Origin of the sequence: Nocardia sp. NPDC005746 (genome assembly GCF_040630785.1) — a bacterium.
In the GTDB taxonomy this organism is placed as follows: domain Bacteria; phylum Actinomycetota; class Actinomycetes; order Mycobacteriales; family Mycobacteriaceae; genus Nocardia.
The window spans coordinates 1-56,850 of sequence record NZ_JBEXYE010000019.1 but is presented as its reverse complement, the minus strand read 5'-3'; the positions used below and the strand labels follow the sequence as shown (position 1 = coordinate 56,850).

Below are 56,850 nucleotides of genomic sequence, written 5' to 3'. Positions count from 1 at the left end.
GGAGGAGAAGGGCTTTCGGGCGCCGGGGGGCAGCGGCACCGGGCCCAGGACTTCGACGTCGCCGGGAAGCTTGGCCTCGCCGAGCAATTCGGCGATGGAGTCGGAGGTGCCGTCGATGGCGGCGAAGCGGACCGCGGGCGGGAAGCGGACCTCGACGCGCTGGTCGAGTTCGAAACCGGCGTGCCACACCGGGTCCCAGCGGACCAGTGCCTGCACGGTGGGGAGACCGGCGTCGGCCATGACGATGACCCGGCCGTCGGAGCGGACCAGGGCGGCGGCCGACATCCAGCGGCGCAGGGCGTCCTCGGCGGCGCGCAGGTCGGCGCGGCCGAGCAGGGCCCAGCCGTCCAGGAGCATGGCGACCGCGTAGCCGCCGGGCACCGGAGGTTCCGCGCCGATGGTGGAGACCACCACCTGCGGGCCCTCGAGGACGGAGTCGAGAATCGCGGAACCGCCCGAACCCCGCACGGGCACACCGGGAAACGCGCGACCCAGCTCCTCGGCGGTGCGGGACGCACCGATGACGACCGCCCGCAGGGCACGCGACCCACACGATCCGCAGCGGAACGCCGCCTCGGTGATTCCACACCAGCGGCAGGCCGGGCTCTGCGCCTCCGCGACACCTTCTCGCCCACTGCGCAATGCGCCACGTGACGCGGGCGCGGAGTCAGGGAGGGCCAGGGGTCCATTGCAGTGGCGGCAGCGCGCGGGGGTCCGGCATTTCGCGCACGACAGGGCGGGGATGTAGCCGCGCCGCGGTACCTGAACCAGTACGGCCCCACCGGCTTTGAGCGCCTTGCGCGCCTCCATGAACGCCACCGCCGGAATACGGATCGCCTGCGCGATCGGATCCCGCTCCAGCGCGGCGTCGGTGTCGCCGGGCGCGGTGATGCGCGGCATGGCCTGCCGCACCACGGCCCGATCCGCGAGCAGGTCGTGCGCCCACCCGGATTCGACGATCGCCTGCACCTCGGCGGTCCGCGCGAACCCGCCCGCCACGAACGCCGCCCCCGTCTCGTGCGCCCGCAGCATGGCCACCTCCCGCGCATGCGGATACGGCGACCGCGGTTCCGCGAACGTGTCGTCCCCGTCGTCCCAGATGGCGATCAACCCGAGATCCCGCACCGGCGAGAACACCGCACTGCGTGTCCCCACCACCACCTTCGACTGCCCCCGCAACACCGACAACCACCGCCGATACCGCGCCGACGGCCCCAGACCCGCCGCGAGCCCGACCGCCGACTCCCCCATCAGCGCAACGCATTCCGCCAGCACTCGATCCAGATCCCGCTGATCCGGCACCATGATCACCGCGCCGCGCCCACCGCGCACGGTCACCGCCGCCAACTCCGCCAGCCGCTTGGCCCAGTCCTCCCCCGGCAACGCCTGCCACCCCGCCCGCGGCCCGCGCCCGGCCGCCAGCGCACCCAGGAACGAGTGCCCGTGCAAGTACCGGCCCCACTCGGCGAACTCGGACACCCACGACTGCGGCGAGGCAGCGCTCACTACTCGCGGCCCGGACTCGCCCTCCGGCCCGGCATCCCCCTGCGACGTGGCCACGCCCTGCGACCCGGTCTCACCGTTCGGCCCGGTCGCGCCATTCGACGCCGCCGACAGGTCATCGGTTCCGCCCATGCGCACCGGCTCGATGCCCGTGCCGCCGACCGCCTCGACCCCGGTGACGGCATCGCCATCGCGGGCCGGATCAGCGATCGTGCCGGCCGCCGCGGGCTCTTCGACTACGGCGGCACTGGCGATCGGTGCAGGGTCGGCGGCGTCTCCGGACGTGGCACCTTCGGTACCGCTGCCGCTTGGTGCGGTGTGGGAATCTGCGGCCGGGGACTCGACGTCTCGCGGATCTGCCTGTGCGGCAATGCCGTCAGCGGTTCGGTGTGCCGAGCTGACCGACGCGGCGGCCGCGTCGCCCGGTTGCTCCGGGCCGGAGGGCGCGACGGCGTCGCCGGGCACCGCACCTTCGGTGGCGCTGTCGCTCGGTGCGGGGTCGGAGTCAGCGGACGCGGCCTCGACGTCTCGCGGATCAGCCTGCGCGGCACGTCCGTCAGCGGTTCGATGCGCCGAGCTGACCGACGCGGCGGCCGCATCGCCCGGCTGCTCCGGGCCGGAGGGCGCGACCGCGTCGAGGTCGACCACACCGCCCAGTGCTGTCACCGGATCGACGGCGGTGCTCTTCTTCGCGGTGCGCTTGGGCTTTTCGGGCTTGTCCGTGTCCTCGGTTTCGACCTTGGCGTGGCGGGGCGGGATGGCCAGGCGCAGGACGTCGGCCCGGGTGCCGGCGTAGCGGGCCGCGACGGCGGTGACGAGCTTCAGGATCTCGGGGGTGAGGACGCGCTCGCCCGACACCACGCGATCGAGGCGGACGAGTTTGCCGGTGTGGGCGGATCTTTCGAGGCGTTCGAGGAGGTAGCCGTCGATGAGGCGGCCGGAGAAGCGAACTCGGACCCGGACGCCCGGTTGTGCGATCTCGTCCAGCTCAGGAGGGACGACGTAGTCGAAATCGCGGTCCAGGTGGGCGGGTTCGAGAAGGGGCAGGACGCGGGCGATCGGGCGTGACACGCCAACGACGGCGGGAGCGTCGGGCTCGGAGGGGGACTCCGTGCCCGACGCTCCCGTCGAGAACTGTTGGGTGCCGGTCAATTACAGCCCGGCGGCCGCGCGCAGCTTCTCCGCGCGGTCGGTGCGCTCCCACGGCAGATCGACATCCGTGCGGCCGAAGTGGCCGTAGGCGGCGGTCGGCGCGTAGATCGGGCGCAGCAGGTCCAGGTCGCGGATGATCGCGCCGGGACGCAGGTCGAAGACCTCGCCGATGGCGTCGGAGATCTTGATCGGGTCGACCAGCTCGGTGCCGAAGGTCTCGACGAACAGGCCGACCGGGGCCGCCTTGCCGATGGCGTAGGCGACCTGGACCTCGACCCGCTCGGCCAGGCCGGCGGCGACGACGTTCTTGGCGACCCAGCGCATGGCGTACGCGGCCGAGCGGTCCACCTTCGACGGGTCCTTGCCGGAGAAGGCGCCGCCACCGTGGCGGGCCATGCCGCCGTAGGTGTCGACGATGATCTTGCGGCCGGTCAGGCCCGCGTCACCCATCGGGCCGCCGAGCACGAACTTGCCGGTCGGGTTGACCAGCAGGCGCACGTCGGAGGTGTCGAGCGGGTTGGGCAGCTGCAGCTCGGACAGGACCGCGTCGACGACCTTCTCGCGGATGTCGGGGGCCAGCAGGTTGTCCAGGTCGATGTCGGCCGCGTGCTGGGTCGAGATGACCACGGTGTCGAGGCGCTTGGGGATGGCGCCGTCGTACTCGATGGTGACCTGGGTCTTGCCGTCGGGCCGCAGGTACGGCAGCACGCCGGTCTTGCGGACCTCGGTCAGACGCCGGGACAGCTTGTGCGCCAGCGAGATCGGCAGCGGCATCAGCTCGGGGGTCTCGACGGTGGCGTACCCGAACATCAGGCCCTGGTCGCCCGCGCCCTGACGGGCGATCTCGTCGTCCTCGCCGCCCACGCGGGCCTCGTGCGAGGTGTCCACACCCTGGGCGATATCGGGCGACTGCGCGCCGATCGCGACGTTCACGCCACAGGACGCGCCGTCGAAACCCTTTGCGGAGGAGTCGTATCCGATCTCCAGGACCTTCTCGCGGACGATGGTCGGGATGTCGGCGTAGGCCGAGGTGGTGACCTCACCGGCCACGTGCACCTGACCGGTGGTCACCAGGGTCTCCACCGCGACCCGGCTGCGCGGATCGGCCGCGAGCAACGCGTCGAGGATGGAATCGCTGATGGCATCACAGATCTTGTCGGGATGACCTTCGGTCACCGACTCACTGGTGAATAGGCGGCTGCCAGACGTGCGCACAGTTGTTCCCTCTCCCTCAACGGGTTTCTCGTATCGGGTGGCGACAGTAGCGTCTCCGCGCCATCGCACAACCCTTTGTCTCAGGTTATTCCAATATGTTCGTCACAGGGGCGAACCACCACCGTGACGAGCACATTGCGACTCGGACACCCGCCGCGACCTGCGCGGCGAGCGTCCGAACCCTGCGGTGCCGAGGCTTCAGCGGAGCAAGGGACCGAGTGCGTCCAGCACTCGGCTAGCCAATAGGGCCTTGGACCCGTGGTCCAGGGCGATCTCGGTGCCGTCGGCGCCGAGCAACCAGCCGTCGTTGGTGTCGACCTCGAAGGCCTTCCCTTCCCCGACGGCGTTCACGACCAGCAGGTCGCAGCCTTTGCGGGCCAGTTTGGCCCGGGCGTGGGTGAGCACGTCGGCGTGCTCGTCCCCGGTCTCGGCGGCGAAGCCGACGATCGCGGTGCCCGGTAGGTGCCCGTCGCGACGAGCCTGTACCAACCCGGCAAGGATATCGGGTGTCTTGGCCAGCTCGATCGAATTCGGTTCGCCCGCACCCTTTTTGATTTTGGACGCGGCGACGTTGACCGGCCGGAAGTCGGCGACCGCGGCCGCCATGATGACGGCGTCCGCGCCGAGCGCGTGCTTGTCGACGGCCACCTTCAGCTGGTCGGCGGAGGTCACGTGCACCACCTCGACGGCGGCGGGAGCCTCCAGGCCGATGGTGTTGCCCGCGATCAGCGTCACCTGCGCGCCACGCTGGGCGGCCAGGCGGGCGATCGCGTAGCCCTGCTTGCCCGAACTCCGGTTGCCCAGGAAGCGGACCGGGTCCAGCGCCTCACGGGTGCCACCGGCGGAGACCACCACCCGGCGGCCCTCCAGGTCGCGCGGCAGCGCGTCGGCGCGCTCGAGCAGCAGACGGGCCAGACCGAAGATCTCCTCCGGCTCGGGCAGCCGGCCCGGACCGGTATCGGTGCCGGTCAGGCGGCCCGAGGCGGGTTCCATCACGGTCGCGCCGTGCGCGCGCAGCATCGCCACGTTCGCCCGGGTGGCCGGATGCTCCCACATCTCGGTGTGCATGGCCGGGGCGAACAGGACCGGACAGCGCGCGGTCAGCAGCGTCGCGGTGAGCAGGTCGTCGGCCCGGCCTTGTGCGGCGCGGGCCATGAGGTCCGCGGTCGCAGGAGCGATGACGACCAGATCGGCCTCCTGACCGAGGCGCACGTGCGGCACCTCGGGCACGTCGGCGAAGACACCGGTGTGCACGGGATGGCCGGACAGCGCCTCGAAGGTGGCCTTGCCGACGAATTGCAACGCCGACTCGGTGGGAATGACACGAACCTCGTGCCCGGTTTCGGTGAACCGGCGCACGAGGTTGCAGCTCTTGTAGGCGGCGATACCGCCGCCGACGCCGACGACGACTCGGGTCACCGCGGTTTTACTCCCCTTCGGAGTGCTCGAGCAGGTCGGCGTGGATCTCGCGCATGGCCACCGACAGCGGCTTCTCCTGCAGACCCGGCTCGACCAGCGGACCGACGTATTCGAGAATGCCGTCGCCGAGCTGGTTGTAGTAATCGTTGATCTGCCGCGCGCGCTTGGCCGCGTAGATGACCAGCGCGTACTTGGACGAAGTCCGCTCCAGCAGTTCGTCGATCGGCGGGTTGGTGAGGCCGACCGGAGTGTCGTAGGCGGGAACGGTCTTGAGGTCCGTACTCACTAGGAAGGCTCCTGCGGGGTTGTTCGGAAGGATGGCTTCCCGGCTCACTTCGAAGACGAGCCGGATGTTCGGGTTCCGCGGTTCGAGAACTAGGACCCCGAATTTGTGCTAACGAACAACGATACCAACTGCTCGCAGGCGCTGGTCACGTGGTCGTTCACGATCACGATGTCGAACTCGTCACACGCGGCCAGTTCGGTGCGCGCGGTCTGGAGCCGACGCTCGATGACCTCGGGCGATTCGGTCCCGCGCGAGGTCAGGCGGGACACCAGCTCGTCCCAGCTGGGTGGGGCCAGGAAGACCAGCAGGCCCTCCGGCATGGATTCGCGGATCGAGCGCGCGCCCTCGAGGTCGACCTCGATCAGGACATGGTGTCCGGAGGCGAGCGCTTCCCGCACGGGTGCGGCCGGGGTGCCCGACCGCTGCAGTCCACCGTGGATATCGGCCCATTCGAGCATTTCGCCGCCGTCGATCATGGCGTCGAATTTCTCGCGGGTGACGAAGTGGTAGTCCTGACCGTCGACCTCCCCGGGCCGCGGAGCCCGGGTGGTGGCCGACACACTGAATACCAATTCGGGCAGTCGTTCGCGCACGCAGCGCACGACGGTGGACTTGCCGACGGCCGAGGGGCCGACCAGTACTACCAGTCGACCCTTCCGAGTGTGTTCGACCACCCTCGGATTATTCGGCGCTGAAGTCGAACCGGGCCAGCAGCGCCTTACGCTGCCGGTCGCCCAGTCCGCGCAGGCGGCGGGTGGGAGCGATCTCGAGCTCGCTCATGATCTCGGCAGCCTTGACCTTGCCAACCTTCGGCAGGGCCTCGAGCAGGGCCGAAACCTTCATCTTGCCGAGGACTTCGTCCTTCTCGGCGTCCGCAAGGACCGTCTTCAGATCGGTGCCACCACGCTTCAAGCGCTCCTTGAGCTCCGCCCGAGCGCGGCGAGCGGCAGCCGCCTTCTCCAAAGCAGCGGCGCGCTGCTCGTCAGTCAGCTGGGGAAGGGCCACGGTTCCTCCGTCTCATCGTTCATTGCTTGATCTACCTCCGGTAACCCGGTGGTCTCAGCGACCGTACCCACGACGCTTGCCGATTGCGAACCCACCCCCCAGGTCAGCGCGTGATTCGGCGCGCGACCGGGCCGGATGCACACCGCCGCGGGCGCCGCCGCACCGGGCGCGCCCCGCGGCCGCGCACGGCCGCGAATAGCCTTGCGGCCAGGGCTTTTTGGGGTTCTCGACCGCGCGTTCGAGGGGTCGGACTGGCCCCGGATGAAACCGTGACCGAGCTGTAATCACGCGACCTGGATTTTTCTTGGATTTCTCGGCGTGTCGTTCGAATCCGTAGCGCGTGTCGCGCATCACCGGGGCTCGTTCCGAGACCTTGAAAACTCGCAAATCAGACACCCGTCGATGCAGGTCGGACCTGGTGCGGCCACCCGCGACGACGCCCGAGCGGCCCGTTTCCGCCCCTCACGCGGCCGCTGACGCGCGAAACCCGGCCGATACATGCGAGAACCCGCTCACCGCCCGGGCGGGCGGGAGCGGGTCGATCCGGACAAGCGTTCGATCGGGCCGCCGGATGGGTTCGCCAAGAGCGAACAGGATCGGATCAATCCGCGTACTGGCACAGCTCCACGAGCGTGCCCTCGGGGGCGCGCACGTGACCCACACGCATGCCCCACGCCGGCTGGTCGGCGGGCTCGCCGACGACGACCGCGCCACGCTCGCGCAGCACGGCGATCGCCTTGTCGACGTCGGCGACCCGCAAAACCACCACGGCCGTATCGATTTCGCCGCGCGGCCGGTGCTCGGCGCCGATGGCCGCGTCCATGTAGGCGCGGGTGAACAGCGCGAGATCCTGCGTGCCGACCGCGAAGCAGGCGTAGGGCCCCTCCTCGGTCTCGGGCACGTCACCCTCGATCTCGGCCTCGAGGCGCAGACCCAACACGTCGCGATAGAACCGGAAACTGGACGCGAAATCGTCGACCAGGATGCGGGTTTGGGCGTACGAGAGCAGGCCGAGGGCGGCGTCCGACATGAGAAATCCCACCTTTCTACCGAGCGGTCCGGTTCAGGTTAGCCAGAAATCCCGCACCCCGGGCGCCGCCTCCCCACCCTGCCGCACCCCCGCCTCGTAGGCCGGCACCAGCGCGTCCGCGCTGAACAGGTTCGGGCCGAAGGCGGCGATGGCATCGGTGTCGGGGGCGATGAACATCGTTGTCGCGCCGCCCAGGTCACGGTCGGAGGGGGCGTGCGGGAACAGGTGCGCCAGGGGTTCGACGACCAGCATTCGCTCGGCTCCGGCCGCCAGATCGGCGTTGATGGGCGAGCGCATGCCGCCATCGAAGTAGTGGACCCCGTCGATCGGAATGGGCGGGAAGACACCGGGAACCGAGGTGCTCGACGCCAGCGCCTCCGGCAGGGTGGCCTTGCCGCTGGGCGTCCAGGCCTGCAGTTCCCCGGTGTCGACGCTGATCGCGGTGATCAGCAGATCGCGCTGGGGCCAGTCGCTGTGGCCGACGAACGCGCCGATGCGGGCGATGTGCGTGGCCGGATCGCCGAGATTCATCTCCAGGGCGCGGGCGCCCGCGCGACGACGCGCCTCGGCCGGGTCCAGGCCGGGCGTGCCGAGCAGGCCGAGGATCTCGCCGAAGCTGTCCGGGTCGAACGCGATCGGCTCGAGTTCGGCGGTCTCGGTCGAGGGTCGCCGCAGCAGCAGGTTCAGGTCGACCTCGGCGGCCAGGGCCGCGCCGACGACCGCTCCGGCGGAGGTGCCGACGATCCGGTCGGCCGCGGCCGGGTCGATTCCGGCCGCGCGCAGGGCGATGACGACGCCCGCCATCCAGCTCAGGCCGACCGCACCGCCTCCACCCAGGACGAGCGCACGGCGAATTCCCTTGGGCGGCATCGCGGCAGACATGAGGCCACTGTATCCGCCGAGGCAAGGAAGCGGAGGAAATCCCTCCGAAAAGACTCGCGGCACCGGATCGGACCCGGTGCCGCGAGTAACTCTGTTCTGGAATCAGCGCTGCAGGAAGGCGAACTCCTCCGACAGCTCGGCGACCTTCTCCTTCAGCGCGGCCACCGACGGACCGGCCTTCAGCACCTCACGCGAGACGTTGGGCAGCACCGCGCCCAGGTCGCGCGCGGGCACCAGGGCGCGAATGGAGTCCACTCCCCCGCCCTGCGTGCCCACACCCGGCATCAGGATGGGCCCGTTGAGGGCGCTCAGGTCCGGGGCCTCGGTCAGGGTCGCGCCGACAACCACACCGACGGAACCGAATTCGGCCCCGACATTGGCCGCGGCGGCATCGTCGACCATGCGCTGGGCGATGGTGCGGCCGTCCGCACCGGTGATGCGTTGCAGCTCCGCGCCTTCCGGATTGGAGGTCGCGGCCAGCACGAACACGCCGCGCCCGTTGGCCGCGGCCAGCTCCAGAGCCGGTGCGAGCGAACCGAATCCGAGGTACGGCGACACCGTGACCGCGTCGCTGCCCAACGGGCCGTCAGCGAGCCAGGCGTGCGCGTAGGCGTCCATGGTGGATCCGATATCGCCGCGCTTGGCGTCGGCCAGCACCAGGGTGCCCGCCGCCCGCAGCGCCGCGATGGTCTCCTCCAGCACCATCATTCCGGCCGAACCGTAGGTTTCGAAGAACGCCACCTGCGGCTTGACCAGGGCGACCCGGCCCGCGAACGCCCGCACGCAGGCGTCGGCGAACTTGGCCACCCCGGCGGCGTCCTCGCTCAGGCCCCAGGCCCGCAGCAGCGGCGGATGCGGGTCGATGCCCACGCACAACGGTCCGTGCGCGCGCATCGCCTCCCGCAGCCGTAGCCCGAAGCTGGTCATCCGCGCAGCACCGCGTGCAGTTCCTGCAGGGAGCGCACGCCGATGCCGCCGCGAATGGTGGCCTCGATGCCCTGCACGGCCGCGGCCGCGCCCTGCACGGTGGTGATGCACGGGATGTTCGCGCCGACCGCGGCGGTGCGGATCTCGTAGCCGTCCACGCGCGGGCCGTTGTTGCCGTAGGGCGTGTTGAACACGATGTCGACGTCGCCGTCCTTGATCATGTCCACGATGCCGGCCTCGTCGGGCGCGTTGTCGGACTGCTTGCGCACCCGATCGCACGGAATGCCGTTGCGGCGCAGCATCTCCGCGGTGCCCTCGGTGGCGAGGATGCGGAAGCCCAGGTCGTGCAGGCGCTTGACCGGGAACACCATGGCGCGCTTGTCGCGGTTGGCGATGGACACGAACGCGGTGCCCTCGGTCGGCAGCGAACCGTAGGCGGCGGACTGCGACTTGGCGAAGGCGGTGCCGAAGTCGGCGTCGATGCCCATGACCTCACCGGTGGACTTCATCTCCGGCGAGAGCAGCGAGTCGATGCCGGAACCGTCCGGGCGGCGGAAGCGGTGGAACGGCAGGACCGCTTCCTTGACCGCGACCGGGGCCTCGATCGGCACGGTGCCGCCGTCGCCCTCGGCCGGGAGCAGGCCCTCTTTGCGGAGGTCGGCGATGGTGGCGCCCAGCGCGATCCGCGCCGCGGCCTTCGCCAGTGGCACCGCGGTGGCCTTGGAGACGAACGGCACGGTGCGGCTGGCGCGCGGGTTGGCCTCGAGGACGTAGAGCACGTCGTCCTTGAGCGCGTACTGCACGTTCAGCAGACCCTTGACGCCGATGCCCTTGGCCAGCGCGGCGGTGGAGCGGCGCACGGCCTCGATATCGCTGCGGCCCAGGGTGATCGGGGGCAGGGCGCACGCCGAGTCACCGGAGTGGATGCCGGCCTCCTCGATGTGCTCCATGACGCCGCCCAGGTAGACCTCGTCGCCGTCGCACAGGGCGTCGACGTCGATCTCGATGGCGTCCTCCAGGAACCGGTCGACCAGCACCGGGTGGTCCGGGGTGATCTCGGTGGCGCGGGAGATGTAGTCGGCGAGGGTGGCCTCGTCGTAGACGATCTCCATGCCGCGGCCGCCCAGCACGTAGGACGGGCGCACCAGCACCGGGTAGCCGATCTCGGCCGCGATCTTCTTGGCCTGCGGGAAGGTGGTGGCGGTGCCGTACTTGGGGGCCGGAAGACCCGCCGCGACCAGCACATCACCGAACTCGCCACGGTCCTCGGCCAGGTCGATGGCCGCCGCCGAGGTGCCGACCACGGGCACGCCCGCGTCGGTGAGGCGCTGCGCCAGGCTCAGCGGGGTCTGCCCGCCCAGCTGGCAGATGACGCCCGCGACGGTGCCGGACTCGGTCTCGGCGTGGTACACCTCGAGCACGTCCTCGAAGGTGAGCGGCTCGAAGTAGAGGCGGTCGGCGGTGTCGTAGTCGGTCGAGACCGTCTCCGGGTTGCAGTTGACCATGATGGTCTCGTAGCCCGCGGCCGACAGCGTCTGCGCGGCGTGCACACACGAGTAGTCGAACTCGATGCCCTGACCGATGCGGTTCGGGCCCGAGCCCAGGATGATGACCTTCTCGCGCTCCCGCTGCGGCGCGACCTCGGACTCCGCGGCGGGATCGAGCTCGTAGGCCGAGTAGTGGTACGGGGTCTTGGCCTCGAACTCGGCGGCACAGGTGTCGACGGTCTTGAACACCGGGCGGATCTGCAGGCGGTGGCGCAGCTCGCGCACGCCGCCCTCACCGGCGAGTTCCGGTCGCAGCGCGGCGATCTGGCGATCGGAGAGGCCGTAGTGCTTGGCGGTGCGCAGCAGCGGCTCGTCCAGCACGGGGGCGTCGATGATCTCCTGACGCAGCTCCACCAGGGCGGCGACCTCGGCGACGAACCAGGGGTCGATGCCGGAGGCGGCGGCGGTGTCCTCGATGCTCGCGCCCAGGCGCAGCGCACGCTCCACCTGGTAGATACGGCCCTCGGTGGGGACCTTCAGGTCGTCGAGAATGGCCTGCGCATCGGTCCATTCACCGTCGGGCAGGGTCCAGAAGCCGGTGGCCTTGGTCTCGAGCGAGCGCAACACCTTGCCCAGGGCCTCGGAGAAGTTGCGGCCCATGGACATCGCCTCGCCGACCGACTTCATGGTCGTGGTCAGCGTGGTGTCGGCGCCCGGGAACTTCTCGAAGGCGAAGCGCGGAGCCTTCACGACCACGTAGTCGAGCGTGGGCTCGAAACAGGCCGGGGTCTCCTTGGTGATGTCGTTGACGATCTCGTCGAGGGTGTAGCCGATGGCCAGCTTGGCGGCGATCTTGGCGATCGGGAAGCCGGTGGCCTTGGACGCCAGCGCCGACGAGCGCGACACGCGCGGGTTCATCTCGATGACGATCAGGCGGCCGTCGCGCGGGTCCACCGCGAACTGGATGTTGCAGCCGCCGGTGTCGACGCCGACCTCGCGCAGGATGGCGATGCCCAGATCGCGCATCTTCTGGTACTCGCGGTCGGTGAGGGTCATGGCCGGGGCGACGGTGACCGAGTCACCGGTGTGCACGCCCATCGGGTCCACGTTCTCGATCGAGCAGACGATGACCACATTGTCGTTGCGGTCGCGCATGAGCTCGAGCTCGAATTCCTTCCAGCCCAGGATGGATTCCTCGATGAGCACGTTCGCGGTCGGCGAGGCGGCCAGGCCACCGCCGGCGATGCGGTCGAGGTCCTCGTGGTTGTAGGCCATACCCGAGCCCAGGCCGCCCATGGTGAACGACGGGCGCACGACGACCGGGAAGCCGAGTTCGGCGACCGTCTCGCGGACCTCGTCCATGGTGTAGCAGACCTTGGAGCGCGCGGACTCGCCGCCGACCTTGGCGACGATGTCCTTGAACTTCTGGCGGTCCTCACCACGCTGGATGGCCTCGAAGTCGGCGCCGATCAGCTCGACGTCGTACTTCTCGAGGATGCCGTTCTCGTGCAGGGCGACAGCGCAGTTGAGCGCGGTCTGACCGCCGAGGGTCGCCAGGATCGCGTCGGGACGCTCCTTGGCGATGACCTTCTCGACGAATTCCCAGGTGATCGGCTCGACATAGGTCGAGTCCGCGAACTCCGGGTCGGTCATGATGGTCGCCGGGTTGGAGTTGACCAGCGACACGCGCAGGCCTTCGGACCGCAGGACGCGACACGCCTGGGTTCCCGAATAGTCGAACTCACAAGCCTGGCCGATGACGATCGGGCCCGAGCCGATCACCAGGATGTGGTTGAGGTCGGTACGGCGTGGCATCAGGCTCCTTCCATCAGCATGGCGAAACGGTCGAACAGGTAGGCGGCGTCGTGGGGTCCGGCCGCGGCCTCGGGGTGGTACTGCACGGAGAAGGCCTTGCCGTTCACCAGTTGAACACCTTCGACGACACCGTCGTTGGCGCAGACATGGCTGACCTCGGCCTTGCCGAAGGGGGTGTCGAAGACCTCGCCGCGCTCCCCTTCGAGGGCGAAGCCGTGGTTCTGCGCGGTGATCGAGATCCGGCCCGAATGGTGTTCGACGACCGGCACATTGATGCCGCGGTGGCCGAACTTCATCTTGTAGGTGTTGCGGCCCAGCGCCCGGCCCAGGATCTGGTTGCCGAAGCAGATGCCGAACAGCGGGATGCCCTCGCCCAGGACGCCCTGGGTCAGCGCGACCTGCGCGTCGGCGGTGGCCGGGTCGCCCGGGCCGTTGGACAGGAACACGCCGTTGGGGTTCAGTTCCTTGATCTGGTCCAGGGTCACGTTGGAGGGGACCACGTGCACCCGCATGCCGCGCTGGGCGAACATGCGCGGGGTGTTGGACTTGATGCCCAGGTCGACGGCGACCACGGTGAAGCGGTGCTCGCCGATCGGGTCGATGGTGTACATCTCGTCGGTGGAGACCTCACCGGCCAGGTCCGCGCCCAGCATGGACTGCTGGCCGTTGACCCGGGAGACCAGCTCCTCGTAGTCGGCCAGCGAATCGCCGGAGAAGATGCCCGCCTTCATGGAACCGGCGTTACGCAGGTGCCGCACGACCGCGCGAGTGTCGATGCCCGCGATGCCGACGATGTTCTGGTTCTCCAGCTCGGCCTGCAGGGTGCGGTTGGCGCGCCAGTTGGAGGCGCGGCGCGCGGGGTCGCGCACGGCGTAACCCGCCACCCAGATCCTCGAGGACTCGTCGTCCTCGTCGTTCCAGCCGGTGTTGCCGATCTGCGGCGCGGTGGCCACCACGATCTGGCGGTCGTAGCTGGGGTCGGTGAGGGTCTCCTGATAGCCCGTCATGGCGGTACAGAACACCGCCTCACCCAGGGTCTGCCCGACGGCGCCGAAGGTCGTCCCGCGGAACACGCGGCCGTCCTCGAGCACCATCACGGCAGTATTTCCGCTGCTCATGCCTCGTCTCCCGTCTTCGTAGCTGCTGCGGTCCATGCCGGGTACACCGCTTTGTCGTCACCGCGGAAACCGGTATCCACCTCGGTCCCGGTCGGCAGCGTCCAGCGAATCACCAGCACACCGTCTTCTGTCATCACTTTGCCCGCGTGCCCGCGCTCGGCGCGCACCGCGGTGATGGATTCCTGCGGAATCCAGATCGTCGCCGCGCCATCCCGCTCCAGCAGGATGCCGCGTTCGAATCGGGTCAGCTCCGCGGTGGCACGGAAACCCAGGTCGCCCACCGTGATTCGCTGAATCCAGCTGGGGGCGAGGGTGCTGCCGAGGTAGAGCCCCGTGGTGGGCTCCAACAGCTGCGCGCCGCAGTCGGCGGGCACCGCGGGCAGGTCGCCGATCGCGCCCGCCTGCTTCTTGGCCCGGCCCGTCCACGCCCAGTACATGAGTCCCAGGCACAGCACGAACAAGGCCAGCAGAATCAGTACTTGCAACAGTCGCATGACGGTTCTCCGTGTCCATTGAGCAATGAGCGGGGAGCCTGCGTGGTTACGCAAGCTTCCGCCTCCGGCTCCTGACCGTTCATTGCTGGATTCCCCACCCGCCGCTAACCGGCGACGATCCTGCCATCCCGGGCGGTGAGCCGGCCGCGCAGGAAGGTGGCGGTCACCTTCGCGGGCAGGGTCATCGCCTGGAAGGGCGTGTTGCGGGCGATCGAGGCGAGTTCGTTCGCCTCCACCGTCCATTCGGCGGCCGGGTCGATCAGCGCCAGGTTGGCGGGTTCGCCGACCGCGAGCGGCCGGCCCTGATCGTCCAGGCCCACGATCCGCGCCGGGTTCTCGCTCATGACCCGCGCGACACCGCGCCAGTCGAGCAGTCCGGGGTTGACCATGGTCTCCACGATGATCGACAGCGCCGTCTCCAGGCCCAGCATGCCGGGACGGGCGGCCGCGAACTCGCAGCACTTGTCCTGGTCGGCGTGCGGGGCGTGGTCGGTGGCGACACAGTCGATGACGCCGTCGGCGAGGGCCTGCCGCAGCGCGGCCACGTCGGAGGATTCGCGCAGCGGCGGGTTCACCCGGTTCACCGCGTCGTAGGTCTCCAGCCGCGAGTCGTCGAGCAGCAGGTGGTGCGGGGTCACCTCGGCGGTGATCGAAATGCCCTGGGACTTGGCCCATTTCAGCAGTTCGACGGTGCCGGCGGTGGAGGCGTGGCAGATGTGCACGCGGGCTCCGGCGTCGCGGGCCAGCAAGGCGTCGCGGGCCACGATGGACTCCTCGGCGGCGCGCGGCCAGCCGGCCAGGCCCAGACGGGAGGCGGTCGGGCCCTCGTGGGCGACGGCACCCTTGGTCAGGCGCGGCTCCTCCGCGTGCTGGGCGATGAGCACGCCCAGCGAGTTCGCGTATTCCAGGGCGCGGCGCATGATCAGCGGGTCGTAGACGCAGTGGCCGTCGTCGGAGAACATGCGCACCGCGCCGACGCCGGCGGCCATGGTCCCCATCTCGGCGAGCTGCTTGCCCTCGAGGCCGACGGTGACCGCGCCGACCGGGTGCACGTCGACCAGGCCGACCTCCTGGCCGCGCTTCCACACATGGTCGGTGATGACCGAGGTGTCGGCGACCGGGCTGGTGTTGGCCATGGCGAACACCGCGGTGTAGCCGCCCAGAGCGGCCGCGGCGGAACCGGATTCGATGGTCTCGGTGTCCTCGCGGCCCGGTTCGCGCAGGTGGGTGTGCAGGTCGATGAAGCCCGGCAGCAGGAACTGGCCCTTGCCGTCGACGATCTCGGCGTCCGGGACGCTCAGGCCCGCACCGATCTCGCGGATCTCACCGTCGGCCAGCAACACGTCGACCGCGTCGCCCTCGCCGTAGAGACGGACGTTCTGGATCAGGATGCTCATGCCACCACCTCGTCGGTTCCGACCAGCAGGCGGAACAGCACCGCCATGCGTATATGGACTCCGTTGTTGACCTGTTGCAACACAGCCGCTTTCGGGGAATCGGCGACGGAGAAGCCGATCTCCATGCCGCGCAGCATGGGGCCGGGGTGCAGGACCACCGCGTGCTCGTCGAGCATCTTCATGCGGCGCTCGTTGAGGCCGTAGCGGATCGAGTACTCACGCGCCGACGGGAAGAAGCCGCCGTTCATGCGCTCGGCCTGCACGCGCAGCATCATGACCGCGTCCGCGCCGGGCAGTTCGGCGTCCAGGGAGTCCGAGACCCGCACGGGCCAGGCCTCCACACCGACCGGCAGCAGGGTGCGGGGCGAGACCAGTACGACCTCGGCGCCCAGGGTGCTGAGCAGGAAGGCGTTCGAGCGAGCCACCCGGCTGTGCAGGATGTCGCCGACCAGCACGATCCGCTTGCCCTCCAGGTCGCCGAGGCGCTGACGCAGGGTCAGCGCGTCCAGCAGCGCCTGGGTGGGGTGCTCGTGGGTTCCGTCACCGGCATTGATGATGGCCGGACCGGGACCTGCGTAACCGCTGGCGGCCTCGTCCATTTCGGCGAACCAGCGCGCGATCTGGTGCGCGGCGCCCGAAGCCGGGTGGCGCACGATGAGCGCGTCCGCGCCCGCGGCGTGCAGGGTCAGGGCGGTGTCGCGCAGCGATTCGCCCTTGGAGACCGAGGAACTCGACGCGCTGACATTGATGACGTCGGCGCTCATCCACTTGCCCGCGACCTCGAAGGAGACCCGGGTGCGGGTGGAGTTCTCGAAGAACACGGTCATGACCGTGCGGCCACGCAGCGTCGGGAGCTTCTTGACCTCGCGGCCCAGCAGCGCCTGTTCGAACCGCTCGGCCTCGTCGAGCAGGCCGTTGGCGGTCTCGCGGTCCAGGTCGGTGACCGAGAGCAGGTGCTTCACTGGGCGTCACCCTCCTGGCGCAGGTACACGCCGTCGCGGCCGTCGTGCTCGCGCAGCAGCACCGAGATGTCCTCGGTGCGCGCGGTCGGCACGTTCTTGCCGACGTAGTCGGCGCGGATGGGAAGTTCGCGGTGGCCGCGGTCGATGAGCACGGCGAGCTGCACCGCGCGGGGGCGGCCCAGGTCGCGCAGGCCGTCGAGCGCCGAGCGCACGGTGCGGCCGGAGAAGAGCACGTCGTCGACGAGCACGACGAGGGCGTCCTCGATGCCGCCTTCGGGCACGGAGGTGCGCTCGAGCGGACGGTGCGGCTTGGAGCGCAGGTCGTCGCGGTAGAGGGTGATGTCGAGGGAGCCGATCGCGGGGCGGACGCCGGAGAATTCCTCGATCCGGCCGGCCAGGCGATGGGCCAGAGTGGTTCCGCGGGTGGGGATTCCGATCAGCACCACGCGGGCAACCTGCGGATCACCGGAGTCCAAGGCGGTCTTCTCGATGATCTGGTGCGCCATGCGGGCGATGGTCCGGCCGACGTCGGAATCGGAGAGCAGCTCGCGTCCGGTCTCGACCCGGTCCGGGTCGTGCCGCTGCGAGAACTCGGCAGCGCTCGACTTGGCCGCCCGGTCTTCGGGCACAGCCATGCCGACCTCCTTCCCCGCCTCACGGGACGGTCCGTTAAAGGATGTCTTTCGGGCAGTGACCCTACCAGCGCGCGAATGCGCCCCCGACCCCGCACCCCCCGCGCGTCCGCGGTCGGCGCATCACCGCCGAACCCGCCGCGACCTGCCGGAACCCGTGTTCGCCGGGGTTACCGGCAACTCCGCGGCAATACGGTCGTCCGGCCAGTGTGGCGGGGTTCACGCCGCCTGATCACTCCCGGGGTCCTAGCTACCGGCCGGTTGTCATACACCGTATATCGACGTGTGCGATGCTCGGAGAGTGAGCAATGACGCTGAATTCACCGAACCCGCCCGGGTCAACTTCCGCGGGTACGGCGGCATCACCATCGCCGGAGACAGCTGGGGACCCCAGGACGGCCCACTGGTGGTATTTCTCCACGGCGGCGGGCAGACCCGCGGGTCCTGGAAGGACTCCGGACTGGCCTTGGCCAAAGCGGGCATGCACGCGGTGCTGCTCGACGCGCGCGGCCACGGCGACAGCGACTGGGATCCGGACGGCAACTACCGCCGCGAGGCCATGGTCGAGGATCTGATGGCGGTGCTCGAACAACTGGGCAAGCCCGCCTTCATCGTCGGCGCGTCCATGGGCGGGCTCACCGGCCTGATGGCCACCACCCACCCCGAGGCCGCGCGCATCACCGGACTGGTCCTCGTCGACGTCGTGCCCCGCCCCGAACGCAAGGGCGTCGAGCGCGTCATCAACTTCCTCTCCAGCAATCCCGAAGGCTTCGCCAGCCTCGAAGAGGCCGCCGACGCCGTCGCCGCCTACCTCCCCCACCGCCGTCGGCCCCGCAATCCCGAAGGGCTGCAACGCAATCTGCGCAAGCGCGAGGACGGCCGCTGGTATTGGCACTGGGATCCGGCCATGATGGGCGGCCCGCGCGACGGACGCGGCGAGGAGATCGACGTCCACACCGAGGCGCTCGAGAACGCGGCGAAGCAGCTGAGCATCCCGACCCTGCTGGTGCGGGGCGCGCTCTCCGACGTGGTCAGCGAGGAGGGCGTGACGGCCTTCCGCGCCCTGACCCCGCACGCCGAGTACATCGAGATCGGCACCGCCGCCCACACCGCGGCCAGTGACGCCAATGACGAATTCACCGACGCCGTCGTCGATTTCGTCCGCGCCCACATCGGCGACCAGCAAGGCTGACCGCCCTTACGGCAGCATCCTGTCGAGCAGGCGGTCGAGCAGTTCGACCGCCCGCTCCCGGGTGGCGCCGCCCGCCAGCACGAACTGGGTGATGCTGCTGACCCCGCCGACGATGATCTCGGCGTCCAATTCCGCCGTGTGCGCATCGGATTCGGGCCCCCGAACGCGCAGCAGCTGGTCGGTGATCACGGTGACCAGATAGCGCGGCGGCCCCATCATCTCCTCGGAGGTGACGGTGTTCCCGGTCAGATTGGCCGCGTGGAAGGCCGCGAACACCAGATTGTCCTGCCGCCGCCGATCATCGAGCGGCAGGAGTCCGACCGCGAAGGTCCGGATGATCTCCCGCGGCGTGGCCTCGGGCCCGAGTTTCGTGAACTGCTCGGTGAACCCCACGCCGAAATCCGCCACGACCGCTGTGTGTGTGGCGAGCATCAGATCCCGCTTGGTGCCGAAGTAGTACTGGATCAACCGCACCGAGATCCCCGCCTCGGCCGCCACCGCTTGAAACGTGGCGGCGTCGAGTCCACCGGTGGCGATGACAGTCCGTGCGGCGGTGGTGATCTCCCGTCGCCGCTGCTCGTGATCGACCAAACGGGGCATCTGACCAGCTCTCTCACGACGTTCTACGGGTGGAAGCTTTTGATGGTACGCCCATACCATTTTTATGGTACGTTCATATCACCAACGAAGGTGAGCGGGGAGGCGCGAATGGCCAAGATCGGGCAATGGAAGAACGAGGCGGCACGCGACGCCTACATGGAGGCCTACGCCGCACTGTCGGCGCTGTGGACGATTCCCTCCAGTGAGTTCGATATCGAAACCTCTTATGGGACAACACATGTCCGCACATGCGGCGCCGGATCGGGTGCGCCGCTGGTCCTGATCCATCCGCTGGGCGGCAACGGTGCCTGCTGGTATCCGATCATCGAGCGCCTGGCGGCCGAACGGACGATCTACGCGCTGGACACCATCGGCGCGCCGGGACTCAGCGTGCAGACCGGGCCGATCACGTCCGGAGCCGACTACGGACTCTGGCTGGACGAGACCCTGGAGGCGCTGGGACTGCCGCAGGCGCATGTCATGGGCTATTCCGACGGTGGGTGGCGAGCGTTCATGGCGGGGGTCGACGGTTCGGACCGGGTGGCGAGCCTGATGATCGTCGAATCGGGCGGGGCCGTGGCCAAGACGCCATGGCGGGTGTTGTTCACGATGATCCGATACGCGATGCCGCCGTCGGAGAAGAACATGCGCAAGGCCGCACAGTGGGCCATGCCCGGCAGTGTGGTCGTCGACGAGGAGATCGCGTGCTCGCGCGCCGCGCTCGGCTACCGCACCCGGACGCCGTGGCCGCAGCGGCTGACCGACGAGCAACTGCGGTCGATCACCGCGCCCACCCTGCTCGTCTACGGATCCGAGTCGGTGCTCGGCGATCCCACGGACGCCGCGACACGGGCTCGAGCGCACATTCCGCACTGCGAGGTGGAGATCTACCCGGGCGCGACGCACGGCCTGCTGTTCCAGGGACCGTTCAAAGACGCTGTGCTGGAGCGGATTCTGCGATTCGCGGCCGCCCACGACCCGGCCGAGCTGCGGCTCGCCGACTAGACGTTCGACGACGAACACCAAGGAGATCACATGGCCAAGATCGGGCGATTCAAGAACGCGCAGGCCAAGGCGGACTACCTGCGGGCCTACGACGACCTGGCCGCGCAGTGGCCGGTGGCGGCGACCGATCTCGATATCGAAACCTCTTTCGGCACAACGCGGGTGCGCAAGTCCGGCACCGGCGAGGGTGCGCCGATCGTGCTGCTGCCCGGGATGCCGGGGATGGGGTTGTTCTGGATGCCGTTCATCGAGGAGTTGTCGCGAGACCATGTCGTGTACACGGTGGATCCGCTGGGGTGGGCGGGGCGCAGTGAGCAGACCGCGCCGCTGAAGGGGCAGGACGACATCGTGCGGTGGCTGATCGAGGTGTTCGACGGTATCGGGGCCCAGCGGGTGCATCTGGCCGGGTATTCGGGGGGATCGTGGCTGTCGCTGCTGTTCGCGTCGCAGCGGTCGGATCGGCTGGCCAGTATCACCATGCTCGAACCCGATGCGGCGTCGTTCGCCAAGCCGAAATGGGGACTGCTGTTCAAGTTCCTGCTCGGCGGGATCAGACCCACTCGGGAGAAGATGGAGAAGTTCGTCGAGTGGTTGACTCCGGGGGTGAAGCTCTCCGAGGAGATGTGGACTCTCACGTTGGCCGCGTTGAAGTTCCGCATCGCGATGCCGTGGTCACGGCTGCTGCCCGACGAGCAGCTGTCGAGAGTCACCGCGCCGATGCTGGTGCTGTTCGGGGAGCAGACGATCGCCAATGACGCGCACGCGGCCGCGGCGCACGCGCGGGCGTGCATTCCGGCAGCCGATATCGAGATATACCCCGGGGTCGGGCACGAAATGCTGTGGGCGATACCGGAAACGGTGATTCCGCGCTTCCTCGGATTCGTGGAGCAGCACGATCAGGTGCGGGCCTGATCAGGCTGTCGCGCAGAAGATGACCGCCGGATAGGTGGCACACAGGCGCGCGGCGCGGAGCCGGCAATTCGATGGGAACACATGTTCGAACTGTGGTAGCTTCGTGCGCATGTCGACGCCATTGCAGGGATCTCTGCTCGACGGGTTCGGGGAGGTCGAGCTGGGTGTGCTGGATTCGATCCGGCGTACCGAGCTCGGCGACGGCGCGTGGGTGGATGTGCTGCCCGGCTGGCTGAGCGGGGCCGACGTGCTGTTCGAGCGGCTCGCGAGCCAGGTGCCGTGGCGGGTGGATCGGCGGGCCATGTACGACCGGGTGGTGGATGTGCCGCGGCTGCTGTCGTTCTACGACGAGGGGCGCGAGCTACCCGACCCCATCCTCACCGAGGCGCGCAGCACGCTGAGCGTGTACTACTCCCGCGAACTCGGCGAGCCGTTCACCACGGCGGGCCTGTGCTACTACCGCGACGGGGACGACAGCGTCGCCTGGCACGGGGACACCATCGGGCGCGGGGCGACCGACGACACCATGGTGGCGATCGTGTCGGTGGGTGCGGCGCGGTCGCTGCTCCTGCGCCCGCGCGGCGGCGGGGCCAGCGTGCGCTACGCGCTCGGGCACGGGGATCTCATCGTGATGGGCGGCTCGTGCCAGCGCACCTGGGAGCACGCGGTGCCCAAGACGCGGCGGCCGGTGGGGCCGCGCATCAGCATTCAGTTCCGCCCGCGCGGCGTCCGGTAGCGCGGGGTCCGGACGTGTGGAAGCCCCGGTGATTCGGCAGTCGAGCTCCGGGTGTTCCCGTGAGTCACGGGCGGCGCGCGAAGTCGGGGACCGGTTCGGGGACGACGGCGCGGGCCACCAGGAAGACCGGGAGGCTGCGCAGGACCGGGATGCGGCGGAAGACGCGCAGCGGCAAGGGCGTTCGCGGGAGGTCGGCGATATTCAGCCGGCCCGACACCGCGGGCCGCACGACCTGCGCGTGAGCCAAGCGCTGCATGCCCTGGATGACGGCGGTGGGCAGCAGGCGGCGGCGTTGGACGCGGGCCAGGTCGGCGGTGGTGACGGTGTGGGACAGCAGTTTCGGGGCCAGCAGGCGGGCGGCGGCCACCGCGTCCTGGACGGCCAGGTTGATGCCGACCCCGCCGATCGGTGACATGGCGTGGGCGGCGTCGCCGAGACAGAGCAGTCCGTCGGCGTACCAGTGGTCGAGCCGATCGAGTTTGACGTCGAGGAGTTTCACCTCGTCCCAGTCGCGGACGGCGTCGGCGCGGTCGGCCAGCCACGGGACCACCTCGGCGAGGCCGCGCATGATCTCGCCGACCGGCGTCTCGGCCCGCAGGTGCGCGTCACTGCCTTTCGCGATGAGGGTCGCGCTCTGCCAGTAGTCGCCGCGGTCGAACAGGACGGCGACGCGGTCGGCGCTGACCACCGGGATCAGGCCGGCGGGATCGGTGCCGTGGCGCGGGATCCGGTACCACCAGGCGTCGAAGGGCGTCGCCCATTGGCGACCGCCGAGACCGGCCGCCGCGCGCAGCGCCGAACCGCGGCCGTCGGCGGCCACGGTGAGGTCGGCGTGGATCTCGCCGGTCGCGCCGTCCGCGGTGCGATAGCGGACGCCGGTCACCGTCGGGCCGGTGCGCAGCAAGTCGATGGCCTCGGTCCGCATGCGCAACCGGAAGGTCGGTTCGTTGTCGCCCGCGCGGGCGAGCAGATCGAGCAGATCCCACTGCGGCACCATGGCGATGTACCGGTGCCGCCCCGGGATGTGGTCGAAGCTCGCCAGCGGCACCAGCCGCCCGCCGATCGGGGTCTGGATCGAGGTGAGCCGCCGCTGCGGCAGTTTCGCGAAATCCTCGCTCAGGCCGAGGGCGTCGATGAGTTCCAGGGTGGTGGGGTGCACGGTGTCGCCGCGGAAGTCGCGCAGGAAGTCACCGTGTTTCTCCAGTACGGTGACCTCGACGCCCGCCCGGGCCAGCATCAGGCCCAGGAACATGCCCGCCGGTCCCCCACCGGCGATGAGACAGGTCGTGCGTTCCATCGGGACCTCCCGAGCCGAAGACGCCGTCACCGTCGATGGTAGGACGAGTCCGGCTCGGGCACTGCCGTCGCACCGCGGCTACCGGTCGCGGTACAGGACGAAGAAATACGGTTCGTCGAGTCCGCGCATGTCCATGACACCGAGCAGGGTGTCCGCGTCGACGCGGCGGAAGATGTCGATGATCGGCAGATGGTCGTAGATCATTGCGGCGCTGGACTTTCCACGGAACTCGAGATTCCGCAGCCGAGCCTTCGGGGTGGCCGTCCGCAGCATCGGCCGCAGCACGCCGAGCGAGCGGCGGACCGGGGACAGGGCCGTCACCGACACCTTGCCCGCCAGGAACAGTGGCACCCGGCGCGGGTCGACCGGGAAGATCTCGCCGTCGGGGGCCCGGAACAGCAGCGGCTGGACATGGTCGGCGCTGTCGAACTGCTTTCCGTACCAGCCTGTTTCGACCAGCATGCCGTCCCACGGATGGCCGGTGCCCACTTCCGCGCCCCGCCAGCGACCGGTGGTGACCTCGTCCACGGCCACCGCCGGCAGGCTGTCGAACAGATCCCAGGCCTGGGCCGCGGTGGCCGCGCCCGCGATCAGGGTCTCCAGGCGCGCGGCGCCGTCCGTCGCCGGGTCGGCGGCAACCATCATGATCTCCTTGGTGAGAGTAGACGACAGGATTTCTCTCACCCTAGTGGCGGCCCCGGTGGTGGCCGGTAGAGCTCCAGTGACATTCTGACGACCGGATTGGCCGAAGATGTCGATACCGGTTCCCGCGGGGCCGCGGGCCGTTCAGCCCAGGGCCGCCGGAGATTCGGCGTGCGGAACGAGCAGCCGCGGACTGCCCGAGCCGTCGGCCGGGACCGCCCAGATGTCGGCGTCATCGCCGCCGCGCGAGACCGCGTAGCCGATGGTGTTCGGGTCCAGCCACGCCGCTTGGTCGTCCACGCTCCGGGTTTCGGCCAGCGGGGTGCGGACGCCCGAGGCCAGGTCCAGCACCGAGAGCCGCCAGCCCTTCGCGGGGTCGCCGTCGATCGCCGACTTGAACGCGATCCGCTTGCCGTCCGCCGACAGCGACGGGCATTCCACGTTCTGCGCGATGGTGCGGACGGTCTTCGCCGCCATATCGCCCTGCACGAGGTAGCGGCGGCCGTCGGTGGACATGGTGGCGTAGAAGGTGTTGTGATCCGCGGCGAAGGTGATACCCCAGAAGTTGAGATCGGCGGCGGTGTAGGGGCGGCCGTCGACCACGACCGACAGGAATTCCAGGGAATCGATCATGTCGCCGGTCGTCAGGTCGACCAGCCCGGCGCGGGTGGAGAAGCGGCCATTGTTGTAGGAGTCGCCCGCCACGAACACCGTCCAGGCCGCCATCCGCCCGTCGCCGGACAATCGGGTGCGATTGGGCACGCCGACCAGCGGGATCTCCCGCGTCACGGTCAGATCGGCGTCCAGGATGGCGGCCTGGAAGGTGGCCAGCGGGCCGTCGGGCCTCAGGCAGATGCCGGTCCCGGCCGCGGCGGCCACACGCAGGCATTCGAGTTTCGACACCGAGCGCGCCGCGCCCGGATCGGCGGCGGACACCATCGCCACATGGCCCTTGCTCTCGGCCGCGGTGCTGCGGAACAAGATTCGGGGCCCGGGCGCGATGTTCAGCGCCTCGTAGGCGGTGGCGGGTTGCGCGCGCGTCCCGGTGACCGCGCCGTAGCCGACGGCGACCGCGGCCAAGACGACCGCCCCGAGCAGGGCCAGCACGATCCGGCGGTTCACGCGTGCTCCTCCGCGGTCTCGGTGACGTCCTCGACGGTCCCGGCGGCCGGGATGCCGCGCAGCAGCACGGCGATCACGACCACGGCCACCGCCACCAGACCCGCGGCGACCCGGCTCGCGTTCTCCGGGCCCCACAGACTCCAGGCCAGCCCGAACAGCACCGACGACACCAGATACGACAGCGCCTGCCCGGTTTGGATCAGCGCGATCCCGGTGGTGCGCAGGGCTTTCGGCAGCACCGGACCGGCCAGCGCCATGAGCACGCCGTCGGTCGCGGCGTAGAACAGGCCGTAGAGCGCGAGCACCACCACCAGCAGCGCGGTGCCGCCGAACGGACCGAACAGCAGCAGGTACACCAGCACCAGCGCGGTGTAGCCGCCGAGCACCACGGTCCGGCGGCCGATCTTGTCGGCGAGCATGCCCAGCGGGGTGGCCAGCACCAGGTACGACAGGTTGGTGCCGACCGCCAGCAGCGGGAACCAGCTGACGCTCAGGTGTTCCCGCTGCTGCAGCAGCAGGTAGACGAAGCCGTCGCCGATGGTCACCAGTCCGGCCAGGCAGGCCGCCGCCACCAGCCGCCGCACCGGTGCGAGCCGGATCAGCCCGCCCAGCGCGCGGGGCGACACCGCGCCCTTGGCGGGTTGCTCGTCGCGGTGGTCGCGGACGAACAACACCAGGATCAGGACGCCGAACGCGGCGATGCAGAAACTGGCGACGAAGACCGCGTCGTAGGCCTGCGCGGTGGCGGCGAGAATGCCGATCGCCACCAAGGGACCGGCGAACGCGCCGATGGTGTCCATCGTCCGGTGCACGCCGAACGCGCGGCCGTAGAGCCGCGGCGGGGTGGACAGCGTGATCAGAGCATCGCGGGGCGCGGTGCGCAGGCCCTTGCCGGTGCGGTCGACGGCGATGACCGCGCCGATCGCGCCGACGGCGCTGCCCGCGGCCAGCATGCCGAGTTTCGCGACCGCCGACAGGCCGTAGCCCAGTCCGGCGATGAATTTGCGGCGGTTGGTCAGGTCGGCGACGTAGCCGCCGATCAGCCGCAGCAACGCGGTCGCGCCGGTGTAGGTGCCGTCGACGACGCCGTAGGCGGCGGGGCTCAGGTGCAGTCCGACGACCAGGTACACCGGCAGCACCGCGGTCAGCATCTCCGAGGAGATGTCGGTGACCAGGCTGACGGCACCGAGCGCGAACACATTGCCGCTCAACAGGAAGAACGCCTTGCGGCGCGACGGTGTCGCGTCGTCGCCCCCGGAATGCGGGCGGTCGATCGTGGACATGTACATGGGTGTACTACCTCAGGGAGTCGCGGGGAAGCCGCTCGGGACACATCGTCGGGTCCGCGAGCGGGTCATGTCAGCTGCCGATCGGTCCGGTTGCCCGGTGAACGGTCAGTTCCACACGTTGGTGATCTCCGCCGCGGGGTTCAGGTGGGTCAGGCCGTAGGCGCTCTCGATGGTGCTGAGCACGTTGTAGTGGTTGATCTGGTTGGAGAAGCTGCCGACCTGGGTGTGCGCGCCCACGAAGGTGGTGAAGATGTGGTTGGACGAACCGCCGTTGTCCTCGTCGAAGGTGACGATGAGCAGGCTGTTGTGGGTCTTGGCCCACTGCGCGTAGGCGTCCATCTTGTTCTTCAGCCAGGTGTCACCGGTGCCGACCGAGCAGTCGTGCATGTCGTTGCACATGTCGGGGGCGATGTAGGAGACCGTCGGCAGGGTCGAGTAGTCGGTCGGGAAGGTGCTGAACCGGACGTTCGCGCTCGCGGGCACATTGCTGAAGTTCGGGACCGCGTTGTGCTTGCGACGGTAGGTGCCGCTCGAGCAGCCGGTGTAGCCGTCCGAGGGCATCGCCTCGGAGTAGCTCTTGTAGCTCTTGCCGGCGGTGAGCAGCTGGTTGGCGATGTTGTTGCCGTTGTAGGTGTGCGGGCAGCTGTCGTCGGTGACGCCCTGGGTGGAGCCGGAGAACATCGCGAGGTAGTTGGGCTCGCTCGGGTGGGTGACGCCGTAGGACTGGGTGAACTTCGCGCCCTGCCCGGCCAGGTTGTTGAAGTACGGCGCGCTGGAGCTGCCGTTGATCTGCGAGTACGAATGGTTCTCGAACATCACCAGCACGATGTGGTCGAACACCGGAACGCTGCCCGCCGCAGCGGCTTCCGACGAATTGACGACCGCGGACGTCGCCATACCGATGAACGCGGCGGCCGACATGACGGCGGCAGCGATGCGCTTCCTGAACACAGATCCTCCTGAAGGACTCGAGCGGGCCCCGGCAGCACCGCCAGGGCCGCGCAATATTAAGAACCGCCATGCGCCGGAACGACGAATGCTCTGCGGCCATCCGATGTGGGGAAAGTGAACAAATCGCATGGCCACTTTCCGCCGACTCGGACCGAGTCCCCCTGCCGCAGCACGAGTTTCGAGACAGCAAACCGGTCACTACCAGTGTTTTTGTCGAAACTACAAAAAGTTGGCGAAATCGCTGGCGTTCCTAGTTTTAGTCATCTAACCTAAAACCATGACGACAGCGCGAGACACCGCGGAGACCATCCGGGCGGCTCGGCGGCCCGAAGACCTCTTCGGTTCCGCCGCAACCGATTCCACGAGCAGACAGGCGGCTCGACGCCGGTATCACCGGCTGGCCGCGCTGGTGCACCCCGACCGGGTCGAGGCCGTCGACGCGGCGGCCGCGGGCGCCGCCTTCGCCCGGCTCTCCGAGCTGTACCAGCGGTGGCTGGACCTGGACGAAGCCGCCTTCGAGGTGATCGGGGCGCGCGGGCGGCATCCCGTCGGGGCGCTACACGCGGCCGGATCCATCGCCGACGTGTACCGCTCCGGCTCGGATCGGGTGGTGAAGATCCCGCGCCGAGCGGCCGCCAACCGGTTGCTGGCCGGTGAGCGAAACGCCTTGCGCGACATCGCGACCGTCGCCGCCGAGCACGCGTGGCTGCGGCCGTACTTCCCCGAACTCGTCGACGCCGTCGACCATCTCGACCCGGGCACCGGCGAGCAGCGCACGGTCAATGTGCTGGCCGGCCTGACCGACGGGTTCGTGACGATGGAGGAGGTCCGCGCGGCCTATCCGGACGGGCTCGACCCGCGCGACTACGCGTGGATGCACCGGCGGCTGCTGCGCTGCCTCGCCGGGGCGCAGCTGGCTGGCTGGGTGCACACCGCGATCAGCCCCGCCAATGTGCTGGTGCATCCGAGACTGCACGGAATCGTGCTGGTGGGCTGGTCTTTCGCGACCCGGCCGGGCAATCCCGCGGCGGCCACCCTGAAGTCACTGGACTATCCGCCCGAGATCCGCGACGCGGTCTCCCCCGCCACCGACGTCCACCTCGCGCATCGCCTCATGCTCACCATGCTCGGCGACCGCGCGCCCGCCCCGATGCGCGCCTACGCCACCGGTTGCCTGCAAGCCGATCCCGGACTGCGGCCCGAGGCCGCGGACCTGCTCGGCGAATTCGACGATCTGCTCGACCGGCTCTACGGGAAGCGCCGCTTCCGGCCCTTCGAGCTCACGAAAGGTAAGTGATAGCAATGGGTTACGGAAGCTGGGACGACAGCGCCTACGACGCGGCGCGGACCTTCCGCGCGGCCTCGGGACTCGACGACTTCGGCTACACCGCCGACATGCGGTCCACGCCGTGGGAGCAGTGGAAGGCGCACCCCACCCTGGATCCCTTCGGGGTGGGCATGCGGGAGTCACGCGACTCCGACGACCACGGGAACTCGCTGCCCATCGCGGTGCTGTTCGACGTCACCGGATCCATGGGCCGGGTGCCGCGGGTCATGCAGGAGAAGCTGGCCAAACTGCACGGACTGTTGCAGCGCAAGGGTTATGCCGACGATCCGCAGATCCTGTTCGGGGCCATCGGCGACGCCGACAGCGACCGGGTGCCGCTGCAGGTCGGGCAGTTCGAATCCGACAACCGCATGGACGAACAGCTGCGGCTGATCCTGCTCGAAGGCGGCGGCGGTGGGCAGAAGTCCGAAAGCTACGAGCTGGCGGCGTATTTCATCGCCCGCCACACCGTCACCGACGCGTGGGAGAAGCGCGGACGCAAGGGCTACCTGTTCATCGTCGGCGACGAGCTGAACAAGAAGCGCCTGCCCGCGCGCCACATCCAGGCCGTCATCGGCGACGACGTGCGCAGCGACATCGCCGTCGACTCCATCTACCGGGAGCTGGCCGACCGGTGGAACGTGCACTACATCCTGCCCAATCAGTCCAGCTACTACCGGGATCCGGAGATCGCCGAACACTGGCAGGAGCTGCTGGGCGAGCGGTTCCTGCGGCTCGACGATCCGGCCGCGGTGTGCGAGCTCATCGCGCTGACCATCGGGATCGGCGAGGACCGCGTCGATCTGGGGGCCGGGCTGGCCGACCTGCGCGATATCGGGTCGACCAGTGAGGCCGACGCGGTCGGCAAGGCGCTCGCGCCGCTGGGCGGAGTCCGCCGCGGGCGCAGCGTGGGCGCGCTGCCCGCCACCACCGGGACCGACGACGTCGATCTCTGATCACGAAAGACGAAGGGAAAGCTCATGTTCGGCGACCGTCACCTGATCGTGGTGGACCTCGGCTTCGGTGACGCCGGGAAGGGGGCCACCGTCGACTGGCTGTGCTCACCGCGGGCCGGGCTCGACGTGTCCGCGGTGGTGCGGTTCAACGGCGGGGCGCAGGCCGCCCACAATGTGGTCGCCGACGGCCGCCACCACACCTTCCGGCAGTTCGGGTCCGGCACCCTGTCCGGGGTGCCGACCCTGCTGTCGCGGCACATGCTCGTCGAGCCCCTGGCGCTGGCGGCCGAGGCCCGCGAACTCGCCGCGATGGGGGTCGCCCATCCGCTGTCGCTGCTCTACGCCGACGAACGCGCCCTGCTCACCACACCGATCCACGGGGCCGCCAACCGCCGCCGGGAGGATACGAGGGGTACCGCCCGGCACGGTTCGTGCGGCATCGGCATCGGGGAGACCGCGAGCTACGCCCTCGACCACGACGCGCCGCGGGTCGCCGACTGCGCGCGACCGGATGTGCTGCGGCGCAAACTGATCGCGCTCGAGGAGCACTACGCGCCGCTGCTCGCCGGCGGGCGGCACCGCTACGATCCGATCGACGATCTGGTCGCGGCGTACACCGCCTTCGCCGGCGCGGTCGCCATCCTGCCCGGAGAGCAGCTCGCGGGGTTCGCGCGCAGCGGGCGGCTGGTGTTCGAGGGCGCGCAGGGCGTGCTGCTCGACGAATGGCGCGGAACCCACCCGTACACGACCTGGTCGACCGTGGAACCCCGCAACGCGCGAGACATGCTGGCGCGCATCGGGGCTCCCGGCTACGTGCTCGGCGTGACCCGGGCCTACCTGACGCGGCACGGAGCGGGGCCCTTCCCGACCGAGGACCCCGCGCTGTCGATTCCCGAGCCGCACAATGGAACCGGCGTGTACCAGGGCGCGTTCCGGCGCGGGCACCTCGATCCACTGCTGCTGCGCTACGCGATCGACGCCTGTGGCGGGATCGACGGGCTGGCCGTCAACCACCTCGACGCGGTCGGCGACATCCGCACCGCCACCGGGTATCTCACCGCGGACGGCTGCGTCGACCGGCTCGACTGCGGGGTCTGGCAGGACCTGGAGCACCAGCGGGGGCTCACCGATCTGCTCAGCGCCGCCACCCCGGCCCTGGCCGACCTGCCCGGCGACGTCCCCGGCTACCTGGAGGCCGAACTCGGCGCGCCGGTGGTGCTCACCGCCCACGGCCCGGATCGAGCCGATCGCACGGTCCGGATCACCGCTCAGGCATGATTGTCCATTTGTGGAGCAACAATCCGCGGTATCCATCGACGTGATCGCCCTGCGCTACGGGCCCGACGACCCCACCGCCACGCTCGGCATCGCCGCGCGGCGGTGGGAACCGTTCGCCGGCGAACTCGCGCTGCCGGGCGTGCTGCTCGGCCTCGGCGAACGCCTCGCCGAGGCCGCCCACCGCGCGGTGCACACCAAACTCGGGGTGCCCGAGGACGCCATCCTCGCCGCCGGACAGGTCGCCACCTTCGACGAACCCAACCGCGACCCGCGCGGGCCGACCCTGTCCATCGCCATGTGGGCGGTCGTCGGCGCACACGAATCCGACACCGCGACCTGGGTGCCCTTCGACGCGGTCCCGCCGCTGGCGTTCGACCACAATCAGATCGTCGCCGCCGCCCGGGACCGGCTCGCCGACATGCTGTGGAAGGACCTGACTTTCACCCGCGCCCTCACCGGCGACCAGTTCACCGCCACCCGCGCGGTCGGCCTCACCACCGCCCTGCACGGCGCCAAACCCGATCCGGGCAACCTCAACCGCACCCTGGCCGCGCTGCCCGGCCTGTCCCGCACCGGCGAACGCGTCCGTGTGAAAGCCACCGGCCGCCCGGCCGCCGTGTGGTCCTTCGCCTGAACACGGTCCGGGACACCACCGCCGAGACCCTCCGCGCGACGAGCCGCCGGCACGGAAACGCCGGCCGGGAACTGGCCCGGATCATCACCGACAACGGCTTCGAACCCCACCTGATCCTGTCCATCGCCCGCGGCGGGCTCTTCGTCGCCGGATCCCTGAGCGGGCTCGTCCCGCGGGCCGCCGCGCATCCCAACCGGCGACCGGGCAGCCCAGCGCTGCCCGACGTGGTGCCGCGCGAGCGCTGGGCTCGGTGAGCGTCAGGGGATCAGCACCGGGCGGCCGCGCAGCTGTCCCGCGGCCAGTAGGCGGTGGGCGTCCGCGACGCGGTCGAGTGGGAAGGTCTCGGCGACGCGCGGGGTCAGGCGGCCCGCGTCGACCAGGGCCGCCAGCTCGGCCAGGCGGCGACCATCGGCTCGAATCCAGGTGTTGGCCACCCGGATTCCGCGCAGGGCCGCCGGTTCGGCACCGCCCACCAGGGCCGTGAACGCACCGGACGAACGGACGGCGTCGAGCGCCTCCACGCCCAGCACCGCCGCGTCGAGCGCGCCGTCGACACCGCCGGGGACCAGCGCCCGCACCGCGTCACCGAGTCGTTCGCCGCGCGGGACGAAGAACTCCGCGCCCAGCTTGCGCACCGCGTCCGCGTCGGCGGACCCTGCCGTCGCGACCACCCGAATGCCCTGGGCCACGGCCAGTTCCACCGCGTAGCCGCCCACCGCACCGGCCGCGCCGGTGATCAGCACCGTCGCGCCGGGGGCCAGGCCGAGCAGGTCCAGGGATTGCGCGGCGGTGAGGGCGTTCAGCGGAACCGTCGCCGCCTCGATCGCGGAGACCGTGCGCGGCGCGAGGGCGACGGCTGACGAATCCAGGATCACCTGATCGGCGTGTGTGCCCAGGGCTACATCGAGCCGATCGGAGAGGCCGAACACCGCGTCACCGATCGCGAATTCCGTGACACCGGAACCGATATCGTCGATGGTCCCGGCGACATCCCAGCCCAGGCCGACCACCTCGCGCGCCGGCATCAGACCCGCCTGGGCCAATCCGCCCGAGCGGGTGTGCAGGTCGGCCGGCTGCACGGCTGCCGCGGCGACGCGGATCCGCACCTGCCCGGGACCGGGCGCGGGCATCGGCGCCTCGGCCACCTCCAGCACCTCGGGTCCTCCGAACGATCGAACGATGACGGCGCGCATGTGAAATCTCCTCTGCTGTACGGTTTCCCACCCTGTCACCGAACCTAGGGAGTGTTACTCTCCGTCGGGAAGTACGCACCTGGGAGTGCGTACCGAACGTCAGGGAGAGTCATGGCGACCAAGACCGCCGCCCAGCGGCGCACCGAGGCCCGGCGCGACTATGACGCCTACATCCAGGAATGCCCCACCCGGCACCTGCTCGACCGGATCAGCGACAAGTGGGTCAGCCTGCTGCTCAACGCACTCGCCGACGGTCCCCGCCGATACAGCGATCTCAATCGCATCGTGGCCGGAGTCAGCCAGAAGATGCTCACCCAGACCCTGCGCGGCATGGAACGCGACGGACTGGTGAGCCGCACCGTCACCCCGTCGGTCCCGGTGCGGGTCGACTATCGGCTCACCGCACTCGGGCAGAGTTTGCTGCCGGTCATGCGGGCGATCAAGAATTGGGCCGAGACGCATATCGAGGATGTGCTCGCGGCCCGCGAAAGCTACGACGCCGCGGCCTGATCGATCACCGAGCGGACCAGTTGCCGGACACCGCCGAGGAGGCGGTCACGCTGACCCGAACGGACCAGGTAAGGCACCAGTTCACCGCCCAGCGGTGCGAGCAGCAGGCCGCCGACCACCTCGGCGTCGAGATCGGGGCGGATCTCGCGTAGCAGGGTGCTGATGTGGCTGGCCCAGAAGGCGTGGAATTCATCGCGGCGTGGGTGCGGCGGGAGCGCCTGGTAGGCGACGTTCAATTCGAGGTCGTCGGCGATCAGCCGGGTCATGGCGTCGAAGTAGGCGAGCAGGCGGTCTCCCGCGGGCGCGCCCGGGCCCAGCGGTGGCGGACCACTGGTCACCGCCTCCATCAAACCGACCGCCCCCTCCGCGACCAGCTCGTACAGCAAGCCCGCCCGGTTGCCGAACCGGTGGAACAGCGTGCCCTTGGCCACCCCCGCCGCGGCGGCGATGCGGTCCATGGTCGCCGCGTCCGCACCTTCCTCGGCTAACAGCCGGCGGGTCGCCGCCAGGATTGCCTGCCGGTTGCGAGCCGCGTCGGCGCGTTCCTTGGGCGGATTCATATCACCACTTCCATTGACAACTTGACCGCCGGTCAATATCTTCGCAGACACAACTTGACCGTCAGTCAACTTATGAGGTTCTCAATGCAAGCAATCCTATTGACCGGTACCGGCGGGCCCGACGTCCTGGTGGCCGGAGAGGTTCCCGCACCACGCCCACAGGCCGGGGAGATCCTGGTGCGGGCCGAGGCGATTCCCGTGCTGTTCCCCGAAACCATGATGCGGTCGGGGGCGTTCCCGCTGCCGGTGCAGTTCCCCCTCGTGTTCGGCACCCAGGCCGCGGGCGTCGTCACCGAAGTCGGGGCGGGCGTGGACGCCTCACTCGTCGGGCAGCGAGTCGTGGTGAGCAGCAGCAGTTTCGGCACCTACGCCGAACAGGTCTGCGTCCCCGCCGAGGCCGCCACCCCGATTCCCGACGGACTGAGCACCGACGCCGCCGCGGCCGTCGCCATGAGCGGGTCGGTCGCCATTCCCCTGCTCGAGACCGCGCGGCTCACCGGCACCGAGACCATCCTCGTCGAGGCGGCGGGCACCGGCGTCGGGGCCTACCTCACCCAGCTGGCCAAGGAGCACGGCGCGGCCCGCGTCATCGCCACCGCGGGCGGGCCCGAAAAGGCCGCGCGGGCCCGCGAATTCGGTGCCGACCTCGTCGTCGACCACCACACGCCCGGATGGACCCGGCAGCTCGCCGACCTACTCGGCGGCGCGACGCTGGACGTGGTTTTCGACTCCGTCGGCGGCGAATCCGCGCTCGAACTCCTGGACCTGATGACCCCGCTGCGCGGGCGCATGCTCAGTTACGGCTTCCTGTCCGGCGCTCCCGCGCAGGTCGGCGCCATGGATCTGATCATGCGCGGCCTGACGCTCACCGGCTGCTCCGGTCCGGCCTGGCTGGCCGGGGTGGCGGCGGCCCGCGAACCCGCGCTGCGGCGGGCGGCGACGGGTTCGCTGACGCCGCTGGTGGATCGGGTGCTGCCGCTCGACCAGGCCGCGCACGCCCACCGGCTGCTGGAGGATCGCGCCGCCCAGGGCACGATCATCCTGCGCGCCGGCTGAGCGGAGCTCAGAGGTCCTTCAGGCAGAAGGTCGTCGGCTGCTCGGTCAGTGTGATGACCTTGTCGGCTTCCTCGCCGCACAGGTTCTCGTCCGACTGGCCGTCGATCCGGGTCAGCACCTGGAAACTCGCGTTGCTGGTGCCGCATTCGGCGTACTGATAGCCGGTCATCATGCTCTCGTGATAGCAGGCGCCCGGCTGGAAATTCGGCGCCAGACACAGGTAGGCCATCGAGGCGCCGTTGAGCGTCTCCTCGTAGGAGGTGTAATCGGCGGCGCACTCGGCCTTGGCGCTGGAATGCTTGGCCACCTTGTACACCGCCTTCGGGGAGGCGCAGTCCACCGGCTCGGTCTTGGAATTGATCATCGACCCCTCGATAACGTTGATGCAATCACCGACCTTGGAGCGTCCGGTATCGGACTTCCCCGCGTCCTTGATGCTGTCCGCACCCTTCTGCACGACCGAGCAACCCGCCAGCGCCAGTGCGAAAACCGCCACGGCCACCGGAATCAGCCGCCACCAGCGCCGCGTTCCCGCCGAACTCACCTGCATCGTTGCCACGAACCTCTCTCACCGGTCATCATTCGAACCTCGACAACCAAACCCGGACCGCGATCGGCGAGCATCCGTGGAACCACGGGATCGGCCCGGCATCGGCACCGACCCGGCATCGGGCTAGGCTCCGCTCGGGGCCGTTCGCTCGGAAAGGAGTGCGTGATCGAGCCATTCGTCGGCCGCGTTCACGAACTCTCGACGCTGGACGCGACCTACTGCACGCCCGGCCGGCACCGCGTGTTCCTGGTCGAAGGCCCGGCGGGTATCGGAAAGTCCAGACTCCTGGCCGAATCCGTGCGGCATGCCCGCGCGGCGGGGCTGCGCGCGATCACGGTCGCGGCCACCGAGTACGAGCGGTCCACGCCCCGCCAGGTGCTGCTGGATCTCGCCGACCAACTCGACCACGACGCCGACGGCCACGACCCCGGCAACGGCGATGCCCGGGTGGTCGATCCCGGCGGCCACACACCGGATCACGGGATCGCGACGGCCGATACCAGGGAGTCGGCGCGGTGGCTGCGGCACCGGCTCGCAGGCACTCCCACGGTCCTGACCATCGATGACGCGCATTGGGCAGACCCGGCGTCACTGCGGGTGCTGGCTGTGCTGATCCAGCAGTCGCCGATGCCCGCGACCGTAGTCCTCGCCTATCGGACCGGACAGTTTCCCGCCGAACTCGGTGCCGCCCTGCGGACCCCGCGCGCCGACGTGACCCACCTGAGCGTGCCGCCGCTGTCCACGGACGAGGCGACCGCGCTGCTCCCGGACCTGACGCCGGCGCACCGGGCCCGGCTCGTCGCCGCGGCCCACGGCAATCCGCTGTACCTGCAGGTCCTGGCCGAACTCACGCCCGCGGAACTGGATCAGGCGCTGCGCGACGATCGCGTCGACACCGGGTTCGGGCACGCGGCACTGGACCGCACCCTGCGCGCCGAACTCGCGCATCTCCCGCCCCGCGAACAGCTCGTCGCCCAGGCGGCCGCGGTGTGCGGCGCGACCGCCGACACCGAACTGCTCAGCGCCACCGCCGAAGTCACGCACACCGACCTCGACGCCGCGGTCGACGACCTCGCCCGGCGCGGCTGGCTCACCGTCACCGGCGGCACCGTGGCCTTCCGCCACCCCCTCATGCGCACCGCGGCCTACCGCCTCGCCGGCCCCGCCTGGCGTGCCGCCGCCCACGGCCGCGCCGCCCGCTTCCTGCGCACCGTCGACGCCCCGGTCCTGGTCCGCGCCCGCCACCTCGAGCACGCCTTCGGCGGCCGCGACCACCTCGCCGCGGCCGAACTGATCCGCGCCGCCGAACAAGCCCTCGCCACCGCCCCCGCCACCAGCGCCCGCTGGATCGAAGCCGCCCTCCGCCTCACCCCGAACTGCGCCCCCGAACCCGGCTCACCTGGTGCCACCGCTGCCCTCGACGGCGACGTCGACGCGGACGCGACACGACTGCTGCTCGGACGGGCGCTGCTGTTGTCCGGGTCCGCCGAGCGGGCACGGGACGTGCTGGAACCGCTCCTGCCGTCGACGGACGTCCCCGCGGTGCCGACGAGCAACGAGGCGGTGTTGCTGTACGCGCGATGCGAGCGGATTCTCGGCCGGATCGACAGTGCGCGACAGCTGCTGGCGTCGGCGGTCGAACGGCTGAATCCGGGCGAGAGTGGTTCGGTGCAGCTGGAACTGGCGATTCTGGAGTCCCAGGACAACCGCGATCGGGAGGCGGAAGTGCGGATCCAGGCGCTGTTCGCGTCAGGGGCCGTGCGGGATCCGGCGATTCGAGCGGCGGGACGCACCCTGCGCAGCATGGGACAACTCAACGGCCTGGACCTGAGCGCGGCGCGGGCCGAGTATCGCATCGCCGAACGAGAATTCGCGCAGCTCAATGACACTCGGCTGCTCGACGGCGTGCACGCGGTAGCGGCGCTCGGCTGGATGGCGTACTTCCTCGACGATCAGCGCACCGGCCTCACGCACATCGAACGCGCTATCACCGTCAGCCACCGGCACGGTCGCAGCTTCGTACTGCCGGAGCTGCACACCGTCCACGCCTACTCCCTCGCCAAGCTCGGCCGCTACGACGACGCGCTCGCCGCCGCCGAGGACGCCCTGGAAACCGCACGGCTGTACGGATATCCGGGCATCGCGCCACTGGCCGGCGCGGCCAAACTCCGCATCCTCCAGGACACCGCGCCCGCCACGGAGGTGCTGCGCTGGTGGCGCACCCTCGACGCCCTCCCCCGGCCCCCCATGCGGTGGTGGTGCGCCACCGTCGACGCGGCCCTCGCCGAAATCGCCGCGCGGCTACCGCATCCGGCCCGGCCCCAGGCCACCGAAGCCATGGCATCCGACCTGCCTACCGCCACAACATCTGTCGCACTCCCACGGGTTGCGACCGCACCGTTGTCGATGGGCCCCGCCGAGCCCGTCGCCGATACTTCCGTGACGCCGGAACCCGTGGACACGGTGTCGCGGGAACATCCGATGCGGGCCGCGGAGCTCGCCGTCGGCGCACTGGCCTGCCTCGCCCACGGCGACCTCGAGACGGCGGGGGCGCTGGTGGAGCGGGCCCATGAAGTGGCCGAACGGCTCGACCTGCCCGGACAGCGGGCCTCGGCCGCGCGGGCACGCGCCGGATATCTCTGTGCCCGAGGCGATCTCGAGGCCGCCGCCCAGGCGGCCACGGCGGCGATCGCGCACTACGGTCAAGCCGGGATGCCCGTCTTTCGCGCCCAGGCCATGTTGGTGGCCGCCGAAATCGACGGGAAGCGGGGCGATTTCGCCACCGCGACCGTACGAATCGCCGCCGCCCGAGAGGAATTCGCGGCTGCCGGCGCACACGAGCTGCTCACCGCCGCCACCACCGCACAACGCAAGCTGGCGGGTCATCGCAGTGTGAGTGGCGCAACCATATTGAGCGAACGTGAACGCGAGGTCGCTGAGCTGGCGGCGCGGGGACTCACCAACAAGGACATCGCCGAGAAGCTCTTCTTGAGCCCGCGCACCGTGGAGGACCACCTGGGTCGCATCCTGCGCAAACTGGGACTCACCGGTCGCGGCGGGATCGCGCACAAGCTCACGGAATTGGACCGGCCGGACTGAAGGCAGGTCCGTGACACGGCGAGCCGAGCTCAGCCGGTGATCTCCCACTCGTAGACGGTCAGCTCGGATGCGCCCGTCGTGTGAATCGGGTCGGTGAGAATCAATTCCTGTGCGGCGGCCAGATTCTCCGCGGTGATCACGTACGCGCCGCCGCTGCCGTCGGTGAACTTGCCGGTTTCCACCAGCTGTCCGCGCTCGCGGACCGCCGCCAGCCAGTCCTTGTGCGGGACGACGACGGAATCGTCGAAGCGCGGGGTGCGCATGGCCATGACCAGATATTTGCGCACCCTGCGCTTCTCCTTCGAACTACTTGTCGTCGTCGGCGACGGTCGAGCGGGTGGCCGCGGCGGCGGCCCGCACCTGCGGAGCCACCTGGACCACCTGGCCGAGCACGCCGTTGATGAACGACGGGGAATCGTCGGTGGACAGCTCCTTGGCCAGCTCCACCGCCTCGTCCACCGCCACCACGGGCGGAACGTCGTTGGCGTGGAACAACTCCCACACCGCGACCCGCAGGATGGCGCGGTCCACGGCGGGCAGCCGCGGCAACGTCCAGTCCTGGGACAGGTACGACTCGATGGTGCCGTCCACCCGGTCCAGATCGTCGGCTACGCCTTCGACCAGGACTCGGGTGTAGGGGTTGATCGGCGCGATGGACTCCTCACGCACCGACAGGGAGACCCGCTCGGAGAGCAGATCCGCCGGGTCGATGTCGCGGGCCTCCGCCTCGAACAGCAGATCCACCGCACGCCGACGCGCCTTGTGCCGTGCGCCGAGCTTCTTGAAAGACTTCTTGTCCGATTGATCGGCCACGGAAGACATTATCCGTCGCGTCAGTTGTTGACGCGGCTGATGTAGCTGCCGTCGCGGGTGTCGATGCGCAGCTTGTCGCCCTGGTTGATGAACAGCGGCACCTGCACCTCGGCGCCGGTCTCCACGGTGGCGGGCTTGGTGCCGGCCGAGGAGCGGTCGCCCTGCAGGCCCGGCTCGGTGTGGGTGACGATGACGTCGATCGCGACGGGGAGCTCGACGAACAGCGCCTCACCCTCGTGCATGGCGATCTGGACGGCCATGTTCTCCAGCAGGAAGCCCGCGTTGCGGCCCAGCAGCGCCTCGCCCAGGTGGATCTGGTCGTAGGTGTCGCCGTCCATGAAGATGTAGTCCTCACCATCGTGGTAGAGGTACGTCATGTCGCGACGGTCGACGGTCGCGGTCTCCACCTTGACGCCGGCGTTGAAGGTCTTGTCGACGACCTTGCCCGAGACCACGTTCTTCAGCTTGGTGCGCACGAAGGCGGGACCCTTACCCGGCTTCACATGCTGGAACTCGACGATCTGCTGCAGCTGATTGTCGATCTTCAGCACGAGGCCGTTCTTGAAGTCGCTGGTGTCCGCCACTGTCCTCGGATCTCCTACTAGTCGTTGCAACCGCGCGTCAGTCGACGACGGTCAGGTCTTTGCTGGTGCGGGTGAGCAGCTCCGGGCCCCCCTGGCGAACCACGAGCGTGTCCTCGATCCGGACGCCACCGCGGCCGGGGAAGTACACACCTGGCTCGACGGTCACCGCCACGCCATCCAGCAGTGTACCCGTGCCGGTTTTGGCGATTCCGGGCGCTTCGTGAATCTGCAGGCCGACGCCGTGGCCCAGACCGTGCACGAACAGGTCGCCGTGACCGGCCGACTCGATCACCCGGCGCGAGGCGGCGTCGACGGCTTGGGTGGAGACGCCGGGGACCAAGGCCTCCCGGCCCGCCTTCTGCGCGGCGCTGACCAGGTCGTACACCTCGCGCTGCCAGTCCGTCGGCTCGCCCAGGACGAAGGTGCGGGTCATGTCGGAGTGGTAGCCGCGCGACACCGCGCCGAAGTCGAGCTTCACGAAATCACCGGCGGCCAGCACCGCGTCGGTCGGACGGTGATGCGGGACAGCCGAATTCGCGCCCGCCGCCACGATGGTCTCGAAGGACACCGCCTCCGCGCCGTGCTCGAACATGAGCCATTCCAGATCGCGGGCCACCTGCCGCTCGGTGCGCCCCGGACGCAGACCACCACGTTCGAGCAGGGCGGCCAGGGCCGCGTCGGCGGCGTCGCACGCCGCGCGCAGGCAGTCCACCTCGTAGTCGTCCTTGACCATGCGCAGCTGCTCGACCAGGCCCGACACCGGGACCAGGTCCAGGCCGGTGCCCAGGGCCGCCAGGCCGCGATGCTGTTCGACGGTGACCACGTGGCTCTCGAAACCGACCCGTCCGGTCTGCCACTCCCCCGCGATCTCCATCACCCGGCGCGCGCACGACCGGTTGATCTCGGCGCGCAGATCCGGCACCTGCACGCCGACCTGGGTGAGGTAGCGGCCGTCGGTGCTGATGATGGTGCGGTCCTCGCTGGAATCCCAGGCGTAGACCAGCAGCGCGGCGTTCGACCCGGTGAAACCGGTCAGGTACCGGATATTGATCAGGTCCGTGACCAGCAGCGCGTCGACACGGTTCTCCACCAGCAGATTCCGCAGGTTGGCCCGGCGCAGCGCGTAGTCGGGTCGCCGGGCCGGATCGTGATCAGCAGACATGCGTCAAAGCTACCGCCGACACGCCGCGACACGGGCCCGCAACACGTGAATGGGGTGGTGAGGGAAACCCCGGTATTCACAACCCAAGCAGTTATCCACATTTCGCGACGGCACGGTCCACGCTGTGCGCGGACGCGAGAACCTCGAAGCATGAATTCGACGGCGATGCTGGTGCTCACGGTGTGGTGCGCGGCCCTGAGCGCCTTCGATGTGCGGGAGCGCCGGCTGCCCGACGCCCTCACCCTGCCCGGGGCGGCGGTGATCCTCGGCTACGGATTCGCCATGGGCACACCCGCATTGGCGGTGCTGGGCGGGCTGATGCTCGCACTCCCCTACCTGGTCGTGCACCTGTGCTGCCCGGCCGCACTCGGCGCGGGGGACGTGAAGCTCGCGCTGGGCCTGGGCGCGGCGACCGCCCTGGGCGGCGCCCAGACCTGGTCGTGGGCCGCGCTCGCGGCCCCGATCCTGACCGCCTGTGTCGCGGTGGGCACGCTCGTGACGCCCACCCTTGGTACCCGCCTCCCACTCACCCCGGCCCCAGCGTGCCGGCCGGGCGGCAGGAGGCCGTGGTCCCCCGCCGCCGTCGCGAGATCGTTGCGCAGGCGAGCCGGGCAGGGCATCGCAAGGCCGGTGAATCGCGCGATGCTCCGGTGGTGGCGCGAACCACCGCACGCGGTGCCGCCGGCGGCGGTCGGGCGCGGCTGCGGCGCGGCGGGCGAGGTCGCGACACTCGCACACGGGCCCGCCATGTGCGCGGCGAGCGTGGTGGCGTTGCTGGCCGGGCGCTGACATCGGGCTTCGCGCGGGCCGTGTGTCCGGGCACCTCGGTATTCATGAAAGGATGTCACTCGTGTTGCGCTGGATAACTGCCGGAGAATCCCATGGTCCTGCTCTCGTCACCATCCTCGAGGGGATGGTGGCCGGTGTCGAGGTGACCTCCGCCGAGATCGGCGCGCAGCTGGCCCGGCGTCGACTCGGGTACGGGCGTGGCGCGCGGATGAAGTTCGAGGCCGACGTGGTGACCATGGTCGGCGGCGTGCGGCACGGCCGCACCATGGGCGGACCGGTCGCCATCGAGGTGGCGAACTCGGAGTGGCCCAAGTGGACCCAGGTCATGGCCTCGGACCCCGTCGATCAGGCCGAGCTGGCCGAGCTGGCGCGCAATGCGCCGCTGACCCGGCCGCGGCCCGGCCACGCCGACTATTCGGGCATGCTCAAGTACGGCTTCGACGACGCCCGCAATGTGCTGGAGCGCGCCAGCGCCCGGGAGACCGCGGCTCGCGTCGCGGCCGGCACGGTCGCCAAGAACTTCCTGCGTCAGGCGCTCGGGGTCGAGGTCATCTCACACGTGGTGTCGATCGGCGCGGCCGCCAACACCACCGGTGTGGTGCCGACCGCCGCGGATCTGGACGCCATCGACGAGTCGCCGGTGCGCGCGTTCGACAAGGACGCCGAGGCGGCCATGATCGCCGAGATCGAGGCGGCCAAGAAGGACGGCGACACCCTCGGCGGTGTGGTCGAGGTCGTCATCGAGGGCCTGCCGGTCGGTCTGGGCTCGTTCACCTCCGGTGAGGCGCGCCTCGACTCGCGGCTGGCGGCCGCGCTCATGGGCATTCAGGCCATCAAGGGCGTCGAGGTCGGCGACGGTTTCGAGACCGCGCGCCGGCGCGGCAGCCAGGCCCACGACGAGATGCGCCCGGGACCCGACGGCGTGCTGCGCTCCACCAACCGGGCCGGCGGCCTCGAGGGCGGCATGACCAATGGCGAGGCGCTGCGGGTGCGCGCGGCCATGAAGCCGATCTCGACGGTGCCGCGCGCGCTGTCGACGGTGGACATGACCTCCGGCGAGGAGGCGGTGGCCATTCACCAGCGCTCCGACGTGTGCGCGGTCCCCGCGGCCGGTGTGGTCGCCGAGGCCATGGTGGCGCTGGTGGTGGCGCAGGCGGTGCTGGAGAAGTTCGGCGGCGACTCGCTGCCCGAGACCATCGACAACATCCACGCCTACCTGAAGCGGATCAACGCCCGCCCGCACATTCCGGGCAACGCCGGGCAGTGACCACCGAGGACAGTGCGGCGCCGGGCGAAACCGACCGGCCCGCACCGAATGTCGTCTTGGTCGGCCCGCCGGGCGCGGGCAAATCGACCATCGGGCGCAAGCTGGCCCGTGAGCTCGGCGTGGAGCTGTACGACACCGACGCCGGAATCGAGGAGCGCACCGGGCGCACGATTCCGGAGATCTTCGCCACCGACGGCGAGCCGGAGTTCCGGCGCATCGAGGAAGAGGTCGTCCGCGACGCCGTCCTCGCCGGACACGGCGTGGTGTCGCTGGGCGGCGGCTCGGTGCTCTCGGCGGCGACCCGCGAACTGCTGCGCGACCGCACGGTCATCTACCTGGAGATCAGTGTCGGCGAGGGCCTGCGCCGCACCGGCGCGAGCACCAATCGCCCGCTGCTCAACGGCGAGGATCCGGCGAAGAAGTACCGCGAACTCATGAAGACCCGCCGGCCCCTCTACCGCGAGGTGGCGACCGTGCGGGTCCGCACCGACGGCCGCAGCCCCGGCCGGGTCGTCCGCATGATCCTGGCCAAACTCGGCATCGAGCCGGTCGAGCGCCCCGAGGATCCGGCCACCGACACCACGCCCGCCGAGTCGGCGGCGTCCTCCCGCTCCCGCGCGCGCCGCAAACGCCGCCGCGGCGGCAAGGGCCGCGGTGAGAACGCCGTGACGGGACCCGAAACGACCACCGCCACGGCCGATTCCGGCGCTCCCGAGCGCAATGGCCGCGGTCCCGGCGGCCGGTCCGAGGACTCCGCCGACGGATCCGAATCCACGAAACGTGGTCGCCGCAACCGCCGTTCGCGCCGCCGGGGCGGCCGGCCCGCCGAATCCGGTGCGCCCGCCGCGGTTTCCACGGCCGCACCGGCCACCGAACCCGGGTCCGCTGTCTCGGAGCGACCGGTCGGCGGACGGCGTCGCCGCGCCGCACGCACGGCCGGTGCGCCCTCGAACTCCACCGCCGGTGCCCAGAGTTCATCCCAGGCGGCATCGTCGTCGGCGTCCGAGACCACCGCCGCCGCGCGCCCGGACACTCCCGCCGCGCAACCAGGTTCGGACCGGGCCTCCGGCACCGTGGCGGCACCCGGTAGCGGCCGGTCCCGCCGCGCCCGCGCCAGACGGGCACGCGCGCGGGCGCGCGCCGAGCACAGCGCAGATCAATCCGCACAAGCAGAATCGGAGCAGCAAGCATGAGCGAGCCGACTCGCATCGAGGTTCGTACCGCGGACCCGTACCCGGTGATCATCGGGCGGGGCCTGCTCGGGGATCTGGTCGAGGAGGTGACCGGGCGGTCCGCGGTGCGGACCGTCGCGATCTTCTATCAGCCGCCGCTGGCCGAGACCGCCGAGGTGGTGCGCAAGGCCCTCGTGGACAAGGGGATCGACGCGCACCGGGTAGAGATCCCGGACGCCGAGGCCGGTAAGGATCTGCAGGTCGCCGGGTTCTGCTGGGAGGTGCTCGGGCGGATCGGGCTGACCCGCAAGGACCTGATCGTGAGCCTCGGCGGCGGCGCGGCCACCGACCTGGCCGGGTTCGTGGCCGCCACCTGGATGCGCGGCGTCGACATCGTGCACGTCCCGACCACGCTGCTGGCCATGGTGGACGCCGCGGTCGGCGGCAAGACCGGCATCAACACCGAGGCGGGCAAGAACCTGGTCGGCTGCTTCCACGAACCCGCCGCGGTCATGGTGGACCTGGCGACGCTGGAGACGGTGCCGCGCAACGAGATCGTGGCGGGCATGGCCGAGATCATCAAGGCCGGTTTCATCGCCGACCCGGTGATCCTGGAACTGGTCGAACGCGACCCGCAGGCCGCCCTGGACCCGACCGGCGACGTGCTGCCCGAGCTGGTGCGCCGCGCCATCCAGGTCAAGGCCACCGTGGTGGCCGCCGACCTGAAGGAATCGGATCTGCGCGAGATCCTCAACTACGGCCACACCCTGGGCCACGCCATCGAGCGCCGCGAGCGCTACCGGTGGCGGCACGGCGCGGCGGTCTCGGTCGGCCTAGTCTTCGCCGCCGAGCTGGGCCGTCTGGCCGGACGCCTCGACGACGAGACCGCCGACCGGCACAAGGCGATCCTGGAGAGCATCGGCCTGCCCACCACCTACGACGCCGACGCGCTGTCGCAGCTGATGGACGCCATGCAGACCGACAAGAAGACCCGCTCGGGCGTGCTGCGCTTCGTGGTGCTCGACGGCCTGGCCAAGCCGGGCCGGCTGGAGGGCCCGGACCCGAGCCTGCTGGCCGCGGCCTACTCGGCCATCGCCCGCGAGGACGGCCCGACCGGCGGAGCCATCCTGCTGTAGGACACGGCGGTAGTCACGACAACGCCCGTCGCCGGGAATCGGCGGCGGGCATCGTCGTCTCCGGGGCGGTCAGCCGCCCTGCAACCGGATCTCCGAGTCCAGTAGCGCCGCGTACTCGACCAGCGCCAGTTCCTGCGGATCCGAGCCCAGCCGAGCCAGCACCTGGGACCGATCGATCAGCCTCAGGCCCGGTGCGTCGGCGCCTGTGGCTACCTGCGTGCGGCCTTCGGCCAGCACCAGACATGCATCGGGGTCGTCTGCGGCCAACAGTCTCCGCAGATCAAGAGCGGTGACAGTATCCATAGCCTCATTCTGCCCCCACGATGCCATCACGGATCCGGCAACTCTCCGGCCTCGCGACGCGGGGGTGAACCGTGCCGAGACTGTCCGTACGAAAAACCCCGCGCCACACGGGATGTGGCGCGGGGTCGAGTTCAGCGGGAGCGTCAGGCGTTGACCGGCTCCTGGGTCTGCGCGGCAGGGGCCGACTTCTTGCCCTCGCGGCCGACCAGCCAGCGGCCCAGCACCACGCCGAGCATGCTCGGGATGAAGATCAGCAGCACGATGAACGCGGCGGCCGAGGTGACGTTGAAGACCAGGCCCTGGTCGCCGAGGTCGAAGCCCGGGACGAAGTCGAGGATCCAGGCCACCAGCTGGGAGCCCACACCCGCGGCCAGCGCCGCCTTCAGCCAGCGCATGGTGAGATCGGCCCCGTGCTCGGGATCCGGGTTGGCGCGCCGGTCGGCGCGGCCGTCGAGCAGGCCCCACATCACCACGGCGCCGACCAGGACGATCAGAGCCAGGATGCGCATCCACACACCCGCGGTCGGCCAGTAACGCATGCCCACCCCGAGCAGCGTCTCCAGCACAACGGTCAGCGCCCCCAAGCCCACGGCGCGCAACACCCACGCATTCATGTGATCACCTTAACCCGCGCGGCCGTCCGGCCGAACCGAATGAACTGAAACTTGTTACAGAACCATAGCCGACCGGGCCGTCAGCACCCATCCGGGTCCGACACACCGCGGCCGTCGAGCCGAGCCCGCGGGATCATTCCCGCAGCGCCGCCGCCATCTCCGCACGCGGAGCGGGCTTGCCGGTGAACTGCTCGACCTGGCCGTAAGCCTGGTTCAGCAGCATCTCGAGGCCGCTCACCACGGTGTGGCCCGCCCGTTCCACCGCCGCGGCGAGCGGAGTGGGCCACGGGTTGTAGATGGCGTCGAGCACCACCGGGGCCGCGGCCACCGAATCCGCCACAGCCGCCGCCGCTTCCGAGGGCACGGTGCTGACGACGGCGTCGACGTCGGAGCAGACGAACAGCAGTCCCTCGGGGTCGAAGCCGAGGATCTCGGCCGACATGCCCAATTGCTCGGCCAGTTCCAGGGTTTCGGCGGCGCGGCCGCGGTCGCGGGCCACGATGGTCACCGTGTGCGCGCCCAGATCGGCCAGAGCGAGCAGCGCGGGCCGGGCGGTGCCGCCCGCGCCGAGCACGAGGGCACGCGAGATCTCCCGCACGCCCGCGCCTTCCAGCGCACCGCGCACGCCGTCCACGTCAGTGCAGTCGGCGCGCCAGCCAGAGTCGGTGCGCACCAGCGTGTTCGCCGATCCGACCAGTTCCGCGCGCTCGGTGCGCTCGTCGGCGTACCCGAGCGCGGCGACCTTGCCGGGCATGGTCACCGACAGGCCCACCCATTCGGGGCCGAGTCCGTCGACCAGCCCGGGCAACTGCTCGCCGGTGCACTCGATGCGCTCGTAGCTCCAGTCCAGGCCCAGCGCCCGGTAGGCGGCCAGATGCAGTTGCGGCGAACGGGAGTGGGCGATCGGGCTGCCGAGCACGGCGGCCCTGCGCTTACCGTCCACTGTCGAGAATTCCACTCTGCCTGGCCTTTTCGATATTGCGCAGGTGCTCGTTGTAGTTCTCGGTGAACAACGTGGTGCCCTGCTTGTCGATGGTGACGAAGTACAGCCACGGGCCGGGCGCGGGATTCTCCATGGCGCGCATGGCCTCCAGCGACGGCGCCGAGATCGGCGTCGCGGGGAGTCCGGGCATGGCGTAGGTGTTCCACGGGGTCTTATGCGCGCGGTCGGAGTCGGTGGTGGCGACCTCGGTCTTGTCGAGCGCGTAGTTGACGGTGGAGTCGAACTGCAGCGGCTGCTGCACGGCGAGCCGGTTCACGATGACCCGCGCCACCTTCGACATGTCCTGGGGCAGCGCCTCACGCTCCACCAGCGACGCCGCGATGAGCGTGTCGTAGGCGCTCAGGCCGTTCGCCGCACCGGACTGCATGAGCCCGGACGCCTCGTAGCTGCGCGCGCTCGCGGAAACCAGCTGCTTGAGGATGTCCTGTGCGCCCGCGGTGGGATCGAAATCCAGGGTGCCACCGGCGATCAGGCCCTCGAGCTGGCGGGAGCGGTCCGGCACGGTCTTGACGCGTTCCAGCGCCCACGTCGGAACCCCCAGCGCCATCGGATCACCCGTGGACCCGGCCTGGTCGAGCTGCTCGTACGTGACGCACTTGGCGGCGCTACCGGTGCCGACGCAGCTGGCCTCGGCGATCTTGCGGTAGATGCCGTCCTTGCGGGCGCCGGTGTTGACGTCGCTGGAGTCGTGCAGCTGACGGCCCTCGGAGATGACCACATTGCCGACCCGGGCGTCCTTGCTGAACAGCGCGGTCACCGCTTCGGCGCCCTTGCTGTGGCTGGGGATGGCGTAGTAGCCGGGCTGGATGGAGTTCATGTTGGTATTGCGCACGGCCGCTTCGTAGAACGCGCCGCTGCTGGCCACCACGCCCTTGTCGGCCATGGTGTCCGCGATCTGGGTGGCGGTGTCGCCGGGCTTGATCTGGATGATCGCCAGCGGGCCCTGCGGTCCGGAGAAGTCCTCGGGACCGCTCAGCTTGCCCAGGAACTTCCAGCCCGCGAAGCCGACCGCGCCGACGAACAGGACGGCGAACACGCCCGCGATGACGAACAGGTTGCGGCGACGGCGCTTACGCTCGGCGGCTTTCCGCGACGCCATCCGGGAACGCTTGGGCCGCTGGCCCCGGCCACCGCCCGCTTTCGCACCCGCACGGCCGGGCCGCTCGGTGCGGCCGCCGCGCTCTGCCCGGCCGCGCTCGGTGCGCTGGGGGGCGCTGCGGCGCGGGGGTTCCGGGTCGAGCGGGGGGTTGTCGTCGAACTCCTCAGCCGCGTAGGGCTCGTTCTCGTAGAGCTCGTCCTCGTAGCGCGGGATGACGGTGGTGTCGTCCTCGTAATCGTCCGCCTCGGACCAGTCCAGATCGTCGCGGCGATAACGTCGTTCGGCGTTCTGCCGGTAGCGTTCCTCGGCCCGCGTCCAGCGGTCGGTCATGCGTCCTCACCACGCGGCTTCAATAGGGCACTCCGTTCGTCCAACCATCCTTGCAGGATCGACACGGCGGCGGCCTGATCGATGACATGCCGCTGCCCGCGTGCGCGAACTCCACTGTCTCGCAACGCACGTGCAGCAGACACCGTAGTCAACCGTTCGTCGGAAAGTCGCACCGGCACGGGTGCGATGAGGTTCCGCAAACGCCCCGCGAAGGTGGCCGCCAGCTTAGCCGACGCGCCGCTTTCTCCGCGTAAGGTGCGCGGCAAGCCGACGATCACCTCGACCGCCTCGTACTCCCGCACAATCTCGGCAATTCTGGACAGGTCGGGTGCGAGTGTTCCGGGCGCGACCTTCTTGGCCTTCGGCACGGTTTCGACCGGGGTGGCGAGCAGACCGTCGGGATCGCTGGAGGCGACACCGATCCGGACCGATCCCACGTCGATGCCGATGCGGCGGCCACGCCCCGGATCGGCCTCGGCGCTGGGCCGCTCGGACGCGAAGCCGCGCCCGTCCGCGGACACCCCGGACGCCTCGGTAGGCGTCCGGGCAAATCCGGAGGAATCTCCCGAATCAGGCCGCGATGTGGCCGGCTCCGGCCGTGATGTCCCCGGCTCCGGCCGCGATGTGTCGGAGTCGTCCATCTAGCCGGCGAGCTCGGCGACCCGCGACCGCAGGGCGGCCAGACCCGCCTCGATGCCCGACGGATCGGAGCCGGCGCCCTGCGCCATCTCCGGCTTGCCGCCACCGCGGCCCGAGATCGCGGGACCGAAGGCGGACACCAGGTCCCCGGCCTTGATGCCGAGATCCTGGGCGGCCTTGGTGACCGCGGCCACGAACGGCACCTTGCCGTCGGCATTGCCGAGCAGCACCACGATGGCGGGCTCGGAACCGAAGCGGCCCTTGATGTCCTGGACCAGGGTGCGCAGATCGCCCGCGCCCACCCCGGCCGGGGCGGCGGCCGCGACCAGCAGCACCTTACCGACCCGCTGCGCCTGCTCCACGAAGGTGCCGGCGCTGGACAGCACCGCGGCCATCTTGGTGCGCTCGAGCTCCTTCTCGGCGACCTTGAGCCGCTCGACCAGCTGCTCGACGCGGCCGGGCACCTCTTCCGAGGGCACCTTCAGCGAGGAGGCGAGACCGGCCAGCAGCGCGCGCTCCTTGGCCAGGTACTTGTACGAGTCCAGGCCCACGAAGGCCTCGACGCGGCGCACACCGGAGCCGACCGACGACTCACCGAGCACGGTGATCGGGCCGATCTGCGAGGAGTGCGCCACGTGGGTGCCACCGCACAGCTCCATGGAGAACGGTCCGCCGATCTCCACCACGCGCACCTCGTCGCCGTAGTTCTCGCCGAACAGCGCCATGGCGCCCATCTTCTTGGCGGAGGTCAGGTCGGTGACGAAGGTGTTGACCGGGAAGTCGTCGCCGACCGCGCTGTTGGAGACCGCCTCGATGTCGGCCTTCTGCTGCTCGGTCAGCGCGCCCTGCCAGTTGAAGTCGAAACGCAGGTAGCCGGGCTTGTTGAGCGAACCGGCCTGAACGGCGTTGGGGCCCAGCACCTGTCGCAGCGCGGCGTGCACCATGTGGGTGCCGGAGTGGCCCTGGGTGGCGCCGTGCCGCCAGGTCGGGTCGACCTGCGCCAGCACGGTGTCGCCCTCGGTGAGCTGACCGGCCTCGATGGTGGACTTGTGCACCCACACCTTCTTGGCGATCTTCTGCACGTCGTTGACCGTCACCTTGAGCCCGTGCGAGGAACTCAGCGAGCCGCGGTCCGCGATCTGGCCGCCGGACTCGGCGTAGAGCGGGCTGCGGTCCAGGATCACCTCGACGTCCTGCCCGGCCTCGGCGACCGGTACCCGGACGCCGTCCTTGATCAGGGCGAGCACGGTGGCCTCGGTGGCCAGTTCGTCGAAGCCGGTGAACTCGGTCGCGCCGCGGTCCACGAACTCCTTGTAGACGGTGAGGTCGGCGTGCGCGTGCTTGCGCGAGAGCGCGTCCTCCTTGGCCCGCTTGCGCTGCTCGGCCATGAGCGAGCGGAAGCCCTCCTCGTCGACCTGCAGGCCGGCCTCGGCGGCCATCTCCAGGGTCAGGTCGATCGGGAAGCCGTAGGTGTCGTGCAGGGTGAACGCGTCGGTGCCGCTGATCTTCTTGCTGCCGTGGGCCTTCACCTCGTCGACGGTCTCGTCGAAGAGCTTGGTGCCGGTGCTCAGCGTCTTGAGGAACGCGGACTCCTCACCGACGGCGACGTTCTCGATGCGCTTGAAGTCGGTGAGCAGCTCGGGGTAGGACGGCGACATGAGGTCGGCGACGACCTTGATGAACTCGCCCATCACCGGCTTGTCGGCGCCCAGCAGGCGGGCCGAGCGCACGATGCGGCGCAGCAGGCGGCGCAGCACGTAGCCACGGCCGTCGTTACCGGGGTTGACGCCGTCGCCGATCAGCATGGCGGCGGTGCGGGCGTGGTCGGCGATGACGCGGAAGCGGACGTCGTCGGCGTGCTCGACGCCGTAGGAGCGGCCGGTCAGCTCCTCGGCCTTGTCGATGATCGGGCGCAGCAGGTCGGTCTCGTAGACGTTGTCGACGCCCTGCAGCAGGAACGCGACGCGCTCGACGCCCATGCCGGTGTCGATGTTCTTCTTGGGCAGCGGGCCCAGGATCTCGAAGTCGTCCTTGCCGCGTCCCTCGCCACGCTCGTTCTGCATGAACACGAGGTTCCAGATCTCGAGGTAGCGGTCCTCGTCGGCCTCGGGGCCGCCCTCGACGCCGTACTCGGGGCCGCGGTCGAAGTAGATCTCCGAGCACGGGCCGCAGGGGCCGGGGATGCCCATGGACCAGTAGTTGTCGGCCATGCCGCGGCGCTGGATGCGCTCGTCCGGGACGCCCAGCTCACGCCAGATCTGCTCGGCCTCGTCGTCGTCGAGATAGACGGTGACCCACAGCTTTTCGGGGTCGAAACCGTAACCGCCGTCCTCGACCGGGCCGGTCAGCAGCGACCAGGCCAGTTCCATGGCGCCGCGCTTGAAGTAGGCGCCGAAGGAGAAGTTGCCCGCCATCTGGAAGAAGGTGTTGTGGCGGGTGGTGACGCCGACGTTCTCGATGTCGCCGGTGCGCACGCACTTCTGCACGCTGGTCGCGGTGTCGAAGGGCGGGGTCTGCTGACCGAGGAAGTACGGCACGAACTGGACCATGCCCGCGTTCACGAACAGCAGGTTGGGGTCGGCCAGGATCAGCGAGGCACTGGGTACCTCGGTGTGTCCGGCCTTTACGAAATGCTCCAGGAAGCGCCGTCGAATCTCGTGGGTCTGCACAGGTATCCAGCCTACCGTTCCCAGTCCAGGGAGTTTCCACCCACCACCGGGCGATAGCTACCATCGCCTGGGTGACTGTGATCCCTGACCCATCCCAGCGCTTCCCGCTCCCCCACGCGCACCGGACCGTCTTCCTGAAACCGCACGTCACCTCGCCGAACATCGAGGTCGGCGACTACAGCTACTTCGACGATCCGGTGGCGGCGACGGCCTTCGAGACCGACAACGTGCTGTACGCGTTCGGGCCCGAGAAGTTGATCATCGGCAAATACTGCGCCATCGCGAGCAACACCCGGTTCATCATGGCCGGGGCCAACCACCCCACCGCGGGCGTGTCGACGTTCCCGTTCACGATCTTCGGCGGCACCTGGGCCGAGGAGACCATGGACCTGATCACCTCGATCCCCTCCAAGGGCGACACGGTGGTCGGCAACGACGTGTGGTTCGGCTACAACAGCCTGATCATGCCCGGCGTGCGGATCGGCGACGGCGCGATCATCGCCACCGGCGCGGTCGTCACCGCGGACGTGCCGCCGTACACGATCGTCGGCGGCAATCCGGCGCAGGTGGTCAAGCAGCGCTTCAGCGACGCGGAGGTGTCCATGCTGGTGCGGGCGGCTTGGTGGAACTGGCCGCCCGAACTGATCACCGAACATGTGCGGGCCATCATGGGCGGGACCCCCGCCGATATCTATCGGATCGCCCTCCACAATGACCTGCTCATGGACTGACCTGCGGCGCAGCCGGTTTCGGGACGCGTCGCACGACCGTTTTTGGCAGTCACTGCAATTCGGCGCGAGGCGCACACTGACCCTGGATGCTATCGGCCCCGGACGATGCGGCGGAGCTTGGTCACGCGCGGGCCGACTTCGCGTTCGTAGCCGTGGTCGGTCGGGTGGTAGTAGTCGGTGCCGACCAGTTCGTCCGGCGGATACTGCTGGCCGAGAACGCCATCCGGGTGATCGTGCGGGTACTTGTAGCCCTGGGCGTTGCCGAGCGCGGCCGCGCCCGCGTAGTGGCCGTCGCGCAGGTGCGGGGGCACCGCGCCCGCCTTGCCCGCGCGCACGTCGGCCATGGCCGCGCCGATGCCCTTGACCACCGACCCCGATTTCGGGGCGGTGGCGATGTGAATCGTGGCCTGGGTCAAGGCCAATTGCGCCTCGGGCATACCGACCAGCTGGACCACCTGCGCGGCGGCGACCGCGGTCTGCAACGCGGTGGGGTCGGCCATGCCGACCTCCTCGCTGGCCTGGATCATCAAGCGGCGGGCGATGAATCGCGGATCCTCGCCGGCGCTGATCATGCGGGCCAGGTAGTGCAGCGCGGCGTCCACGTCCGAACCGCGCAGCGATTTGATGAACGCGCTGATCACGTCGTAGTGCTGATCACCGGAGCGGTCGTAGCGCACCGCGGCCTTGTCGACGCTGGCCTCCACCAGTTCCACGCCGACGGTGCCGTCGAGGGAGGATTCGGCGGAGGCTTCGAGCGCGGTCAGCGACCGGCGCGCGTCGCCGCCGGCGATGCGCACGATGTGGTCGAGGGCCTCGTCGGTGACCGTGTACTCCCCCGCCAGCCCGCGCGGATCGGTGATGGCGCGGGTCAGCACCTGACGGATCTCGGCCTCGGTCAACGACTGCAGTTGCAGCACCAGCGACCGCGACAGCAGCGGCGACACCACGGAGAACGACGGATTCTCGGTGGTCGCCGCGACCAACAGCACGATCCGGTTCTCCACCGCCGCCAGCAGTGCGTCCTGCTGGGTCTTGGAGAACCGGTGCACCTCGTCGATGAACAGCACGGTCTGCTCGCCGGCGGTGAGCCGCCGCCGCGCCAGATCGATGACCGCGCGCACTTCCTTCACGCCCGCCGACAGCGCCGACAACGCCTCGAACCGGCGGCCGGTGGCCTGCGAGAGCAGCGAGGCGAGGGTGGTCTTGCCGGTGCCGGGCGGACCGTACAGCAGCACCGACGCCGCACCCGATCCCTCGATCAACCGGCGCAGCGGCGAGCCGGGACCGAGCAGATGCTGCTGGCCCACCACCTCGTCGAGGGTGCGCGGACGCATGCGCACGGCCAGCGGCGCGAACCGGTCGTCGCCACTGGGAATGCGCGCCGCGCTCGCCTCGAAGTCGTCGGCTACGGCCTGCGCACCCGGCGCGTCGAAGAGCCCATCACTCACGCCCACGACCCTACCGACCGGCTCCGACACGATCCCCGGCCACAGCACCATCGCGGACCGCGTCCGGCTAAACGGGCGCCGACCGGCAGCCTCCGGTCGCTCCGGACCTCGCGCTGGCGGCCACTGTCATCCAGCCGCGCCGAGCGTCGTGGCGTCCAGCGGCACCGGATGGGGCTCCCTGCTGCTCATGGGGAACGCCGGGTCTCTGCCACTCCCACACGAACGCCCGCACCTGCGAGCCTGGTCGTGCACAGGGATGCGGGCCGGAATCTCGCCTCGGATTCCGGCCCGCACCCACCGTGGAGATCGAGCCTCCCCCTGCTGGTCGAGGACTATTCCTCCCAGTGCTCCTCGAGGGTGGCCGAGACGTGCTCGGCGAAGTCGCCCAGGGTGTCGTCGCCGGTGCAGCGGGCGTCCTCGGCGAGGGCGGCCCAGCGGTTGATCAGCGCGGCCGACCGCGGGATCGACAGCCCGTGCTCGCGGGCGGCGGCGATGCGGGTGTGGTCGGCGGGCAGGAACCAATAGGTGGACAGCCACACCCAGATGAGCCGGGCCTCGAGGATGCGTTCGGCGAGCACGGCGTCGTCGGCCAGCGCCGGCCAGACCGCCACCACTTCCGACCGCCACGCCTCCACCATCTGGTGGGCGCGTTCGCGGGAGAGCTCGAAATCGCACAGGCAGCCCGGGAACGAGACCAGCGCGTAGGCGATGTCGAGGGTGGCGTCGCGGAACCCGCCCCACTCGTAGTCGAGGAAGCGCGCGCCCTCGTCGTTGAGGATGACATTGTCGGGGCACAGGTCCGAGGGGCTGAAGGCGCGGTAGCGTCCGGCCGAGAACAGGCGGTTGCCGCGCACGATGCGTTCGGCGATCTCGCCGGGCACCTCGATGCCGAGTTCGCGCTGCAGCATGATCGGCACCTCGGCGACCGCGGACTCCGCCTGCTGGGCAATGCCGTCCACCCGGTGCACCACATCGACGCGGCGGAGCAGGGCGACGAAGTCGGCTTCGCGGCCGACGGTCGCGGCGTGCATGCGGCCCAGCGCCTGGGCGAACGCCATGAGCGCGTTGCGCTTGTTGGGCTCGACGCCGGACTGCAGGACCGCGGTGAGCGACAGGTTCTCGCCGAGGTCGCTGAGAATGAGCAGACGGCCGGGCAGACTGTAGCCCAGCAAGTAGGCGCCGGGGCGGTGGTCGCGACCGAGGGCGGTGGTGAATTGGTACGAGACCGCCTCGCGGAGGAATGCGGAATCGATGCTGGCGACGCCCGGCGCCATGCCGCCGGTACGTCGCTCCGACGCCGGACCTGCTACCTGCTTCACAATGAGTGTGCGAGGGAGCGAGAAGGCGTTCTCCGCAACGCGGACACGTAGGACCGTCGTCCTACCACTGCCGCTGAGTTCCATGGGGTCACTCAGCTTTACCGCAGCACCCATTCGCTTTGTGAGCAACTGTTGTGCCGCGGACACGACTTCGGCGGCGCGTTCGGCCAATAGTGCGGTCATCGGAACCCAAGGTACTCCCGCCAGGTCACTTTCAGCGAGCGGTTGCACAACCTTTCGCGCGTCGGACGGCGTGTCTTTGTGAAGGGTTTGCCCACGCGGCGCTGGTTGCTTGACACAACCAGCGGGGTCTAGTTGTCTCTTGGATCAACTGCTGTGCGCCACACCGTAAACCGGGAAATGTGAAAGGCTTGCGACCATGACCGGCACGCCGCCCTCAGCACCGTACGACCCCTCCGGCGACCGTCCCGTCGCCCGGGGCGGCGAACAGTACCCACCGCACTCCGGACACCACCAAAACCCCGATCCCGCACCGGTTTCCGGCGCCGCCGAGCCCGGCCCCGCGCCCGCCCGCCACCAGCTGCCCGGCCTCGCCGGGTACCCGCAGTTCGACGGACCCGGCGCGGCGCACTACGGCAGCGAGCCCGTGGAGCCCCCGCCGGCCCTGACCCCGCAGCCGGGCGCGCCCCAAGGGCCTCCCGGCGTCGGCGGCGGCATGCCGCAGCAGTTGCCGCCGGGCGCGATGGCACCGGGCAATCCGCCGCCCCCGGGCGGCTTCCCGCCGGGCTCGACACCACCGCCCGCCGCGGGCCCCGACACCGAGCCCGTCCCGCAGCAGGCCTACAGCCCGCCGCGCGAGCGCCTCGATGTGGGCGGCGCCCTCACCTACGGGTGGGATCGGTTCCGGCTCAATCCCGTTCCGTGGGTGGGCATGGTGATGATCGGCCTGATCGCCTGGCTGCTGGTCATCCTGCTGGTGAGAATCATTGACGTCCAGTCGCTGTCGGCGGTGGTGCTGCTGTTCGCGGTGGCGTCGCTGGTGGTGTGGCTGTTGCAGGCGGCCATGATCCGCGGCGCGCTCTACGAGACCGACGGCACCCCACCCGATTTCCCGGCCTTCTTCGGATTCGTGAACGCCGGCAATGTGCTCATCACCGCCCTCATCGTGTTCGCGGCGTGCTTCCTGGCCTCGATCCTGTGCCTGTTCCCGGCGGTGATCGTCGGGGTGCTGTGCATGTTCGCACTGCATTTCGTGATCGATCAGGACCAGAATCCGATCGCCGCGATCCAGTCGAGTGCGCGGCTGGTGATCGCGAACGCCCTGCAGGTGTCGCTGCTGGCGCTGGCGGTGCTGCTGATGACGGTGGTCGGCACGCTGTTCTGCGGGCTGGGCCTGCTGATCGCCGGGCCGGTGACCGCGATCGCCACCACCTACGCCTACCGGACCCTCACCGGGCGGCTGGTCGTGTACTGATCGCCGCCCGAACCGAGTCGGCAAACGACGACGCCGCGCCGGCCGCGCGGGGCCGGGTCGTCGTTTATACGTGTAGATGCTAATTTCCCTGCTGCTTTTACGGG

Annotated in this window: 53 protein-coding genes and 1 pseudogene (1 of these 54 only partly in view); 18 read left to right on the top strand and 36 right to left on the bottom strand. The window is 69.9% G+C overall.

Features of this window, described 5'->3' with window-relative positions; genetic code table 11:
- From ABZ412_RS28820 to pyrR, 15 genes are all read right to left on the bottom strand, one after another.
- Positions 1-2,574: the 5' portion of a primosomal protein N' gene (locus tag ABZ412_RS28820; RefSeq protein WP_357286159.1), read on the bottom strand. The gene continues 159 nt to the left of window position 1, outside the view; 2,574 of the gene's 2,733 nt are visible here — the first part of the coding sequence; its start codon is at positions 2,572-2,574; the stop codon falls past the left edge of the window.
- Between the two features lie 81 nt (positions 2,575-2,655).
- Entirely contained in the window at positions 2,656-3,870 is a 1,215-nt protein-coding gene (gene metK, locus ABZ412_RS28815; RefSeq protein ID WP_357286156.1) for a methionine adenosyltransferase, read from the bottom strand.
- 198 nt (positions 3,871-4,068) lie between these two features.
- Positions 4,069-5,289 carry a bifunctional phosphopantothenoylcysteine decarboxylase/phosphopantothenate--cysteine ligase CoaBC gene (gene coaBC, locus ABZ412_RS28810; protein ID WP_357286153.1) on the bottom strand — a complete coding sequence of 407 codons (1,221 nt, stop codon included), beginning with the start codon at positions 5,287-5,289 and terminating at the stop codon, positions 4,069-4,071.
- 7 nt (positions 5,290-5,296) lie between these two features.
- On the bottom strand, positions 5,297-5,575 hold the full coding sequence (gene rpoZ / locus ABZ412_RS28805) for a DNA-directed RNA polymerase subunit omega (protein WP_213556271.1): 279 nt from the start codon (positions 5,573-5,575) through the stop codon (positions 5,297-5,299).
- Positions 5,576-5,664: 89 nt separating this feature from the next.
- Positions 5,665-6,249, bottom strand: a complete 585-nt coding sequence (gmk, locus tag ABZ412_RS28800; RefSeq protein ID WP_357286150.1) for a guanylate kinase — start codon at positions 6,247-6,249, stop codon at positions 5,665-5,667.
- Between the two features lie 7 nt (positions 6,250-6,256).
- Positions 6,257-6,580 carry an integration host factor, actinobacterial type gene (gene mihF, locus ABZ412_RS28795; RefSeq protein ID WP_033086940.1) on the bottom strand — a complete coding sequence of 108 codons (324 nt, stop codon included), beginning with the start codon at positions 6,578-6,580 and terminating at the stop codon, positions 6,257-6,259.
- Between the two features lie 601 nt (positions 6,581-7,181).
- Entirely contained in the window at positions 7,182-7,610 is a 429-nt protein-coding gene (locus ABZ412_RS28790; RefSeq protein WP_357286148.1) for a VOC family protein, read from the bottom strand.
- A 33-nt stretch (positions 7,611-7,643) separates the two neighbouring features.
- Positions 7,644-8,492 (bottom strand): patatin-like phospholipase family protein, encoded by an 849-nt coding sequence (locus ABZ412_RS28785; RefSeq protein WP_357286145.1) that lies wholly within the window; start codon positions 8,490-8,492, stop codon positions 7,644-7,646.
- A 102-nt stretch (positions 8,493-8,594) separates the two neighbouring features.
- Positions 8,595-9,419, bottom strand: coding sequence for an orotidine-5'-phosphate decarboxylase (gene pyrF / locus ABZ412_RS28780; protein ID WP_357286142.1), 825 nt, complete (start codon positions 9,417-9,419; stop codon positions 8,595-8,597).
- Positions 9,416-12,721: a carbamoyl-phosphate synthase large subunit gene (gene carB, locus ABZ412_RS28775; protein WP_357286140.1), complete on the bottom strand. Its 3,306-nt coding sequence runs from the start codon at positions 12,719-12,721 to the stop codon at positions 9,416-9,418. The genes pyrF and carB overlap by 4 nt, the downstream gene beginning before the upstream one ends.
- Positions 12,721-13,839 carry a glutamine-hydrolyzing carbamoyl-phosphate synthase small subunit gene (gene carA, locus ABZ412_RS28770; protein WP_357286137.1) on the bottom strand — a complete coding sequence of 373 codons (1,119 nt, stop codon included), beginning with the start codon at positions 13,837-13,839 and terminating at the stop codon, positions 12,721-12,723. Before carA ends, carB begins: the two co-directional genes overlap by 1 nt.
- Positions 13,836-14,333 (bottom strand): transporter, encoded by a 498-nt coding sequence (locus ABZ412_RS28765; protein WP_357286134.1) that lies wholly within the window; start codon positions 14,331-14,333, stop codon positions 13,836-13,838. Before ABZ412_RS28765 ends, carA begins: the two co-directional genes overlap by 4 nt.
- Before the next feature lie 104 nt (positions 14,334-14,437).
- Positions 14,438-15,730 carry a dihydroorotase gene (locus ABZ412_RS28760; RefSeq protein ID WP_357286131.1) on the bottom strand — a complete coding sequence of 431 codons (1,293 nt, stop codon included), beginning with the start codon at positions 15,728-15,730 and terminating at the stop codon, positions 14,438-14,440.
- On the bottom strand, positions 15,727-16,692 hold the full coding sequence (locus ABZ412_RS28755; RefSeq protein ID WP_357286128.1) for an aspartate carbamoyltransferase catalytic subunit: 966 nt from the start codon (positions 16,690-16,692) through the stop codon (positions 15,727-15,729). Before ABZ412_RS28755 ends, ABZ412_RS28760 begins: the two co-directional genes overlap by 4 nt.
- Entirely contained in the window at positions 16,689-17,327 is a 639-nt protein-coding gene (gene pyrR / locus ABZ412_RS28750; RefSeq protein WP_357083329.1) for a bifunctional pyr operon transcriptional regulator/uracil phosphoribosyltransferase PyrR, read from the bottom strand. Before pyrR ends, ABZ412_RS28755 begins: the two co-directional genes overlap by 4 nt.
- Positions 17,328-17,625: 298 nt before the next feature.
- Between pyrR and ABZ412_RS28745 the strand changes: the two genes are divergently transcribed.
- The gene (locus ABZ412_RS28745) at positions 17,626-18,516 is read left to right on the top strand and encodes an alpha/beta hydrolase (protein WP_357286125.1); all 891 of its coding nucleotides are present in this window, start codon (positions 17,626-17,628) and stop codon (positions 18,514-18,516) included.
- 6 nt (positions 18,517-18,522) lie between these two features.
- Here the strand turns inward: ABZ412_RS28745 and ABZ412_RS28740 are convergent, their stop codons facing one another.
- A complete protein-coding gene (locus ABZ412_RS28740) occupies positions 18,523-19,116 on the bottom strand; it encodes a TetR/AcrR family transcriptional regulator (protein ID WP_357286122.1) in 594 nt (197 codons plus the stop codon).
- 108 nt (positions 19,117-19,224) lie between these two features.
- On the opposite strand from ABZ412_RS28740, the gene ABZ412_RS28735 reads away from it, so the two are divergent.
- The 3 genes from ABZ412_RS28735 (at position 19,225) to ABZ412_RS28725 (ending at position 21,769) form a co-directional block, all read left to right on the top strand.
- Complete coding sequence (locus tag ABZ412_RS28735) at positions 19,225-20,121, top strand: alpha/beta hydrolase (RefSeq protein WP_357286119.1); 897 nt, start codon at positions 19,225-19,227, stop codon at positions 20,119-20,121.
- Positions 20,122-20,151: 30 nt separating this feature from the next.
- Positions 20,152-21,033, top strand: coding sequence for an alpha/beta hydrolase (locus tag ABZ412_RS28730; protein WP_357286116.1), 882 nt, complete (start codon positions 20,152-20,154; stop codon positions 21,031-21,033).
- 109 nt (positions 21,034-21,142) lie between these two features.
- Positions 21,143-21,769: an alpha-ketoglutarate-dependent dioxygenase AlkB gene (locus ABZ412_RS28725; protein ID WP_357286113.1), complete on the top strand. Its 627-nt coding sequence runs from the start codon at positions 21,143-21,145 to the stop codon at positions 21,767-21,769.
- 64 nt (positions 21,770-21,833) lie between these two features.
- Here the strand turns inward: ABZ412_RS28725 and ABZ412_RS28720 are convergent, their stop codons facing one another.
- The 5 genes from ABZ412_RS28720 to ABZ412_RS28700 form a co-directional block, all read right to left on the bottom strand.
- Positions 21,834-23,066: an FAD-dependent oxidoreductase gene (locus ABZ412_RS28720; RefSeq protein ID WP_357286110.1), complete on the bottom strand. Its 1,233-nt coding sequence runs from the start codon at positions 23,064-23,066 to the stop codon at positions 21,834-21,836.
- 78 nt (positions 23,067-23,144) lie between these two features.
- The gene (locus ABZ412_RS28715; RefSeq protein WP_357286107.1) at positions 23,145-23,708 is read right to left on the bottom strand and encodes a DUF4334 domain-containing protein; all 564 of its coding nucleotides are present in this window, start codon (positions 23,706-23,708) and stop codon (positions 23,145-23,147) included.
- A gap of 144 nt (positions 23,709-23,852) precedes the next feature.
- Positions 23,853-24,830: a hypothetical protein gene (locus ABZ412_RS28710; RefSeq protein ID WP_357286104.1), complete on the bottom strand. Its 978-nt coding sequence runs from the start codon at positions 24,828-24,830 to the stop codon at positions 23,853-23,855.
- The gene (locus ABZ412_RS28705) at positions 24,827-26,113 is read right to left on the bottom strand and encodes an MFS transporter (RefSeq protein ID WP_357286101.1); all 1,287 of its coding nucleotides are present in this window, start codon (positions 26,111-26,113) and stop codon (positions 24,827-24,829) included. Before ABZ412_RS28705 ends, ABZ412_RS28710 begins: the two co-directional genes overlap by 4 nt.
- A 111-nt stretch (positions 26,114-26,224) precedes the next feature.
- Complete coding sequence (locus ABZ412_RS28700) at positions 26,225-27,040, bottom strand: alkaline phosphatase family protein (protein ID WP_357286356.1); 816 nt, start codon at positions 27,038-27,040, stop codon at positions 26,225-26,227.
- A 307-nt stretch (positions 27,041-27,347) separates the two neighbouring features.
- On the opposite strand from ABZ412_RS28700, the gene ABZ412_RS28695 reads away from it, so the two are divergent.
- The 5 genes from ABZ412_RS28695 to ABZ412_RS28675 are packed head-to-tail and all read left to right on the top strand — an operon-like array spanning position 27,348 to position 31,519.
- Positions 27,348-28,367, top strand: coding sequence for a hypothetical protein (locus ABZ412_RS28695; protein WP_357286099.1), 1,020 nt, complete (start codon positions 27,348-27,350; stop codon positions 28,365-28,367).
- Between the two features lie 5 nt (positions 28,368-28,372).
- Positions 28,373-29,353 carry a hypothetical protein gene (locus ABZ412_RS28690; protein WP_357286096.1) on the top strand — a complete coding sequence of 327 codons (981 nt, stop codon included), beginning with the start codon at positions 28,373-28,375 and terminating at the stop codon, positions 29,351-29,353.
- A 24-nt stretch (positions 29,354-29,377) separates the two neighbouring features.
- Positions 29,378-30,631: an adenylosuccinate synthetase gene (locus tag ABZ412_RS28685; protein ID WP_357286093.1), complete on the top strand. Its 1,254-nt coding sequence runs from the start codon at positions 29,378-29,380 to the stop codon at positions 30,629-30,631.
- Positions 30,632-30,641: 10 nt separating this feature from the next.
- A complete protein-coding gene (locus tag ABZ412_RS28680; protein ID WP_357286090.1) occupies positions 30,642-31,265 on the top strand; it encodes an NUDIX hydrolase in 624 nt (207 codons plus the stop codon).
- Positions 31,250-31,519 (top strand): hypothetical protein, encoded by a 270-nt coding sequence (locus ABZ412_RS28675; RefSeq protein WP_357286088.1) that lies wholly within the window; start codon positions 31,250-31,252, stop codon positions 31,517-31,519. Before ABZ412_RS28680 ends, ABZ412_RS28675 begins: the two co-directional genes overlap by 16 nt.
- Before the next feature lie 3 nt (positions 31,520-31,522).
- On the opposite strand, the gene ABZ412_RS28670 is transcribed toward ABZ412_RS28675, so the two are convergent.
- A complete protein-coding gene (locus ABZ412_RS28670) occupies positions 31,523-32,458 on the bottom strand; it encodes an NADP-dependent oxidoreductase (RefSeq protein ID WP_357286086.1) in 936 nt (311 codons plus the stop codon).
- Between the two features lie 111 nt (positions 32,459-32,569).
- Between ABZ412_RS28670 and ABZ412_RS28665 the strand changes: the two genes are divergently transcribed.
- Positions 32,570-32,968 (top strand): helix-turn-helix domain-containing protein, encoded by a 399-nt coding sequence (locus ABZ412_RS28665; RefSeq protein WP_357286083.1) that lies wholly within the window; start codon positions 32,570-32,572, stop codon positions 32,966-32,968.
- Here the strand turns inward: ABZ412_RS28665 and ABZ412_RS28660 are convergent.
- A complete protein-coding gene (locus tag ABZ412_RS28660) occupies positions 32,950-33,528 on the bottom strand; it encodes a helix-turn-helix domain-containing protein (RefSeq protein ID WP_357286080.1) in 579 nt (192 codons plus the stop codon). The genes ABZ412_RS28665 and ABZ412_RS28660 overlap by 19 nt on opposite strands.
- Before the next feature lie 84 nt (positions 33,529-33,612).
- Between ABZ412_RS28660 and ABZ412_RS28655 the strand changes: the two genes are divergently transcribed.
- Positions 33,613-34,584 carry a zinc-binding dehydrogenase gene (locus ABZ412_RS28655; RefSeq protein WP_357286078.1) on the top strand — a complete coding sequence of 324 codons (972 nt, stop codon included), beginning with the start codon at positions 33,613-33,615 and terminating at the stop codon, positions 34,582-34,584.
- Positions 34,585-34,591: 7 nt separating this feature from the next.
- Here the strand turns inward: ABZ412_RS28655 and ABZ412_RS28650 are convergent, their stop codons facing one another.
- Entirely contained in the window at positions 34,592-35,134 is a 543-nt protein-coding gene (locus ABZ412_RS28650) for a hypothetical protein (protein ID WP_357286354.1), read from the bottom strand.
- Positions 35,135-35,296: 162 nt separating this feature from the next.
- Here ABZ412_RS28650 and ABZ412_RS28645 point away from each other — a divergent pair, with 162 nt between their 5' ends.
- Positions 35,297-38,233 carry an AAA family ATPase gene (locus tag ABZ412_RS28645; protein WP_357286076.1) on the top strand — a complete coding sequence of 979 codons (2,937 nt, stop codon included), beginning with the start codon at positions 35,297-35,299 and terminating at the stop codon, positions 38,231-38,233.
- A gap of 29 nt (positions 38,234-38,262) precedes the next feature.
- Here the strand turns inward: ABZ412_RS28645 and ABZ412_RS28640 are convergent, their stop codons facing one another.
- Genes ABZ412_RS28640 through ABZ412_RS28625 form a run of 4 tightly spaced genes read right to left on the bottom strand, consistent with a single transcriptional unit; the run spans position 38,263 to position 40,792 of the window.
- Positions 38,263-38,520 carry a YciI family protein gene (locus tag ABZ412_RS28640; protein WP_357286073.1) on the bottom strand — a complete coding sequence of 86 codons (258 nt, stop codon included), beginning with the start codon at positions 38,518-38,520 and terminating at the stop codon, positions 38,263-38,265.
- A 19-nt stretch (positions 38,521-38,539) separates the two neighbouring features.
- On the bottom strand, positions 38,540-39,046 hold the full coding sequence (gene nusB, locus ABZ412_RS28635; RefSeq protein WP_357286071.1) for a transcription antitermination factor NusB: 507 nt from the start codon (positions 39,044-39,046) through the stop codon (positions 38,540-38,542).
- A 20-nt stretch (positions 39,047-39,066) separates the two neighbouring features.
- Positions 39,067-39,630 (bottom strand): elongation factor P, encoded by a 564-nt coding sequence (efp, locus tag ABZ412_RS28630; protein WP_357286068.1) that lies wholly within the window; start codon positions 39,628-39,630, stop codon positions 39,067-39,069.
- 37 nt (positions 39,631-39,667) lie between these two features.
- The gene (locus ABZ412_RS28625) at positions 39,668-40,792 is read right to left on the bottom strand and encodes a Xaa-Pro peptidase family protein (RefSeq protein WP_357286065.1); all 1,125 of its coding nucleotides are present in this window, start codon (positions 40,790-40,792) and stop codon (positions 39,668-39,670) included.
- A 150-nt stretch (positions 40,793-40,942) separates the two neighbouring features.
- Between ABZ412_RS28625 and ABZ412_RS28620 the strand changes: the two genes are divergently transcribed.
- From ABZ412_RS28620 to aroB, 4 genes and pseudogenes are all read left to right on the top strand, one after another.
- On the top strand, positions 40,943-41,581 hold the full coding sequence (locus ABZ412_RS28620) for an A24 family peptidase (protein WP_357286062.1): 639 nt from the start codon (positions 40,943-40,945) through the stop codon (positions 41,579-41,581).
- Between the two features lie 52 nt (positions 41,582-41,633).
- On the top strand, positions 41,634-42,848 hold the full coding sequence (gene aroC / locus ABZ412_RS28615) for a chorismate synthase (protein WP_357286058.1): 1,215 nt from the start codon (positions 41,634-41,636) through the stop codon (positions 42,846-42,848).
- Positions 42,845-43,384: pseudogene (locus tag ABZ412_RS28610) on the top strand (shikimate kinase); the annotation flags it as partial. The gene aroC and the pseudogene ABZ412_RS28610, both read left to right, overlap by 4 nt.
- Positions 43,385-44,037: 653 nt before the next feature.
- Positions 44,038-45,156, top strand: coding sequence for a 3-dehydroquinate synthase (gene aroB / locus ABZ412_RS28605; protein ID WP_357286055.1), 1,119 nt, complete (start codon positions 44,038-44,040; stop codon positions 45,154-45,156).
- Between the two features lie 69 nt (positions 45,157-45,225).
- Here aroB and ABZ412_RS28600 read toward each other — a convergent pair whose 3' ends face one another.
- From ABZ412_RS28600 to alaS, 6 genes are all read right to left on the bottom strand, one after another.
- Positions 45,226-45,459, bottom strand: coding sequence for a hypothetical protein (locus ABZ412_RS28600; protein ID WP_357286052.1), 234 nt, complete (start codon positions 45,457-45,459; stop codon positions 45,226-45,228).
- A gap of 143 nt (positions 45,460-45,602) precedes the next feature.
- Positions 45,603-46,073 carry a B-4DMT family transporter gene (locus ABZ412_RS28595; protein ID WP_357286049.1) on the bottom strand — a complete coding sequence of 157 codons (471 nt, stop codon included), beginning with the start codon at positions 46,071-46,073 and terminating at the stop codon, positions 45,603-45,605.
- Positions 46,074-46,206: 133 nt separating this feature from the next.
- Complete coding sequence (locus ABZ412_RS28590; protein ID WP_357286046.1) at positions 46,207-47,031, bottom strand: shikimate dehydrogenase; 825 nt, start codon at positions 47,029-47,031, stop codon at positions 46,207-46,209.
- Positions 47,006-48,505, bottom strand: coding sequence for an endolytic transglycosylase MltG (locus tag ABZ412_RS28585; protein WP_357286043.1), 1,500 nt, complete (start codon positions 48,503-48,505; stop codon positions 47,006-47,008). The genes ABZ412_RS28590 and ABZ412_RS28585 overlap by 26 nt, the downstream gene beginning before the upstream one ends.
- A complete protein-coding gene (ruvX, locus tag ABZ412_RS28580; RefSeq protein WP_357286040.1) occupies positions 48,502-49,026 on the bottom strand; it encodes a Holliday junction resolvase RuvX in 525 nt (174 codons plus the stop codon). Before ruvX ends, ABZ412_RS28585 begins: the two co-directional genes overlap by 4 nt.
- 120 nt (positions 49,027-49,146) lie before the next feature.
- Complete coding sequence (alaS, locus tag ABZ412_RS28575) at positions 49,147-51,813, bottom strand: alanine--tRNA ligase (RefSeq protein WP_357286038.1); 2,667 nt, start codon at positions 51,811-51,813, stop codon at positions 49,147-49,149.
- A gap of 71 nt (positions 51,814-51,884) precedes the next feature.
- Here alaS and ABZ412_RS28570 point away from each other — a divergent pair, with 71 nt between their 5' ends.
- Positions 51,885-52,544: a CatB-related O-acetyltransferase gene (locus ABZ412_RS28570; protein WP_357286035.1), complete on the top strand. Its 660-nt coding sequence runs from the start codon at positions 51,885-51,887 to the stop codon at positions 52,542-52,544.
- Between the two features lie 89 nt (positions 52,545-52,633).
- On the opposite strand, the gene ABZ412_RS28565 is transcribed toward ABZ412_RS28570, so the two are convergent.
- A complete protein-coding gene (locus ABZ412_RS28565; protein ID WP_357286033.1) occupies positions 52,634-53,992 on the bottom strand; it encodes a replication-associated recombination protein A in 1,359 nt (452 codons plus the stop codon).
- A gap of 332 nt (positions 53,993-54,324) precedes the next feature.
- The gene (locus ABZ412_RS28560) at positions 54,325-55,494 is read right to left on the bottom strand and encodes a kinase (protein ID WP_357286030.1); all 1,170 of its coding nucleotides are present in this window, start codon (positions 55,492-55,494) and stop codon (positions 54,325-54,327) included.
- 196 nt (positions 55,495-55,690) lie between these two features.
- On the opposite strand from ABZ412_RS28560, the gene ABZ412_RS28555 reads away from it, so the two are divergent.
- Positions 55,691-56,746: a hypothetical protein gene (locus ABZ412_RS28555; RefSeq protein ID WP_357286028.1), complete on the top strand. Its 1,056-nt coding sequence runs from the start codon at positions 55,691-55,693 to the stop codon at positions 56,744-56,746.
- Positions 56,747-56,850: the final 104 nt, after the last annotated feature.

What these genes read in the sequence shown, in the direction of transcription:
- ABZ412_RS28720 (WP_357286110.1), bottom strand. Translation starts at nt 23,066, where the DNA reads ATGGAACGCACGACCTGTCTCATCGCCGGTGGGGGACCGGCGGGCATG.
- ABZ412_RS28620 (WP_357286062.1), top strand. Translation starts at nt 40,943, where the DNA reads ATGAATTCGACGGCGATGCTGGTGCTCACGGTGTGGTGCGCGGCCCTG.
- pyrF (WP_357286142.1), bottom strand. Translation starts at nt 9,419, where the DNA reads ATGACCAGCTTCGGGCTACGGCTGCGGGAGGCGATGCGCGCGCACGGA.
- ABZ412_RS28740 (WP_357286122.1), bottom strand. Translation starts at nt 19,116, where the DNA reads ATGCCCCGTTTGGTCGATCACGAGCAGCGGCGACGGGAGATCACCACC.
- ABZ412_RS28785 (WP_357286145.1), bottom strand. Translation starts at nt 8,492, where the DNA reads ATGTCTGCCGCGATGCCGCCCAAGGGAATTCGCCGTGCGCTCGTCCTG.
- ABZ412_RS28695 (WP_357286099.1), top strand. Translation starts at nt 27,348, where the DNA reads ATGACGACAGCGCGAGACACCGCGGAGACCATCCGGGCGGCTCGGCGG.
- ABZ412_RS28625 (WP_357286065.1), bottom strand. Translation starts at nt 40,792, where the DNA reads ATGTCTGCTGATCACGATCCGGCCCGGCGACCCGACTACGCGCTGCGC.
- carA (WP_357286137.1), bottom strand. Translation starts at nt 13,839, where the DNA reads ATGAGCAGCGGAAATACTGCCGTGATGGTGCTCGAGGACGGCCGCGTG.
- ABZ412_RS28665 (WP_357286083.1), top strand. Translation starts at nt 32,570, where the DNA reads ATGGCGACCAAGACCGCCGCCCAGCGGCGCACCGAGGCCCGGCGCGAC.
- ABZ412_RS28715 (WP_357286107.1), bottom strand. Translation starts at nt 23,708, where the DNA reads ATGGTTGCCGCCGACCCGGCGACGGACGGCGCCGCGCGCCTGGAGACC.
- pyrR (WP_357083329.1), bottom strand. Translation starts at nt 17,327, where the DNA reads ATGGCTGTGCCCGAAGACCGGGCGGCCAAGTCGAGCGCTGCCGAGTTC.
- ABZ412_RS28700 (WP_357286356.1), bottom strand. Translation starts at nt 27,040, where the DNA reads ATGTCGGCCGCCGCGTTCATCGGTATGGCGACGTCCGCGGTCGTCAAT.
- ABZ412_RS28685 (WP_357286093.1), top strand. Translation starts at nt 29,378, where the DNA reads ATGTTCGGCGACCGTCACCTGATCGTGGTGGACCTCGGCTTCGGTGAC.
- aroB (WP_357286055.1), top strand. Translation starts at nt 44,038, where the DNA reads ATGAGCGAGCCGACTCGCATCGAGGTTCGTACCGCGGACCCGTACCCG.
- carB (WP_357286140.1), bottom strand. Translation starts at nt 12,721, where the DNA reads ATGCCACGCCGTACCGACCTCAACCACATCCTGGTGATCGGCTCGGGC.
- ABZ412_RS28670 (WP_357286086.1), bottom strand. Translation starts at nt 32,458, where the DNA reads ATGCGCGCCGTCATCGTTCGATCGTTCGGAGGACCCGAGGTGCTGGAG.
- ABZ412_RS28735 (WP_357286119.1), top strand. Translation starts at nt 19,225, where the DNA reads ATGGCCAAGATCGGGCAATGGAAGAACGAGGCGGCACGCGACGCCTAC.
- ABZ412_RS28650 (WP_357286354.1), bottom strand. Translation starts at nt 35,134, where the DNA reads ATGCAGGTGAGTTCGGCGGGAACGCGGCGCTGGTGGCGGCTGATTCCG.
- ABZ412_RS28725 (WP_357286113.1), top strand. Translation starts at nt 21,143, where the DNA reads ATGTCGACGCCATTGCAGGGATCTCTGCTCGACGGGTTCGGGGAGGTC.
- ABZ412_RS28790 (WP_357286148.1), bottom strand. Translation starts at nt 7,610, where the DNA reads ATGTCGGACGCCGCCCTCGGCCTGCTCTCGTACGCCCAAACCCGCATC.
- ABZ412_RS28690 (WP_357286096.1), top strand. Translation starts at nt 28,373, where the DNA reads ATGGGTTACGGAAGCTGGGACGACAGCGCCTACGACGCGGCGCGGACC.
- aroC (WP_357286058.1), top strand. Translation starts at nt 41,634, where the DNA reads ATGTCACTCGTGTTGCGCTGGATAACTGCCGGAGAATCCCATGGTCCT.
- ABZ412_RS28730 (WP_357286116.1), top strand. Translation starts at nt 20,152, where the DNA reads ATGGCCAAGATCGGGCGATTCAAGAACGCGCAGGCCAAGGCGGACTAC.
- ABZ412_RS28560 (WP_357286030.1), bottom strand. Translation starts at nt 55,494, where the DNA reads ATGACCGCACTATTGGCCGAACGCGCCGCCGAAGTCGTGTCCGCGGCA.
- ABZ412_RS28655 (WP_357286078.1), top strand. Translation starts at nt 33,613, where the DNA reads ATGCAAGCAATCCTATTGACCGGTACCGGCGGGCCCGACGTCCTGGTG.
- ABZ412_RS28760 (WP_357286131.1), bottom strand. Translation starts at nt 15,730, where the DNA reads ATGAGCATCCTGATCCAGAACGTCCGTCTCTACGGCGAGGGCGACGCG.
- ABZ412_RS28555 (WP_357286028.1), top strand. Translation starts at nt 55,691, where the DNA reads ATGACCGGCACGCCGCCCTCAGCACCGTACGACCCCTCCGGCGACCGT.
- ABZ412_RS28585 (WP_357286043.1), bottom strand. Translation starts at nt 48,505, where the DNA reads ATGACCGACCGCTGGACGCGGGCCGAGGAACGCTACCGGCAGAACGCC.
- ABZ412_RS28705 (WP_357286101.1), bottom strand. Translation starts at nt 26,113, where the DNA reads ATGTCCACGATCGACCGCCCGCATTCCGGGGGCGACGACGCGACACCG.
- ABZ412_RS28595 (WP_357286049.1), bottom strand. Translation starts at nt 46,073, where the DNA reads ATGAATGCGTGGGTGTTGCGCGCCGTGGGCTTGGGGGCGCTGACCGTT.
- ABZ412_RS28660 (WP_357286080.1), bottom strand. Translation starts at nt 33,528, where the DNA reads ATGAATCCGCCCAAGGAACGCGCCGACGCGGCTCGCAACCGGCAGGCA.
- ABZ412_RS28600 (WP_357286052.1), bottom strand. Translation starts at nt 45,459, where the DNA reads ATGGATACTGTCACCGCTCTTGATCTGCGGAGACTGTTGGCCGCAGAC.
- ABZ412_RS28765 (WP_357286134.1), bottom strand. Translation starts at nt 14,333, where the DNA reads ATGCGACTGTTGCAAGTACTGATTCTGCTGGCCTTGTTCGTGCTGTGC.